This window comes from Lacihabitans sp. LS3-19, assembly GCF_024343575.1.
Classification (GTDB): Bacteria; Bacteroidota; Bacteroidia; order Cytophagales; family Spirosomataceae; genus Leadbetterella.
In genome coordinates this window covers 173015-230685 of record NZ_RJUA01000001.1, presented here as the reverse complement: position 1 = coordinate 230685, position 57671 = coordinate 173015, and the positions used below count along the sequence as shown (strand labels likewise).

General features: G+C 36.0%; 47 protein-coding genes (2 of these 47 running past the window's edge). 25 read left to right on the top strand and 22 right to left on the bottom strand.

All coding sequences use genetic code 11. The features are described from left to right. From EGI22_RS00955 to EGI22_RS00940, 4 genes are all read right to left on the bottom strand, one after another. Nucleotides 1-2363, bottom strand: the 5' portion of a protein-coding gene (locus tag EGI22_RS00955) for a 3-coathanger stack domain-containing protein (protein ID WP_255065745.1). It extends 931 nt beyond the left edge of the window; the window shows 2363 of its 3294 coding nt (coding positions 1-2363); it begins with the start codon at nt 2361-2363; the stop codon falls past the left edge of the window. Nucleotides 2364-2488: 125 nt separating this feature from the next. After that, on the bottom strand, nt 2489-3574 hold the full coding sequence (locus EGI22_RS00950) for a hypothetical protein (protein ID WP_255065744.1): 1086 nt from the start codon (nt 3572-3574) through the stop codon (nt 2489-2491). A 19-nt stretch (nt 3575-3593) separates the two neighbouring features. Beyond that, entirely contained in the window at nt 3594-3923 is a 330-nt protein-coding gene (locus EGI22_RS00945) for a LytTR family DNA-binding domain-containing protein (RefSeq protein WP_255065743.1), read from the bottom strand. A 249-nt stretch (nt 3924-4172) separates the two neighbouring features. Next, nucleotides 4173-6032, bottom strand: coding sequence for a 7TM-DISM domain-containing protein (locus EGI22_RS00940; RefSeq protein ID WP_255065742.1), 1860 nt, complete (start codon nt 6030-6032; stop codon nt 4173-4175). Between the two features lie 262 nt (nt 6033-6294). Between EGI22_RS00940 and EGI22_RS00935 the strand changes: the two genes are divergently transcribed. From EGI22_RS00935 to EGI22_RS00890, 10 genes are all read left to right on the top strand, one after another. Further along, on the top strand, nt 6295-7980 hold the full coding sequence (locus tag EGI22_RS00935) for a C1 family peptidase (RefSeq protein WP_255065741.1): 1686 nt from the start codon (nt 6295-6297) through the stop codon (nt 7978-7980). A gap of 7 nt (nt 7981-7987) precedes the next feature. Further along, entirely contained in the window at nt 7988-8896 is a 909-nt protein-coding gene (locus EGI22_RS00930) for a hypothetical protein (RefSeq protein ID WP_255065740.1), read from the top strand. Nucleotides 8897-9060: 164 nt separating this feature from the next. Then, nucleotides 9061-9891: an RHS repeat domain-containing protein gene (locus tag EGI22_RS00925; protein WP_255065739.1), complete on the top strand. Its 831-nt coding sequence runs from the start codon at nt 9061-9063 to the stop codon at nt 9889-9891. A 15-nt stretch (nt 9892-9906) separates the two neighbouring features. Next, a complete protein-coding gene (locus EGI22_RS00920; protein WP_255065738.1) occupies nt 9907-10056 on the top strand; it encodes a hypothetical protein in 150 nt (49 codons plus the stop codon). 48 nt (nt 10057-10104) lie between these two features. Continuing rightward, complete coding sequence (locus EGI22_RS00915; RefSeq protein WP_255065736.1) at nt 10105-10740, top strand: response regulator transcription factor; 636 nt, start codon at nt 10105-10107, stop codon at nt 10738-10740. 182 nt (nt 10741-10922) lie between these two features. Next, nucleotides 10923-12752: an ATP-binding protein gene (locus EGI22_RS00910; protein ID WP_255065735.1), complete on the top strand. Its 1830-nt coding sequence runs from the start codon at nt 10923-10925 to the stop codon at nt 12750-12752. Between the two features lie 209 nt (nt 12753-12961). Next, a complete protein-coding gene (locus EGI22_RS00905; RefSeq protein WP_255065734.1) occupies nt 12962-14329 on the top strand; it encodes a sialidase family protein in 1368 nt (455 codons plus the stop codon). A 47-nt stretch (nt 14330-14376) separates the two neighbouring features. After that, nucleotides 14377-14874, top strand: a complete 498-nt coding sequence (locus EGI22_RS00900; RefSeq protein ID WP_255065733.1) for a hypothetical protein — start codon at nt 14377-14379, stop codon at nt 14872-14874. 152 nt (nt 14875-15026) lie between these two features. Continuing rightward, complete coding sequence (locus EGI22_RS00895) at nt 15027-15689, top strand: response regulator transcription factor (RefSeq protein WP_255065732.1); 663 nt, start codon at nt 15027-15029, stop codon at nt 15687-15689. Further along, nucleotides 15686-17599 (top strand): histidine kinase, encoded by a 1914-nt coding sequence (locus tag EGI22_RS00890; protein ID WP_255065730.1) that lies wholly within the window; start codon nt 15686-15688, stop codon nt 17597-17599. Before EGI22_RS00895 ends, EGI22_RS00890 begins: the two co-directional genes overlap by 4 nt. A gap of 21 nt (nt 17600-17620) precedes the next feature. Here EGI22_RS00890 and EGI22_RS00885 read toward each other — a convergent pair whose 3' ends face one another. The 7 genes from EGI22_RS00885 to mnmH all read right to left on the bottom strand — a co-directional run bounded on the left by EGI22_RS00885 (nt 17621) and on the right by mnmH (nt 26237). After that, entirely contained in the window at nt 17621-18076 is a 456-nt protein-coding gene (locus EGI22_RS00885) for a hypothetical protein (protein ID WP_255065728.1), read from the bottom strand. Nucleotides 18077-18123: 47 nt separating this feature from the next. Continuing rightward, on the bottom strand, nt 18124-20052 hold the full coding sequence (locus EGI22_RS00880; RefSeq protein WP_255065726.1) for a caspase family protein: 1929 nt from the start codon (nt 20050-20052) through the stop codon (nt 18124-18126). A 12-nt stretch (nt 20053-20064) separates the two neighbouring features. Further along, on the bottom strand, nt 20065-21921 hold the full coding sequence (locus tag EGI22_RS00875; protein ID WP_255065725.1) for a C1 family peptidase: 1857 nt from the start codon (nt 21919-21921) through the stop codon (nt 20065-20067). A 257-nt stretch (nt 21922-22178) separates the two neighbouring features. Next, nucleotides 22179-23069: a sugar phosphate isomerase/epimerase gene (locus EGI22_RS00870; protein WP_255065724.1), complete on the bottom strand. Its 891-nt coding sequence runs from the start codon at nt 23067-23069 to the stop codon at nt 22179-22181. Between the two features lie 260 nt (nt 23070-23329). Then, on the bottom strand, nt 23330-23971 hold the full coding sequence (locus EGI22_RS00865; protein WP_255065722.1) for a transposase: 642 nt from the start codon (nt 23969-23971) through the stop codon (nt 23330-23332). Between the two features lie 155 nt (nt 23972-24126). After that, nucleotides 24127-25179, bottom strand: coding sequence for a selenide, water dikinase SelD (gene selD, locus EGI22_RS00860; RefSeq protein ID WP_255065720.1), 1053 nt, complete (start codon nt 25177-25179; stop codon nt 24127-24129). Between the two features lie 26 nt (nt 25180-25205). Further along, a complete protein-coding gene (gene mnmH, locus EGI22_RS00855; RefSeq protein WP_255065719.1) occupies nt 25206-26237 on the bottom strand; it encodes a tRNA 2-selenouridine(34) synthase MnmH in 1032 nt (343 codons plus the stop codon). A gap of 273 nt (nt 26238-26510) precedes the next feature. On the opposite strand from mnmH, the gene EGI22_RS00850 reads away from it, so the two are divergent. Both EGI22_RS00850 and EGI22_RS00845 read left to right on the top strand, forming a co-directional pair. Next, the gene (locus EGI22_RS00850) at nt 26511-28388 is read left to right on the top strand and encodes a sensor histidine kinase (RefSeq protein WP_255065718.1); all 1878 of its coding nucleotides are present in this window, start codon (nt 26511-26513) and stop codon (nt 28386-28388) included. 59 nt (nt 28389-28447) lie between these two features. Beyond that, nucleotides 28448-29092 (top strand): response regulator transcription factor, encoded by a 645-nt coding sequence (locus EGI22_RS00845; RefSeq protein ID WP_255065716.1) that lies wholly within the window; start codon nt 28448-28450, stop codon nt 29090-29092. On the opposite strand, the gene EGI22_RS00840 is transcribed toward EGI22_RS00845, so the two are convergent. Then, nucleotides 29084-29851 (bottom strand): CDP-alcohol phosphatidyltransferase family protein, encoded by a 768-nt coding sequence (locus EGI22_RS00840; protein ID WP_255065715.1) that lies wholly within the window; start codon nt 29849-29851, stop codon nt 29084-29086. The genes EGI22_RS00845 and EGI22_RS00840 overlap by 9 nt on opposite strands. Nucleotides 29852-30031: 180 nt before the next feature. Here EGI22_RS00840 and EGI22_RS00835 point away from each other — a divergent pair, with 180 nt between their 5' ends. The 4 genes from EGI22_RS00835 (at nt 30032) to EGI22_RS00820 (ending at nt 34421) form a co-directional block, all read left to right on the top strand. Next, nucleotides 30032-30610, top strand: coding sequence for a hypothetical protein (locus EGI22_RS00835; RefSeq protein ID WP_255065713.1), 579 nt, complete (start codon nt 30032-30034; stop codon nt 30608-30610). Between the two features lie 72 nt (nt 30611-30682). Next, the gene (locus EGI22_RS00830) at nt 30683-30988 is read left to right on the top strand and encodes a LytTR family DNA-binding domain-containing protein (protein ID WP_255065712.1); all 306 of its coding nucleotides are present in this window, start codon (nt 30683-30685) and stop codon (nt 30986-30988) included. 13 nt (nt 30989-31001) lie between these two features. Continuing rightward, the gene (locus EGI22_RS00825; protein WP_255065711.1) at nt 31002-32129 is read left to right on the top strand and encodes a hypothetical protein; all 1128 of its coding nucleotides are present in this window, start codon (nt 31002-31004) and stop codon (nt 32127-32129) included. Between the two features lie 303 nt (nt 32130-32432). Continuing rightward, a complete protein-coding gene (locus EGI22_RS00820; protein ID WP_255065709.1) occupies nt 32433-34421 on the top strand; it encodes a hypothetical protein in 1989 nt (662 codons plus the stop codon). A 12-nt stretch (nt 34422-34433) separates the two neighbouring features. On the opposite strand, the gene EGI22_RS00815 is transcribed toward EGI22_RS00820, so the two are convergent. After that, nucleotides 34434-35348, bottom strand: a complete 915-nt coding sequence (locus EGI22_RS00815; protein ID WP_255065708.1) for an RluA family pseudouridine synthase — start codon at nt 35346-35348, stop codon at nt 34434-34436. Between the two features lie 125 nt (nt 35349-35473). Here EGI22_RS00815 and EGI22_RS00810 point away from each other — a divergent pair, with 125 nt between their 5' ends. Next, on the top strand, nt 35474-36085 hold the full coding sequence (locus tag EGI22_RS00810) for a LysE family translocator (protein WP_255065706.1): 612 nt from the start codon (nt 35474-35476) through the stop codon (nt 36083-36085). 27 nt (nt 36086-36112) lie between these two features. Here the strand turns inward: EGI22_RS00810 and EGI22_RS00805 are convergent, their stop codons facing one another. Together EGI22_RS00805 and uvrA are read right to left on the bottom strand one after the other, a co-directional pair. Then, the gene (locus tag EGI22_RS00805; RefSeq protein WP_255065704.1) at nt 36113-36757 is read right to left on the bottom strand and encodes a class I SAM-dependent methyltransferase; all 645 of its coding nucleotides are present in this window, start codon (nt 36755-36757) and stop codon (nt 36113-36115) included. A gap of 1 nt (nt 36758) precedes the next feature. Continuing rightward, nucleotides 36759-39602 carry an excinuclease ABC subunit UvrA gene (uvrA, locus tag EGI22_RS00800; protein ID WP_255065703.1) on the bottom strand — a complete coding sequence of 948 codons (2844 nt, stop codon included), beginning with the start codon at nt 39600-39602 and terminating at the stop codon, nt 36759-36761. An 89-nt stretch (nt 39603-39691) separates the two neighbouring features. On the opposite strand from uvrA, the gene EGI22_RS00795 reads away from it, so the two are divergent. Then, the gene (locus EGI22_RS00795; RefSeq protein ID WP_255065702.1) at nt 39692-39868 is read left to right on the top strand and encodes a hypothetical protein; all 177 of its coding nucleotides are present in this window, start codon (nt 39692-39694) and stop codon (nt 39866-39868) included. 823 nt (nt 39869-40691) lie between these two features. On the opposite strand, the gene EGI22_RS00790 is transcribed toward EGI22_RS00795, so the two are convergent. The 5 genes from EGI22_RS00790 to lpdA form a co-directional block, all read right to left on the bottom strand. Further along, nucleotides 40692-41768: a DUF3810 domain-containing protein gene (locus EGI22_RS00790; RefSeq protein ID WP_255065701.1), complete on the bottom strand. Its 1077-nt coding sequence runs from the start codon at nt 41766-41768 to the stop codon at nt 40692-40694. Nucleotides 41769-41774: 6 nt separating this feature from the next. Continuing rightward, nucleotides 41775-43124 (bottom strand): Nramp family divalent metal transporter, encoded by a 1350-nt coding sequence (locus EGI22_RS00785; protein WP_255065700.1) that lies wholly within the window; start codon nt 43122-43124, stop codon nt 41775-41777. A 110-nt stretch (nt 43125-43234) separates the two neighbouring features. Continuing rightward, nucleotides 43235-44767, bottom strand: a complete 1533-nt coding sequence (locus EGI22_RS00780) for a trypsin-like peptidase domain-containing protein (RefSeq protein ID WP_255065698.1) — start codon at nt 44765-44767, stop codon at nt 43235-43237. Between the two features lie 205 nt (nt 44768-44972). Further along, entirely contained in the window at nt 44973-45398 is a 426-nt protein-coding gene (locus tag EGI22_RS00775) for an Hsp20/alpha crystallin family protein (protein ID WP_255065696.1), read from the bottom strand. Nucleotides 45399-45903: 505 nt separating this feature from the next. Beyond that, complete coding sequence (gene lpdA, locus EGI22_RS00770; RefSeq protein ID WP_255065695.1) at nt 45904-47295, bottom strand: dihydrolipoyl dehydrogenase; 1392 nt, start codon at nt 47293-47295, stop codon at nt 45904-45906. A gap of 493 nt (nt 47296-47788) precedes the next feature. On the opposite strand from lpdA, the gene EGI22_RS00765 reads away from it, so the two are divergent. Genes EGI22_RS00765 through nagA form a run of 4 tightly spaced genes read left to right on the top strand, consistent with a single transcriptional unit; the run spans nt 47789 to nt 52216 of the window. Then, nucleotides 47789-49132, top strand: a complete 1344-nt coding sequence (locus EGI22_RS00765) for a Gfo/Idh/MocA family protein (RefSeq protein ID WP_255065694.1) — start codon at nt 47789-47791, stop codon at nt 49130-49132. Between the two features lie 4 nt (nt 49133-49136). Next, nucleotides 49137-50252, top strand: coding sequence for an acyltransferase family protein (locus tag EGI22_RS00760; protein WP_255065693.1), 1116 nt, complete (start codon nt 49137-49139; stop codon nt 50250-50252). A 9-nt stretch (nt 50253-50261) separates the two neighbouring features. Then, a complete protein-coding gene (locus EGI22_RS00755) occupies nt 50262-51029 on the top strand; it encodes a glucosamine-6-phosphate deaminase (protein ID WP_255065692.1) in 768 nt (255 codons plus the stop codon). Between the two features lie 2 nt (nt 51030-51031). Then, nucleotides 51032-52216, top strand: a complete 1185-nt coding sequence (nagA, locus tag EGI22_RS00750; RefSeq protein WP_255065690.1) for an N-acetylglucosamine-6-phosphate deacetylase — start codon at nt 51032-51034, stop codon at nt 52214-52216. On the opposite strand, the gene EGI22_RS00745 is transcribed toward nagA, so the two are convergent. Both EGI22_RS00745 and EGI22_RS00740 read right to left on the bottom strand, forming a co-directional pair. Further along, nucleotides 52211-53203 carry a Gfo/Idh/MocA family protein gene (locus tag EGI22_RS00745; RefSeq protein ID WP_255065687.1) on the bottom strand — a complete coding sequence of 331 codons (993 nt, stop codon included), beginning with the start codon at nt 53201-53203 and terminating at the stop codon, nt 52211-52213. The two genes, nagA and EGI22_RS00745, sit on opposite strands and share 6 nt — an antisense overlap. A gap of 12 nt (nt 53204-53215) precedes the next feature. Then, on the bottom strand, nt 53216-54529 hold the full coding sequence (locus EGI22_RS00740) for a sugar MFS transporter (RefSeq protein ID WP_255065685.1): 1314 nt from the start codon (nt 54527-54529) through the stop codon (nt 53216-53218). Between the two features lie 521 nt (nt 54530-55050). Between EGI22_RS00740 and EGI22_RS00735 the strand changes: the two genes are divergently transcribed. The 3 genes from EGI22_RS00735 to EGI22_RS00725 form a co-directional block, all read left to right on the top strand. Beyond that, complete coding sequence (locus EGI22_RS00735) at nt 55051-55635, top strand: Uma2 family endonuclease (RefSeq protein WP_255065683.1); 585 nt, start codon at nt 55051-55053, stop codon at nt 55633-55635. A gap of 34 nt (nt 55636-55669) precedes the next feature. Further along, on the top strand, nt 55670-56704 hold the full coding sequence (locus EGI22_RS00730) for a hypothetical protein (RefSeq protein ID WP_255065681.1): 1035 nt from the start codon (nt 55670-55672) through the stop codon (nt 56702-56704). A gap of 133 nt (nt 56705-56837) precedes the next feature. Beyond that, a protein-coding gene (locus tag EGI22_RS00725) for a ThuA domain-containing protein (protein ID WP_255065680.1) crosses the window boundary here: on the top strand, nt 56838-57671 show its 5' portion. Its footprint extends 129 nt past the window's final position; the window shows 834 of its 963 coding nt (coding positions 1-834); it begins with the start codon at nt 56838-56840; its stop codon lies beyond the right edge, outside the window.

Sequence of the window (57671 nt, the reverse complement as noted above, 5' to 3'; positions counted from 1 at the left end):
TTTACAGTAACCGAAACGGTATTGGAAGCCGAGCAAGAACCCAATGTAACGGTTACTGAATAAGTGCCAGACATACTGGTGCTAGCCGTATTAGAAACCAAAGGATTCTGATCAGAAGCGGCAAAAAATGGCCCAGACCACAAATAAGAGGCGGATGGGGTATTGCTTACACCTAGTGTTAATGCTTGATTTTGGCAAATAACCACAGGTGTGGTTGTATTGGCAGCAGGTGTTTGATTTACGACATTTACGATGGTGGTATTTACGTCACAGCCGTTTAAAGTTACTGTTACACTGTATATACCGCTAGTATTAGTTCCTGCATTGGTGATAGTTTGGTCTTCCAAATTTGAGTTAAAACCATTTGGCCCTGACCAGGTATAGGTGGACCCCGCGGTAGCATTTAGACCGAAACTGAGTGTGTTGCCTGAGCAAATGGGAGAGTTGGTACTAATTCCAGAAAGCACAGGAAGTGGTTTTACAATAACTTTTATTGAATCAATTTTCAGACAACTCGCAGATGAAAGGTAAGCCACTTTGTAATATCCTGAGTCAGCAAGAGCAACATTGGATATTGTTTTATTACCGCCACTGCCACCAATATTTGATGCTCCTTTTACCCAAGATAAAAACGAATTTCCGACAGAAGATGAAGTCAAATTGATACTTTGCCCAACACAAAGCGGGGAATTGCTACCTAGTGTAATTATCGGAAGAGGATTAACAGTAATATTTATGGAGGCTGTCGATGTGCAACCAGCAATCGTAGAAATAGCATTGACTGTATAAACACCCCCTCCATTAGCAGGAATATTTACTCTCTCTGGAGCATTGCCACTTGCCATAAAACCAGCTGGACCTACCCAGGAATAAGAGGCTCCCACATTGGAATTAACCCCTAAGCTTAAAGTGGCTTTTTCGCAAAGAGTAGCATTAGTAGCATAAGGTGTTAAAGTCAAACCAATGGTAAGTGTAGCAGAGGCCGTATCTCTTATCATCGGTAAGGTACTTTCTACCATTACTTTGTAACCAGAAGCTAAAGCAATTTCATCAGGAATAGTTCCTATGAGTGTATCACCCGAGACGTTCATAGTCGTATTGATTGCCAGAAAATTTTGTCCTAAATTATTAGATAATTTCATAGTAAATGTACTCTGCAATGAGGGGTTATTTCTTGGCCAATTTCCTGTAGTATCTATTGGGATTTTTACTATTCCTCCAGGACAAAACTCTGTTGAAAGTGTATTATTGGCAAGGTGAGGCTCTCCTATTTGCAATTTTATGGTGGTATCAACCATTATGGCCACTTGATACAAAGCTGAGCTATCGGAGCCCGCGTAATCAATCGAAATAGGGTCGCTTGCGAAAGACCTAAAACTTAGTATATTTAATCCATGAGTAAGGCCTTTTGTAGTAATTTCTTTATTTCCTACTACTACATTTGTATCACTTGGTATGCTCTTAAATGTAAGAGATAATTGATCATTGGGATCTTTGAAATTAACTGACAAAACTTGACCAGTCAGGCTATATTTATTTGCCTTAATAGCAAATTTTATAGAGTCAATCGTTGGCAGAGGCATCTCACCCAGCACCAATATCGTTTCTGTTTTCCAGCTAGTCCATAATCCATACTTATCTTTTATTCTATAGTTAAAGACATTGCTACCATCTAATGCTCCTGATGTGGAGAGATCAAATGTAAATGAATAATCATTATCGGATGGGGGTAAAATAAGCAAAGTGTTAAGAGAAGTATTGTCATTCCAATAATACTCCAAATTTTTAGCTTCCAGTGTATCTACAAGGTCTACAGAACCACTTAGAAGGTTTTCAGGGCTAACAAAAACTAATTCTTTGGAATAAGGAGAATATAATCCGTACTTATCCTTTACTCTGATATTTAACACATGTTGTCCACCAGACAAACCATTTGTACCTATGTTTGCCATACTTAAAAAATCAGCAGAAGGTGTGGGCAAAACAACTGAATGAACATTAGATGTGCTATCGTTCCAGTAATAATCTACTTGAACAATCTTGGAGCTATCTACCAAATTAGTGGAACCCGTCAATAAGTTTTCAGTACCTACCAATAACATTTGTGGGTAGGCTTGTGACCATAAGGTATCGTTTTGTTTAAAACGAACATAGAGTAAATGTTGCCCGGCAGAGCTTGGAGTAGTGATGTTGAGATCAAAACTCTCATCGCTTACTCCTGAGGCTATTTCCAATGCTGTTAATGGCGTAGCCATACCAACACCCGGATCAGTGTTCCAGAAGTATTCTCCCGCAACAATCTGGGCATTGGCAGTGCTCAATCCGATCAGCCAAATGCAAAAGATTATTAAATATTTTTTCATTTTGTTCTTGTTTAGAGAAATGATTTCTAAGCATTTGATTTCTAAGATTTCAAGACTATTCGGCATAATTTCTTGTTCAAAAAATATTGAATAGCTGTACATCTTTTTTCAAATTTTCCTCAAAATCAATTGTTCGTTTTGGCCTTGATGGTCACAGGAATTACACTGTTAGCAGCCGCTAGTGGTGGCACATTCATACTGTAGATATACGGTCCAACAGGAATTCCACTTAGTACATAAGGCTGTTCTCCACCATAAGCCCCAGCGTCTGTTACAGGGTCAGACGAACCAAAGGGGGCCTTTCGACCATAATTAGTGGCTGGACTTCCTGGCTGTAAAATTGCCCTGCCATCGGCATTATTTAATCCACCAGTATTGATAGGATAGCCAGCGAAGACTTTTGCAGTACTAACTAAATTATCCGCAGGAAGAGTGATGGAACTGGTAACAAAATCTACAATGTTCCATTTGAAATTAAGAGGCGTTGCATTCGCTGAAGTAAAAAGACCTTGGGGTGTAGTAGCAAATGGAAAACTACCTTTAAATATATTATTATAAAAAGATAGGCCTTTAATATCGCCTCCCACTATTCGATAAATGTCGTTATAATACCCAGTACTTGACGAGTTTGAGCTATCTGGATCAAAGACATTGTTTACAATCAAACCTGTGGAACCATTTGGGTGGTTAAAATTAATTTTAGTCATCACAATGTTATTTTTGAAAACATAGTTTGTTTGAATATTTCCAGTGCCTATTAATACTAAGTTATTGTCATTAGAAGTAATATTGCTTGTACACAGATAATTTTGTGAAACGACTACATTATTGGTGCTTACGCTACTGCCTAATACCAATCTTGTTGTTACCAGATTTCGGGCAAATGTGATATTACTTGCACTTATATCTACATTATCACAATACATCCCTGAAACATAAGATCCTTCAGATCCAGCTGAAAAATTTATTTGTCCGGTGATAATAGAATTCCCTCCAATAGTCTTGTAATAGCCAGCACCAAAAATTGTTAGTTTTTTGGATAAAGTTATACTTGAATAAGTTCCAGCACCAACAATCAAAATATCTCCTGCAGAAGCATTCGTAATTTTTGTTTGCAAATTGTCGCCATTGACCACTGAGATTATTGTAGCTTGGCTTAATTTGCACATTGAAAAAAAGAAGAAAGTTAGAAGTAAAATTTTTGTTTTCATTTTATTAAATAGTTTAATATCAGTTAATTAAATAGTTTTTAATATCATTATGAGCCTTAGCCGCTCTTCGACGTGAGAAAGTGATTTTTAATCCATTGGTAAGTTCTGCAGTTTGTTTTGTCTGTTCATTTCCCAGGCTTTTTACAAAGTTAGCGTTGAGCATTATTTTGCGATTGACCCTCACAAAAGGAGAATTCTTTACTATTTCTGATATTTGCTTTAGCGTTTTAGCCACTATCAATTTTCTGCCATTGCTTAGCCATATTTGTGAATAGTTTATGTCAGACTCAAACAACAGGATTTCGTCAGATTGTAATTCTATGTTTCTAATAAATTTAAGATTTTCCATAGCTAAAACTTTTTGGGATTAATGCCTCAAAGTTGCTGGAAATCCAAAAGCTTATCAATAAGGCATTTGCCCTATTTTTTGAACTGGAAGAATGAAAAGGATATTTTTCTTAGAAAATTTGGAAGGATAAAATGACGTTTTGTTGGTTTTTTACAATTGAAATCTAGTTTCCAAAAGAATATAAAGGAGATTTATAAATATGAATGGGAAGAATTAAAAAAAAGGACATCTAAATATTCAAAAGACTATTTAATCCAAATGAATAATTTTGTGCGAAATACCACCCGAAGGTTTCTTTATTACCTTTAGATTTGCGTTTATTAAAGCTACCCTAGACTTAATGCTTTCTAGACCCAAGCCATCATTTTTTAAGGCTTTTTCAAAATCATAACCGACTCCATTGTCAGAAACTTTCAGTTCGGTCCGATTGTTCTCTTTCATTAATTCTACGTCTATTATACTCGCATTCGAATGCCTCAGGGCATTATTTATCAATTCTTTAGCTATAAAATACAGATTTTGTGATAAATCATCTTCTAGCTTTTCTGTGATATTTGTTGTAAAATTTATCTCAATGCTGGAATTCAATTTTTGAAGATTGAAAACCAAGCTTTCTAGAACAAAGGCTATACCATTTCTTTCTAAATCTGGCGGCATAATATTATGCGAAAAACTCCTAACATCACTGGCCAGATTGTCGAGACTGGTAATGGCTTCATTAAATTCTTTGTAATTGTTCCCACTTTTTTCCAAATCGATGCTAAGGGCTTCCATTTTCATTTTTATTATCGAAATATCTATGCCCAATCCATCGTGCAACTCCTTGGCTAATCTGCTACGTTCTTGATTTTGGAGTTTTAGGCCAGTTTCTAGGGCGATTTGCTGATTTTGATTTTTTTCTTCTAATAATTTTTCTTTTTCTGCCCGTAACATTTTATAACGATAACCTAATCCTAGAGCCAATAATAAAACGTCAAAAATATAGGCCAACAAAGCCCCTTCGATTTCAAGAAACCAATAATTTGGCATTAAACTGTAATGTCTCACATTGGTAAGAATGGTAAAAAGTACCAATGGCAAAGCACCAACCATATAGAATTTACTAGCCACTACATCTATCTTTTTAAAATAACTGTAAAAAACCAAATAAAAACTAAAAACAGTCGGAAATATAAAAGAGAAAGGATAAAGGAGTGCCGCCTTGTCAGAATAGATGATATGGTTTTCGCTCGAATATTTTTCAAACCATAACAAGGAAATGGCTAAAAAACACAAAAAAATGCAAAATCTATAAATTTGAAGCATCCAAAACTTCAGTTTATAATTAGGAAATACGTATTCTCTAACATAAAGGAGCGTAAACAAAATATTCAAATTCATTAATAGCTGACGAAAGTTTTTCTTGTAAAAGCCCAAAAAACCGTCATTATAATATTCGAAAAAAAAGCCCTTATCAATTAAACAATAAAATAATGCCATTAATACATAAAGAGCGTACAATAGGTAAAGCCTTTTGCCCAAAACAAGAAAAAGTATCATGCCAAAAGAAGAAGCCAAAAGTAAAATACCACCAAAGCCACCCCAAATAAATTTACGATTGATCTCATTTTGGTAAAAATCGCCTTCATCCCAAACTTTAATAGGAGGTAATAAAGAAATATATCTTCGAAAAATTCTAATATAAACTGTTGGTGAACTTTTGGCATCAATGGTTATTGGGAAAACTGGATTATAGTGCTTAAAAACCCGATTATTATAGGCATATTTCCAGCCAACAGTATCTGATTTAAAGATAATTTTGCCATCTTTTACCAGAAATAAATTAACCTCTTCAAGAAAGGCATAATCAAGTTCCAAGAGTTTTTTTTGAGATACAGTATCATTATTATTTAAAGATATCTTGAGCCAATGTGGTTTATTTTCATGGCCATAGCTAAGTCGAGCGTTTTCGAATATTTTAAAATTCTTAGATTTTGCTTCGAGGCTATCTATAGTAAAATTAGAATTGGAGTCTTTTAAATACAAAACCTTTAAATTCTGGTTTTTTTGTGAGAATAAGGCATGAGAGATTAAGAAAAGAAAAACGACTTGAAAGGCCAACGACTTCATATTCAATCTGCTTATTATATTAATTGGGCATATTTTCAAATTGTAATAGAATATAGCCTTTATTTAAATCATGACTAACAAAAAATCAAATTTACAAATTCGAAGGAATAGTTATCTACACCTTTTGGTGTATTTTTCAAAATACTGCTTTTGGTTGATTTATAAGAGTTTAATTGTTCTGAATTTTGTGATACTATAAGAAAAAGAACAACTCTTTTGATAATAGAATATTCAAATATAGCCATTTACAAATATTAAACACATGAAAAAAATCTCGTTTTTAACAGGAGTATGCATAGTGAATATGATTTTCACGTCTTCGTGTAAGCTATCAGAAGCCATATCACCAACTCAGCAACCAGATGACGACAAACCAGCTTTTGGATTTGGATGGCTGGGAAATGAAGACCTTGGTAAGGTGCCCAACAATGTGAAATTTGGATTTGCTTCCAATACCAATTTGCCTACATCTTTTGATTTGTCAGAGCTGCTTCCGCCTATTGCCAGCCAGGGAAGTTACGGAACCTGCATATCATGGGCGACAGGGTATTACGGAAAAACCGCGACCGAAGCTCTTAGTTTTGGCTACAATGCAACGGATTTGTCCAAAGCCACCAATCAAATAAGTGCCAAAGATTTGTTCACATCTATACCCGAGGGTAATTCGAAAGGAGAGAAATGCAATGGTAGCACTTATTTAATAAACATGGAAATGCTCCAAACAAGAGGTGCTGCCACTATGGCAACCGTTCCTTACAACAATCTTGAGTCTTGTTTATCATCATCCATTCAAACCTCATGGACAAGCGAAGCAGCAAAGCACAAAATAAAAAATTACAGAATTATTGATGATGATGTGTTTTCAATAAAACAACAGATTGCTAACAGAATTCCAGTAATAGCAGGTTTTAAACTTTCTGACAATTTTATGACATGGAATTCGGCAAATGTTTACTCCTCACAAACTACCTTTAATTCGGTTGGCCAACATGCCTATCACGGTATGGCTATTGTTGGCTATGATGACAAAAAAGGCGTAAATGGGGCATTCAAAGTTGTAAATTCTTGGGGAACCAACTGGGGAAATAACGGCTTTATTTGGGTTGATTATAACTTTTTTATAAACACATTTTTACAAAGAGATTCTAATGGAAATGGCGTTTTGCTTACCATGAGCGATGCTGCCCTAAAAAGCACCGAGAAGGAAAATCCAACTCCAGTAAATGATTCGCAACTTACAGGTGTTGAATTATCTGCCTGGGTTGAAGAAGATGTCTCAACGTTTGCAACAACAAAAAATCCAGCCTCAAGAAAGATACTTTTTAACTTTTATAATAACGGTACACAAACCGCTGGAGTTACCAAGCCTTGGAATTCATTTTATCTTTACTATAATGCCTACAAAGCCGACGACTACGGCATAATATTCAATTATAATTTTACCAGTAACAACTTGGGTGTAAACAAATATTCATGTAATGAAAAATCATGCGATTTTAATATAAGTATTCCACCTAAAAATAATTTTGGTTTTCAGTTTTTAAGCACAAATATTCTTCAGACTGATTATTCTTTACCTGCCACCTTAAACGGCCAGTATTATTTGGTCTTGATAGTTGATGGAAGTGACGTTTTTAAAGAATACGATGAAGATGACAACTTTTTTTATACAACAGAAAACCCGATTACATTTAAAAATGGTCAAGCCGGGCGTTTAAGTAGCAATGGTTCCGAATTTTCATTTTTAAATGACTTAAAATATAACAGCCAAAACGAGCAAAATTTAAAGTTCCGGACTGCTGCCAACAAAAATAATCCCAATGCCTATTCCACAAATGAAATAATGGAAATGATTAAAAACCACAAAAAAAGTGGGGATTTTCAGAAGAAAATTGATGCCTATAACAAATCAAAAATAGAAACTAACTATGGCATTAATCCAAAATAGTTGTAAGATGTTTCGTTTGGCCCTTTTAATTTTAGTGGTTTTGGGAAGTGTAAATTTTTGTCGGTCAGAACAAACTATAAAGGCAGAATCTATCATAAAATCGATTGCAAAAAAGAAACCGATTTTTTTAGAAAATGTCACGATAGAAGGTGACCTAGATTTTACCAAATTAAACGCAAACCCAGAGTCGAAGATTCAAAGTAGAGTGAAGATTTCGAGTCCTGTTTATTTTCAAAATTGTAGGTTTAAAGGCAAAATAATAGGTTTTGTCGAAAGAGACGAAATGCTGGTACTTTCTTATTTTGAAACAAATTTGAGCTTTTTCAATTGTACTTTTTACAGCGACATACTGCTTAATGGGGCAATAGTGGGAACTTCCTTGGCATTGGCGGAAAGTAAATTACATGGCGAACTTCATTTAGAAAACGCCTTGATTGGACACGACGCTAATTTTTCGGAAAATATTTTCGGACGGAAAGTGTTTTTTCAAAATACAATTTTTAGAAAAAACGCTTACTTCAACAAATCAATTTTCAACGAAATTGGATATTTTCAATCTTGTAAGTGGAAAGGAGAAGCGGTATTTCGTGAGGTTGAATTTCGAGAAAATGTTGATTTTTCGCTTCAAAAATCGTTCTCTCCAATGAGCTTCAATTTTAGCCATTTCAAAAAGGCTGTCTTTTTTGAAGGAAGCAAGTTCGGGGATGATTTGGAGATTGACAATGTTACGGCTGAAAGAATACTTCTCTCTGGTTGCCAGTTTTGGCAAAAGCTAAACTTTGAAGCGTTAAATTCTAAAGAAATTCATTTTACGGATGCTATTTTCTACACCTTCGTTCCTGATTTATCAAAAATATTGAATCCAGAAACTGTTTTGGAGCAAACAGGAGTACGTTACCTTAATACAGTAAAGTAGAGTAAAACCGGAAATGCAACGGATCTACATTTCGTGTAGAAAGACCACCGTCCTTCTAATTTCTACACCTTTTGTGGTATTTATTAATATACACTTTAAGGTTGATTCCTGGCTTTCTTAAAAATTAGAACTTTGTAATATAATTCAAACCAAAATTTATCACCATGAAAAAATCACTATTTGTCCTGATAATGATAGCATTATCAATCTCATGTAAAAAACCTGACGAAGATGCAGAGCCAATTGAAACAAGCTGCCTCATTCAAAAAATATCCTATGACGATGGCAATTATGAGGTATATAAATTCGATGCCAACAACCGCCTAACATCAACTATTATTACTTATGAAGACAATGGAAAAATCATTGAAGTACCATTAAAATATGAGTATAATGCTGCTGGGAATTTGCTGAAAACTATTAACGACGAAGGATTTATAGACGAATATGTATATGATGCTGCGGGAATTCTAACAAAGGTAAATTTTACCAATGAAAAAAAAGAACTTTATGAACAGTTTGATATAACGATGGATGCTCAAAAACGAATAACAAAATTTGTTCAAAAAAGTGATGGTGCTGTGGCAAATTTTGAATATAATGGACCTAATGGTGTATTCTCGAAAAGCGAAGTAACTTTGGACGAGAAAATCTTAGACCAATATATAGTGAGTAGTTATGAAACAGACGCTACTAAGAAATCGTATGAAATTATGATAAAAGGACATCCATTTGACCCTTCTTACTTTACTAGTGGCATTATTTATTCAGTACCATTTAATTTTACACCTAGAACATCTTTAATAACATCAGGAAAAGTCGCTACTCAGCTTGATGAAAATTGGTCGGATTTTACCAACAAATTGCGTGTTTATTATGACTTCAAGGCCACCCGAAAATATAACTCCAATAATTTCACCATAGAACGAGCTTCTACAGATGCGATCGAAAAACAGACCTATATCAAAACTTACGCCTACTCAAACTGTAACTGAAAAAATATCAAAAACATGAAAAAGATTTTAAGTTTAGTAATTTGCATAATGGTTTTTGTTTCTATGGCAAAGGCTATTCCTCATCCAAAATATAGAAACCAAAAAAACGCAAGAATTGCACATGGAAAGACTATTCCTCCAAAACCAGAAATTAGAAAGAGATAAGTCAAGGTTTTACTAAATTGTAGTTTAAAAATTCAATTCTTATTAAATATGAATATCCTCATCGCCGACGACCATACTTTATTTATCGAAGGGCTTAGTATGCTTGTTTCGAGAATTGAAGACGTGCATATTGTCGGCGATGCAAAAAATGGAAAACAAGTAATAGAGCATTGTCAAAATCAAAAAGTAGACTTGATCCTGATGGATTTGGAGATGCCCCAAATGGGCGGAATAGAGGCCACTGAAATCATTAAAAAGGAATTTCCAAATATAAAAATCATCGCAGTTACGATGCTGAATGATTACAACACCATTAAAAAAGCCCTCAGGAGTGGTATGGATGGCTATGTAGTGAAAAATCTCGGAATTTCGGAATTACAAAAAGCCATAGAAACTGTTATGGACGGTCACATATACATGAGTCCAGAGATTACAACAATTTTGGCATTGGGTGTGGCAGGCAGAAAACCCAATCAGGCTTATGTACCAGACCTAACTAAGCGAGAAAAAGAAGTCATAAAATTAATTATCGATGGTTTGACCAACGATTTAATTGCCGAAAAACTGTTTTTGAGTCCGCTGACCGTCAGCACACATCGAAAGAATGTTTTGTCAAAACTTAACCTCAAAAACACCGCAATGCTAGTAAAATATTGCGGCGATTATCCTGAAATATTGGTATGATTTTTTTAAGATAGAAAACTCCATAATCTAAAATTTGTGTTTTAGCCGTTTAAACTGAGCTATATTTTTAATTACCCATGAAAACTAAACTTTTTTTATTAATTCTTTTAATTCCTTTTTGTTATTGTTCACTTGCTCAAAATCAAAAAAAGATTGATAGTCTTTTGATAGCTGGCCAAAAAATGAAATTAGACTCAAACAAAGTCAAAAATCTTCTTCAACTATCAGAGCAATATAAAGGGAAAAATAACCAAAAGGCAAAAGATCTTTCTTTAGAAGCAATAAAATTAGGGCAAAAGATCAATTGGGTTGCCCGTTACCCCGAATTATTCCTGAACTTAATTAAGATAAATAGTACAATGTCAAACTATTCAGAAAACCTTTCTATTCTAGATTCTACTTTTAAATACACTGGAAAAAAGTCAGATTGTGTTTGTTATACTGCTGAATATTATATTCAATATTTATTTAATTACTCTTATTCTAGAAACTATGAGAAGGCTTATGAATACGGCATAAAGGGCTTGAAAATTGCTGAAGAAACAAAAAATTATAATCAAATAGCTCGAGCTAACCTAAGACTTGGAGAGGTCAAACAAAATCTGAATGACTATGAAGGAGCAATCAAGAATTATGAAAAAAGTATAGAATTATGTAAAAAATACAATTTTGAAAGCATTTTAAATCAGAATCGCTGGATGCTTGCAAAAGTATACATTTCTAAAGATGATTATAATAAAGCATCTATTTTACAAAAAGAAATGACCACTTCGTATCGGAAGCTCAAGGATTCTACCCAATTAGCAGGTGCTTTGAATGCAATTGCTTTTGGTCATATTAAATATTTCAGATTTAAAGAGGCAAAAGTTTATCTTGAAGAAGCTTATGGGATTGCTCATAAAGTAAATAACAAGTATTTCTTGCAATATATATGTATTGGATTGGGCAAATCATTTATGTCCGAAAACAAAATAGAAATTGCAAAAAAATATATTGACGAAGGTTTTAAAATTGCTGCTGAGCTTAATGACAAAGATGCACTAACTACCCTCACTAGTGACCTAGCACATTATTATTTTGTAATCCGTGATTTTCCAAAAGCATTTTATACTGAAACTCAAATCTCCAAAATATATGGAAATGCCAGATCAAAACAGGTTATAAATTCTGTATCTGATGCAGAAACGAAATACCAAACCGAAAAAAAGGAAAAGATGATTTTGATGCAAAAACTTCAAATCTCAAAACAAAGAAATTGGATTCTCGGGATAATTGGAATTGCATTCGTCGCTGTATTAGGTAGTCTATTATTTTACACCAAAAGGCAGGCCAAACAAAAGGCACATTTTGACGCAGAAAAACTCAAACTCCAAACCGAGAAAACCTCGGCCATAGTAGAAGCTGAAGAAAAAGAACGTATCAGGTTGGCGAAAGAGCTACATGACGGTGTAGGTCCAATACTCTCATTAGCCAAGTTTCAACTTGAAAACGCCATGAACCAGACCAAATTCAAATCAATAGAACAAGAATCTTTATTTCAAAATACCAATACCATGATAGACGACGCCGCTCGTGAAATCCGCACGGTTTCACACGACCTGATGCCAAACGCACTTTTAATGCAAGGCCTAGTATCTGCCATTCGCGAGTTCGTAAACCGACTCAGCCTCAGTGGTAAAGTTAAGGTTTCACTCGATGTAGCAAATCTGGACGAACGATTGCCTCAACTAACCGAAACGGTCCTTTATAGGGTATTGCAAGAATTGGTAGGTAATGTTATCAAACACTCAGGTGCCACCAGTGTGCAGATTCAGTTGGTACGCCATGAAAATGAACTGACAATGATGGTTGAAGACAATGGAAAAGGATTTGATACTTCTCAGATGTCAATTTTTAAAGGAATTGGACTGAAAAATATTATATCGAGAATTGATTTCTTGAATGGAAAAGTAAATTTTGACTCAAGCCCGAATAGTGGTACTACGGTAATAGTGGAAGTGCCTTTGTCATAAAAATTAGAAACAAGAAAATTCGAAAACTCAAATTAAAAGCCAGCCTATTATCGGTTGGCTTTTGTTTTATATAAAATCTTAAATTTAAAAACTTCTCAAGAGAAAACAAATCCTACACCTTTTGTGGTAGATATTAAAATACCTTTTTTGGATGATTTACTGCTTTGCCTTTTTCTAGACTTTTGTAATCTAAATCAATCTATTAAGCCATGAAAATTGTTTTTATATTTCTGTTACTATTTATTTCGGGATGTAAACTCCTGCCTGATTCAGTTTCGGCTTCTAAAAATGAAGAAACCAAACTTTCCCAATTTGAAAAAGCTGGTTACTGTGATTTACTTATAGCCAAAGACGGCACCTATCATACCGTTTTTCTTGAGCAGCCCGATTATGGTAAACCCGTTTTTGTGTATTATTCTTCATCAACCAACAAAGGCAAATCTTGGTCTGCCCCAGTAACAGTAAGCAATGACGGTACAGGAAATGGGGCCTCTATTCCGAAATTGATTCAAGATGGAAGTGGAACCATTTACGCCATTTGGAAGAGGTATGGAAGCAGCGACAAAAACAAATATCCCGTTAACGAAACTCTGTTGGAAGGAACGGGTGGGTATACCATCGGAACACTTTTTTATGCTGTATTAAACGGATCAAGTTTTGGTAAACCTATCATGTTGGCAAGCAATGAACAAATGCAAATCTCGTGGTTTCCAACACTTGACAACGCTGGCAAGGTACATGTGGTTTGGTCGCAACTAAGTGATGAATCTTGGAAAAACGGATGGAGTCATTGGTACTATGCCGATTTAATAACCGAAGCCACATTAAACGGAGGGAGTTTCGGTAATTTTAAAGACTATTCAACGCCTGGTAAACCTCAATATGCTGGCGGAGCACCTCCCAATTTGGGATTTCAAAATCTAAGCGGTTATTATGACAAGCAAAACAAATTGCATTTTATTGGTGAATTTGTTGCCGAATCTGGTGTCAAAACCCTTTTTCTCTTCAATGGAACAAAGGCAGAAATAGCATATCAATATCCTTTATATAAAGAAGGCAACACATTTAATAACCCTGCGGAGTTATTATTTGATGAAAAAGGCAATGATCATATCATTTTTAGGCCTCCGGCTTCAACCTTAGAAAGCGACCAAATCTGGGATTTCGATGTTGCTACAAGAAAAACCAATATTTTGGCCTCAATTCAAAAGTCAGGAGTCAGAATCCAAAACTTTCAGGCAGACCAAGGGCCAAATGGCGAGATAGCGGTTATGATTCAAGCTAGCAGTTTGTCAGAAAGCAATGAAGCATACGGTTTCTTTTATCAAAATGGCAAATGGCAAACAAAGGGCCTTTCACAAAATGCCTCGAAAGATACATTCGCAAGTTCAGGCAACTTTTATTATGATGGCTATATTACAGCCATTACATCAAGTGAAAGGAGCCTTACAAATTTTATAGATGTGGCATGGGACGCCTCCGGCAAAAAAAGTATGGTAATGAATGTTTCAATTTATTTTGTAGGTCAAGGTTTCAGTACCAATAGCCCATCGATTTATTTTTCAAAAATAGATTAGATTTTTAAGAAGTAATAGGTTTATAATAAACAAATTAAATTAATAGTATGTCACCATTAAAAACTTTAAAAATAAAAAAACGATATCTCGTACACTCGGCAATCTTTTCAGTTTTATTAACCATCATGTTGTTATATAGCACTATAACTACTGCACAGTTTGTTGAATGTCCTATTTTACAAAAAACTGTGAAAAATGGAGCTAAACCAGATGTGGAGCTTTTTAAAAAGTTGATTCGATGCAAAAAAGGAGAAAAAGCTGTTCAGTCAGGAGAAGAGGGTGCGGTCCTGGTTGAAGTATCAAATCTGCAAATTGGAACTCAAAGACCTTGGAGCTATCGGCAAGACACTGGAAGCGGTACGGCAAGCACTTTGGTATATCCCGTTAAAGCTACTTACACTGTAAAAACAATTTACCGAGCGGCCACAGAAGTTGAGGAGGGCTGGATTAGAATTTTAAATTTTTATGTAAATTCGTTCGGAGAATGGCAGATTGGTTCTGAGGAACCCGTCCAAGCCCCAAAAACCAAACGTATTCCAAAGTGAACTCTTGGCCAAATTTGCTTCGGAAATCTTTTTTTTAGGAAATAGTCAAATCAAGCGAACCATCTTAAACTGTATGAATTCGTTTTTAGTAAAATACGTCAAATGCCCTATTGTTTTTTGATACGATAAAATCCTACATTTGTAAAAAACAAATGTCCATGATTACCATTGGCCTCGTAGATGACAACCCTACATTGCTGCGAAACATCAGTCAGAATCTTTCGATTTTTGATGAGGTTGAGATATTGTTTAAAGCTAACGGTGGTTTTGATGCTTTAGATAAGCTCAACAATCACCACCCAGACATGCTTTTGATGGATATAGAAATGCCCGAAATGGACGGTATAGAAACCACGAGACGCATAAAGGAGCTTTTTCCTTCTATCAAGATTATGATGTTGAGCGTGTTAGATCGTGAGGACAAAATATTTGAGGCTATAAAAGCAGGTGCTTCAGGTTACCTCACCAAAGACGAGAAACCCTCTAAAATAGTTGCTGCAATAGAAGAACTGATGGAGGGTGGAGCACCGATGTCGCCCGCCATAGCCATGAAAACGCTACAAATTCTTAGAAATCAGGAGATTATTGGTCAAAAAATCGAATCTTATCTGAGTCCTGAATCTTATAATCTTTCAAAAAGAGAAATAGAAATATTGGAAAAAGTTGCCGCCGGTTTGACCTATAATCAAATAGCTGACCAACTTTTTATATCAGCTAAAACTGCCCGTAAACACATAGAAAACATTTATCAAAAGCTTCAGGTGCATTCTAAATTGGAAGCTGTAGCTGTAGCACAAAAAAATAAGTGGGTATGAAAAAAATCACACTATTTATTTTGCTCAGTAGCTCATTTTCTTTCGGCCAAAACAAAAAGCTCGATAGCCTAATATCTATTTCAAAAACCATCAAATCTGACTCCAACAAGGTAAACTTACTCATCGAAATAGCACAAGGGTATCTGAATAAAGATATAAAAAAAGCTGAAAACTATGGCAAAGAAGCTTTGGCCTTGTCGAAGGAAATTGCCTGGACCAAAGGTGAATTAACTGCGATTATTAGGTTAAACTATTATTTGTTTTTGCAAGGTAAATACACGGAAGCCTTAATTCTAGTTGATGAAGGATTGCAACTTTCCAAAAACAAAAAAGACGAAATTTTTGAAGGAAGACTTAGTAATTCTCGGGCTCAGATAATGATTACCTACAAAAACTACCAAGAGGGCATCTTGTCTGCATTGCATGCTTTAAAAATTGGCGAAAAGTATGACAACTTTAGGGTCAAAAAGAATGCACTAAAGAATTTGGGTGCTATATATACCATCAAAGGCGATTTCAAAAAAGCTCTAGATTTTCAAACTAAATGCCTAGCTTATTCGACTCAAAAAAATGAAGAATTAGACATCGCTTTGGCTAATATTGACATTGGACTTATATATATCAATGGTTTTTTAGAATACGACAAAGCCATAGCCTATATAAAAAAAGCAGAAATAACCTTTGAAAAACTTGGAGACCAGTCAAACGAATATACAGCTCTGAATAATTTAGGGGTAGCAAACATGCGAAAAGGGTCTTATGAAATTGCTGAAAGCTATTTTAAAAAGAGTCAAGAATTATCCCAAAAAGCAGGCTTAGATAAAGTTCTATTTATGGTAAATTCAAATTTGGCATTAATAGAAACCCACAAGAAAAATTTTGACTTGTCAGAAGAATTATTAAAAAAGATATTGAGAGATTCAGAAGAGAAGAACTATCCATTGGTAAAATCAAGAGTTTTAGCTTTGTTAAGTTTAATGTATTATGCCAAAAACGATTTTAGAAATGGAGAACGGTATTATCAAGTTTCAAAAAACTATGAAGATTCACTTTCAATAAGTAGCAATGCTTTATTAATAGCCGAAGCAGAAACCAAATACAAAACCGCCGAAAAAGAAGCAAAACTCAAAGAAGCACAGTTAGAAATCTCGCAAAAAAGGAATTGGATTATAGGCTTGAGTCTTAGTTTTTTGGGAATACTAGTAACAGGAGGACTTCTGTGGAATATTTCGAATATTAAAACCAAATCTGCCGAAAATGAACGAATTAAAAACCTCGAAATAAACAACCAAAAAAGACTTATTTCTGCCAAAGAAATAGAACGCCAACGCATTGCCAAAGAGCTACACGACAGTGTGGGTTCTCAGTTGACAGTTGTTAGCACAAGTCTCGACAACGCTTTTTATCTATTTGAAAAACAGAAACTTGTGCCCGAAAAACTAGAGAATATTTCTGGAGAAGTTCGCCTAGCTGCTCAAAGTTTAAGAGATACCATTTGGGCAACGTACAATTCTGAAATTACAGTTTTGGAATTGAAATCTAGAATTCAAGAATTTATTAAAAAATTTGGTGACGATAATAACTTCAAAGTCGAACTTGACATAACAGGCGATGAAATAATCTTGACACCAATCGAAGGATTAAATCTTTTCAGAATTGTGCAAGAATCACTTAATAATATCCAGAAATATGCTAAAGCTAGTATTGTAAAAATAGAAGGGAGTTTTGATATTAACTCGATAAGTTTAAATATCAGCGACAATGGAATTGGATTTGAAATAAACGAAGAAAACCGCGGCAACTCTTTTGGCTTGAATAATATGAAAATCAGGGCCGAAGAAATTGGAGGTGAGTTAAAAATAGAGAGCGAACTGACAAAAGGAACCAAGGTGATATTTCATAAAACCTAAACACCTTACTTTAACAACATTTCAATAAAACAAACCCCAATCGTCCGGGATATCGTTAGATTTGTCGAATGTGCCAACCCAAGCCACAAAAAGCTCTCTAAATTCCTCCATTTCGCTTCTCATCAAGTTGAGATAATCTTTGTGTCCTAGGTCCATCATTTCAAGTCCTGACATGCAAGTGATAATGCTGCGGGCATGGATTTTTATCAAAACGGCATTTTCCATCCTGAGCGTATAAAGATCTCCGCCTTCTGCTCCCCTGATTTTAGCATTGATAATAGCAATATCTTCGAAAAGCAAACCTCGATAATTGAGTTGATCTTTTTCCTCATCTATGGTCTCGACCAAACTTTGAATAGTCTCAAAAAGGTCTTTTGCTTTTTTAACAATCGGAAGGTTTTTAACTCGCTTACGCTCTTCCTTCATTTCTTTTTCGAGCTCTTCGTCGTCGAAGTCAAAATCTTCATCATCAAACATACTATTTGTATTTTTTTTCAAAAATAGCAATTACTAAATGAAAATACTCAATGCTTAAAGTAAAAATCGCCATCAAACTCGGAGTACCAAGCGGGTTTTTGTTGGTCGTTGGTTTTTAGTTTTACGGCTTTTGAGGTTTCTTTTACTACTTCTTCTAGTTTGAGGTTTGGTTTGTCTATAAACTTCAGAAGTTCACCTGTGAAGATTCCATTTCTGCTTCCTTCGCCTTCTAGAGCAGTTTGGTTTGCAGATGCCGCGTAAAATATAAAAGAACCTTGGGGGTTTTCGATTGGGGCAGACAATCCTCTTGTGCCAGAGCCTCTTGTGGAGTTTCTCGAATCTAGTGGATTGTCGCGGCATGCGTCTAGAATGATGATGTTTACCTTTGAGTTGGCTTTTTTCATTTGCCCAAAAAGCTCGTCTACTTCTACACAATACTTGTTAAAGTCTTGGTCAGTTTTTATAATCTCGGCATCTACAGGTACAAGGAAATTGGTGCCGCTACTATTTTGCAAGCCATGTCCGGCATAGAAAAACATGCCTACGTCATAATTGGCCAGCTCTCTTCCAAATTTTATAAACGCCATGCTCATTTCTTCGGCCTTGAGATTTTTGTATTTGATAACTTTAAAACCCAAGCTTTCGAGTTTTTTCCCCATGTCGTCTACATCGTTGAGGGTGTTGTTGAGTGGTTTAAATTTATAGCCTGCATTACCTATCAAAAGTGCTATTCTCCGCTCCTCCGCCTCAGGATTTTGTGAAACCGTTTTATATATTTTTCGGTTTGATTCTGAGCTGCCTCCCGAGTTTTTGGCCACAAATTTTAGGTTGGTTAAGCTACCATTTGTTGGGAGCGTAACTTGTTTTTCAAATCTATACGGGCAGTCGGGTTGCTTAGAAGGCACTATGCTGAAATCTCTCGAAGTTAGCTCTACGCCATCGGCAAAGAGACTCATTGTTGGTTTTTCGGAGCTATTTACGCAGGCTTTTATAGTTACCACATTATCAGTAGTTTCTACGGTTTCTTGGGTTGGATAAATCCATTCAATAAATGGTTTTGATACAGTTTTGTTTACAATTTCTACTGTTTTTTGATTGACATTTTTACAGTCTCTACCTAAAGTCTCCAGTTTACTTTTACTAAAATTATCGTTGGGATTATAATAAATCGCCATTTCGTAATTTTCCTTTGCAGCTTTGCAATCTTCTAGTTTTGTGTTGATTACGCCCAGATTTCTAAAAGCCAAATACATGTCTTTCATGTTTAAATCTATTGATTTTTGGGTATCATTTAAACCCGCCTCAATGTTATCCATCATTATGTAAGAATAGCCTCTGTAATGATATCCATAGGGGTCATTGGGCTTTTGCTTTATATAATAATTAAAATCAGCTATGCTTTGCTTCCATTTTCCTTCACTCAAATAAGAGTTTCCTCGCCAATAGTATAAGCTATAATCAGTGGGTTTTAGTGGCATACTAAGTGTATAATTTTCGGCGGCTTTTTCAAAATCTGCCAAAGCATAATAGGCGTTCCCGATCTGAGCGTAACAATCTCCAGGATTGTATTTATACATTAGAGCAAAATTGTAATCTTTTATGGCTTCATTGTTTTGGCCTCTTTTTGATTGAGCAAGTGCCCTGTCATAAAGCGTGAGCCCATAAGCTTTCTGAATGTCGGCCGGCATTTCCCCGATTTTAGTATAACCAAGTTTATTTAAGTCCCTAACAGCCAGATTATAATCCTCAAATGCCTCATTGTATTTTTTCTGATAATATTTGGCCAATCCACGATACGTGTAGCTATTGTATTTAGGACTAATGTTTTGATTAATGGCTTTATCAAATTCATTTTCGGCATTTGCATAATCTGCTTTTTTATAATATTCTACCCCTTTTTGGTAAGCGTTTGGGTTTTGTCCATTTACCAAAAACGGAGCAAGAAATAGGATAAAAATATATATTTGAGTCTTCATTTTTTTGCGTTTTTAATTCACATGTTTTATTTGAAGAGTGATCGGCACAAGGCTTTTTCCTTTCAAACTTGCTTCAAAACTTATTTTGTTATTAGCTGGCTTGATATTGCCATTTTCTACCATTTTATCAGACAGAACGGCTTTGAGTTTGTTATCAAAACTCCCAGACTGCCTTTGCATTTGTTTTGCTATGGCCTTGATGTCAAGTTCTTCTTTCGAAAACAAAATACAAAGAAAATCCGTACCTACGTTATTGTCCATTTGCACCCAGTAGTCTTCATTGGGTATTACTACTTCGTTTTTTGAATAATCCAAATATGCACTGAAGCCATCAAAAGGAAAGATCGCGTCTACTTTTTGGGTGTTTGTACCATAGCTTAAGATATAAATGTATGCCGGTTGATTATTGGTAAAACCCAAACGAAACTTAGTTCCAGAGTTATAGGGTTTGGTGGCTTGATAATTTATGTTTTCTACGGATTTCGGACTTGAACTTGCAGATTCAATGACCTTTACAGCCATTTCATTGTTGTTTTCGAGAATAACCTTGAAACTTCCAGACAATTCCGTTTTGGAATAATCTACCAAAGGCGAAGAAGCCTCAAAATCTGCCATTTCATAAGCTTCGTACACAACCTGAGCAAAATCTTTATAAGTCAGCCACATAAAGCCTTCGTTTCCCCAATAGGTGCCCCAACTGTTAATAATCTCAAATGCTCCACCGAATTTAGTGTCGTCATAACTCACTACCGTAATTGCATGCCTGCTTACCATTTTGCCTTTTTTACCTTCCCAAAGACCTTTGGTAGCATTAGCACTTGGCCTTTGAAACGACTCATAAACTTCCATAGCTATCACCACGGGTCTTTTTTCGGAGATGCTTTTTTTGATACTTTCCATCATTTGAGTGCGATCAGCATTATAATCACCCGAAAGTCGTCTATAATTTTTTATTCTGAATTTTGATGCAGCATTGATAGCTTGTTTTGAAATAGCAGGAGAACAGGAATATTCAAATTCGTTGAATTTTACCGAACCCAAATCTTTAATAAGCTTAACCGCATCGTTGATATATGAACCCTGTTTACAAGTAGCATCGTTCGGATTTGCCCTAATTTGACCGTAGGTAAAAGACGGAGCAAATGTTTGTGAGGTAATGGCTTGTTTGTCTCTTATATTGTTTCTGATTGCATAGAGAATTGTCCTGGCGGCATAAGTAGACGACCAGCCCACACAATCGCCGAATTGCTGCAAACCAGGCACAGGGCAATACTCTTTCAGTGAATATCTTTCTGGCAAACTTGAATAGGAACGCTGGGTAAGTCTAGTGATTTGAGGTACCGATTGATACTGGCTTTCACTACTTAGCAAACCCGTAAGTGTAGGCGGACTTTTGTCGTATTTTTTTTGTAAAAAATCAAATGCTTTTTTTGCTGTTTCATTGTCAAATCTACTTTTGAGATAAGGCTCAATGAAGTTACCGTAGTTTTCGTCAAAAGACTTACTATTTCCATCAAGAATAGCCATAATGGTAGATAGCTCAGATTCTAGATTTACTGAACTCTCTCCACCGAAAGACCTTGTGCTTTTTGAGCTATTTACTAAATTTTGTCTGATCAAAACGCCTACTTTTGTGGTATTCACATTTGGAATCGAACCTTTTAACTCTACAAAACCATCGGGTGTAAGTATGTTAAGCTTAGACTCTTTGGCAAAATTTAGCTTTTGATTTCCAGAAACTTCATCTCCCTTTTTTAGAGACTTACCATTTGCAAATATTTGACCTTGCGTTTCTAAAACATAGATTTGAGCTTTGGCAAAATTCAAAAATACAATGCTAAGCAGAAAAAACAGAAAGCTTTTTTTCATTTAAATTATTTAAATTCTTTGAATAAAATGGTATAAATATTTGTTAAATTGAAAAGCTAAAACTGCCAAGTTTTTGGAAAATAATAGAAGGTTTTTCAGGGTTAATTTTATTTTCATGGTGATGGGTGCAAATATAGAAAAGTAGCAAATCAAAATATGAAATGACGCAGAAATTTTTTCGACTTTAACATTTTGTTTTTTCGATTAATAAGAAATCCTGATTTTGAGGAATTCTAAAATACAAAAGAAGAATTTGCTTAAATATTTTTTAAGTATTCCACAAACTGTGGCAATGCCACCTCAGGATTGGGTAACTCAGGATGCCAACGTTTTTCCCATTCAAAACTTATGAAACCCTTGTATTTATCGGCTTCGATGAGTTGGAGGATCTCCCTAATTGGCACCTCTCCTTTACCCGTAAGTGTGTAATCATATTTATGATTAGGCTTAAAAAACCCGTCTTTTATCTGCACAATTTCAATGTATTCTTTTAGCTGTCCATACATTTCTTGAGGACTTTCTTTGGTGATTAAGTGCATATTGAAAAAGTCCCAAATTATGCCAGCGTGTTTTTTATCAACACTTTCAATCAATTGTTTAATGTCGGCAGACCACACCAAGTCTCCATGAGCATCCAGCAATACTTTTACATTTGTGCCTTGGCAATAATTTACCAAAGTTTCGTAGTTTTCTTTGATGGTATTTAACCCAAACTCTTTGCTCTTTTCTTTCGGAAATTTATCAGGAAAAACCCTTACAAACGGACAGTCTAATTTTTCAGCCAAGTCAATATATCGTTTGGCAGTGTCGATATTTTGCTGCTTTTTAAGGGCTTCGTATTCATGTAAAACTACAGACGAATTAAGATTAAGAATTTTCACATCAAAATCTTTGGACATTTGCTTGATACCCAAAATTTTATCTGGTGCAAATTCTGGGCTGTTTAATAGGTCCACGTCACCCTTTATTCCTCTAATTTCTACGGCTTTGTAACCATATTTTTTAGCATTTTCAAATACTTCTTTCAAGCTCCAATCAGGGCAAGCGAGTGTATTAAAACAAAGTTTTCTTTTGTTTTTAGGTTTTGAGAACGCATGTGTTCCTGCCAAAAGGCCAAGACTCGTTTGAAGGAATTTTTTTCTGTTCATACGGTGGGGCAATTTTTCAAATTGCTGACAAAAATATCGATACACTCTATTCTGATCACGATTTTTCTAATCGTGGTACGCCAACTGTAAAGCGATTTTTCAAATCGCTGAAAATCAAAACTTAACAACACTTTGACCACAATTTGGAAAATCGAAGTACATCAAAAGTAAAGCGATTTTTCAAATCGCTGAAAATCAAGACTTAACAACACTTTGACTACGATTTGGAAAATCGTGATACGTTTAATAATATAAAAAAATTAAATTACGCTTTTAAATCTTTCGGCTAAATACGTCCATTTCCATTCTTCGTGAGATTTGACTAAACCTGCCTTTACTGGATTATTTAAAACATAAATCAAAATTCGAATCATTTCATCATCATTCCGAATCAATCTATCATAACTTTCATGTTGCCAAAATTGACCAGTTTTACCTAAAACCACATTGCATTTTTTCGCAGAAAACAGTTTAATTGAATGCATAATTTCATCCAAATATTTTGGAGAATCTACTTCATTAATATCTAATATACGAAATACCAAATGAACATGGTTAGACATTATACAAAAGCAAAACAAATCTATTATCCTCTTGTCCCAAAAATGTATTGAATCAGATACAATTTGAGCTATCTCATCTTTTTTCAGCCAATTTTCTCCATTTTGTGCAGCATCCAAATATTTATCTCTTTTAGCAAAATCCTGCTTTGATAATTTATCCAAATCTTCTGCTGGATTGGAAGAAAATAATTCAATTGACTTTTTCTGAATTTTAAATTCTTTATTCCATTCCTTTAAAACCTTTAATGGAATTGCTTCTACCAAATTAAATGTTACAAAAAATGTCCCTCCAAGTGGTTGATAATGTGGGAGATTTCTGCGGTAAAATTCCTTTTTCATCTTATGTAAAGCGATTTTTCAAATCGCTGACAATCAAAACTTAATAACTCGTTAATCACGATTTGGAAAATCGTGGTACGTCAACCGTAACGCGATTTTTAAAATCGCAAAAATCAAAATATAAAAAACCTTAAACCACGATTTGGAAAATCGTGTTACGAAACTGTGCCACCAAAATTCACAACAAACTCCGATGATTCAGTTAGATACCCAATCGGCTCACAAAAATCACTTAATCCATTTTCAGACAACACTTTAATAACTTCTGACGCTTGATCTTTCGCAACTGCTATCAGCAATCCTCCACTTGTTTGTGGGTCAGCCAAAATTGCTCTTTGTTCATCGGTCATTGGAGCTATTTTATGTCCATAGCTGGCCATATTTCTATTCGTTCCGCCAGGTACAGAACCTTGTGCTATGTAATCGTAGATTTCAGGAATAATAACTGGTACTTTTTCAAAATCAACAACAGCACTTAAACCCGAGCCTTCGGCCATTTCGGTTAGGTGTCCGAGTAGTCCAAATCCCGTAACATCCGTCATGGATGAAACACAGTCAAGTTTGCCCAGTTCTTCACCAACTTTGTTCAATCGCATCATTTGGTTTGGAGCCAACTCTTTATGTTCGAGTTTTAGTATGGCCTTTTTCTCGGCTGTGGTTAATATTCCTACACCCAAAGGTTTTGTCAAAAACAAAATATCCCCAGCTTTGGCTTGGTTATTTTGTTTGATATTTTCTATCGGAACAATACCATTTACGGCTAAACCAAAAATAGGCTCAGGAGAATCAATACTGTGACCGCCAGCCAAAGAAATTCCAGCTTCCAAACAAATACTCCGACTTCCATCTATGACTTTTTGAGCCACTTCAGCCGAAAGCTTATCAATCGGCCAGCCTAATATGGCGATGGCCAAGACTGGTTTTCCTCCCATGGCGTACACATCACTTATGGCATTGCAAGAGGCAATTCGACCAAAATTGAAAGGGTCATCGACAATCGGCATAAAAAAGTCAGTTGTTGAAATCAATGCTGTGCCGTTGCCGAGATTAAGCACTGCAGCGTCGTCTTTACTATGATTGCCTACAATCAAGTTTTCATTGTTTGGCATTGCAATGTTTCCCTTGAGAATCACATCCAATACCTGAGGAGATATTTTACAGCCACAGCCAGCTCCGTGCGAATATTTCGTAAGTTTTATTTCTTCCATTTAATATCTTATTCTTTTTTAGGCTTTTATAAATTTATTTCCTTTAAAATTAACTGCGAATTTACAATCGCATTTACCGTTTCTGCAGCTATTTTAATTACAGTTCCAGTTTCTTTTTTTGCCAGACCTCTTTCATAGTATTTATCATAATACTTTAGTAAAATACTAAAGCATTCATAAAAATTCTCTTCTTCCAGATATCTCAAGGTATTTTTAGTTTCAAGTCCACCTAAGCGTTTTTGAATTCTTAATATAGCATTGTTAATTTCAATTTTAGGCAAATCGCCATATTCCTTAACCAAAAACTTTAGTCTTTCTTCGAAAGGAACAATGAGATAATACAAATCGCTTTCTTTCATTTTATACCAAAGCACATTTGGAATATTTAAATTCCCAATTCTCTGGCTTTCGTCTTCTAACCAAATTTCTGCCGCAGGAATGTTTTCAGACAGCTCCACTGCCAACAAGTTCTCGAACATTTCTTGAGAAGGCTGCACTGGCTGATTGATACCACCCAAAGCTGAGCCTTTGTGGCAAGCAAGAGCTTCTAAATCAACAACTTGTAGACCATTTTTTTGCAATTCATTTAACAAATATGTCTTGCCTGTACCTGTATTTCCACCTAATATTTTAAACTCAAAGGGTTTTTCAAATTGCTGCAAGACCCAGTTTCGATAGGCTTTATATCCACCTTCTAACTGATAAACATCAAAACCATAAAGGTCTAAAAGCCAAGCTACACCTCCACTCCGCATGCCTCCACGCCAGCAGTGTACAAGTATTTTTTTTGTTTCATTTTTCAGCAAACCTTCCACCTCTTCCACCATCTTTCGCATTTTTGGACCAAAATAATCCAGACCGATTTTGATGGCTGTTTCTTTACTTTCTTGCTTATAGGCTGTGCCGACCACTTTTCTTTCCTCATCCGTATACAGTGGCAAACTATAAGCATTGGGAATATGGGCATGTGAGAATTCTCCCGGGCTGCGGACATCCAAAACCAAATTATCTTTGGCAAAACTCAGGAAAGTATTTATTTCGATTTTCTTTATTGCCATATCTCATTTTAACAAAAAAAACACCACAAAAGGGTGTTTTTCAATAGTCTTTTCTGTTTTTCTTGTCTTGTTTTTCTTGTTTTTTCTCTTTGGCTGTTTTTGCCGGTTCTTTTTTAACAGCTTTCTTCGCGTCTTGTGCTTTTGCCATGATATTTGTATTTTAAATGTTAAGAATTCCCTGATTTTTCAACGTAGGATTTGCTCTTTGTTTCACAACATCTGCAATTTAAAAAGATTTATATTATTTTCACTAAACTATTGAAAAATTAGCCCATGAAAGCCAAAATCTTATTCGTTTTTTTTTCGCTTTCTAATTTTGTAGGGATGGCACAGATACCGAAAACTGTCGACTCGCTAAAGGTATACTTAAAAAAACAAAAACCTGATACAACTTATGTTTTAGCCCTTAATGAATATGCTTTTTTAATGGTACAAGAAGGAAATTTTGAAGAGACCAACAAGACAATTAACCAAATAGAATCACTCTCAAAAAAACTGAATTTCGGGACGGGATTCTATAAGGCAGAAAATATGCGTGGGGTGGTACAATACTCCCAACAAAAGCCAGAAATTGCCATGAAGCATTTTTTGAAATGCAACGAAATCATAAAAAAATATAATCTGCCGAAAAAGATATTCCAGAATTCATTAAATAATATCGGTATAATATATGACCAAATGGGTGATCGAGAAAATGCCACTAAATATGCAATGCAACTGATTGATTTTCAGGAAAAAAATCATTTGGAGCCTTTGAAAACATGGCCGTATGATCAGATAGGGGGAAATTTAAAACACTATAAAAAACCAAAGGAAGCTTTAGCGTATTACCAAAAATCTCTTAAAATCGAAACCGATTATAATAACCTTACAGGTATGGCAATAGCCGAAAATAATATAGGCACCATAAATGATGATTTAAACGAGAACCAAGAAGCTATAAAACATTACAAACTGGGTTTAAATTATGCCGAAAAAGAAAACTATAAACTTCTGCAGACCGACCTTTTGACTAACCTGGGCTTGATGCATATTAAAATAAAGGCCTATGATACATCGGAAAATTATCTAAAAAAAAGCGAGGCTCTTTGTCGACAGTTAAATGCTATTTCATCGCTTAAAATAGTTTGTCATAATTTGGGTGACTTATACTTTTTTCAAAAAAATTATTCATTATCCGAAAAGTATTATTTGGAAGCTTTAGAAATATCAAAAAAATTAGAAGATCCAGAATATTTATACTCGGCCAATCAAGCATTGGCAGAATATTATGAAGAAACAAAAGACTTTCAAAAGGCCTACAAATACAAAGTTGAAGCAGACATAGCCAAAGACTCCACTTTTAAGATTGAAACTGCTAAAAACACAGAAGATCTTCTTAGAAAATACGAAACAGAAAAAAAAGAACAGGAAATCGAATTATTAAATGCCAAAAACGAGAAATCATCCTTGCAAAATAAAGCTTTGATTGCTGGTGGATTGTTGGTGTTTTTATTGACTGGCATTTCAGTGGTTTTCCTGATAAACAAAAATAAACTTAAACGCCTTGAGGAATCTCAAAAACTTAGAAACAAAATAGCTACAGACCTTCACGACGAAATCGGAAGCACACTGAGCAGTATAATGCTCATCAGCGACATGGCCAAAAAACAGGAAGGCAGCACCCAAAAAATGTTTACCAAAATCAATTCAGACTCCAAAAGCGTGATGGAATCTGTTGACGAAATAATATGGTCTATCAGCCCAATGAATGACTCACTGCAAGGAATAATATTGCGACTCAAAGAATATGCTCAGCCATTGGCCGATTCAAAAAATATTAAATTTGAGCTAAAAGTAGAGGAAGGCTTTGATAAAATAAAGCTCGAAACAGAAGTCAGAAGAAACCTATATTTGATAGTTAAAGAAGCCATCAATAATCTCATGAAACATTCCTATGCTACAGAAGCAAGTGTGATATTTATACAAGAAAAAAAGAATCTTTGTGTTAAAATAATTGACAACGGAAAAGGTTTTGACAATGAGCAGTTTACATCAAGAAATGGACTTAAAAACATGCAAACAAGAGCATCAGAAATCAACGGGAAACTAAGCTTTGAATCCTCAAAAGAAAATGGCTCAAGTTTAAGCCTAACCATACCTATGGCATAGATATGCTATTTTTTTCTAAAAATCATTTGTAGTATTTTGTACAAAAATTGCCATCCTTTATGATTCGAATATCTATCTACGAAGACAATCCCAACCTCACCGAAACCTTGGTTTGGATATTAGAATCATGCCCTGATTTTATATTGGTCGGTACACATTCTGATCCTGTCAATGTTTTATACAATATCAAAACAGAAATGCCCGACATCATTTTGATGGATATAGAAATGCCCAATATGACAGGCATAGAAGCCGTTTCTTTGATTACCAAAAATATCCAAAAGGCTCCTAAAGTGCTGATGCTAACGGTCTTTGAGGACACCAATCGTATTTTTGAGGCGATAAAGGCAGGAGCCGTGGGCTATTTGCTCAAGAAAACTTCATCTGACAAAATCATTGAAGCTGTAAAAGAAGTACACCAAGGTGGAGCAGCTATGAGCCCCTCAATAGCACTAAAAGTACTTGGCTCTTTGCAAGAACCGAAAGTAAATCCGTACCAACTCACTGAAAGAGAAGTTGATGTTTTGCAACGATTGGTAGAAGGTGATAGTTATAAACTCATTGCGGCACATTACGACATAAGCATAAGCACGGTGCAAAAACACATTGTGCACATTTATCAAAAACTCCAAGTAAACTCTAAAGGGGAGGCTATTACAAAGGCATTGCGGGACAAATTGGTAAGTTTCGTTGGATTACTTTAAGGTTTTCCTAATTATTATCATTATTGGTATCAATACAGAATAACCAATAAAAAATGGAATGATAAAGTCCATTTTTCCCAATGCCAATAATACGGCCATAATCAAAAGTTGAAAACCTAAACCATAAATAGAAACAAAGCTCATAAACCAGTTGGGGTAGTTTTTTGAGCGGTGGGCATTAGCATCTAAACCTTGAATTAATCTATCAAAAAAGCCGTATAAAACATTAAAAATGAAGAACATAATATTTACTACCTTTTGACTTTCTCCTTGAAAAGCCAATGGAGCTTTTTGTTCAAATACTTTGCTTGTTTGGTCTGCACCTATGCTGATATTCCGGAGAATTACATAGTAATAGTTGTACAAAGTACCCTGCAACTGCACACAAACGAAAGCTAAAATTGTTAACCAAACAGGAGAAGAAGTAAGAAAACCAAAAGTAAAAATGAACAAAAAATTAAGGATTATGTCTAAGATGCTATCTAAATATCTACCAACATAAGATGGTGTGTTTTTTTGCCTTGAAAGTTCTCCATCGGCAGCGTCCAAGATTGATTTTAGAATTAAGAACAATCCTGCTGCTATTAAATAATCTTCAAAAATAGAATAAATAGCAAGCAATCCAGATACTCCAAATGCAAGCGTAACATGAATAGGAGTAGCATTTGTGTTTTTTAAAAGCGAAGCAATCCACTTAGCAATTGGCCGGCCATAATCCGAAAAATCAATGAATTTATCCTCAGGAGCGAGTTTCGACATTAAAAATTAAATTACAAAAAATATGAAAATGTTGTCTTATTAGAAGCCTTAGCTTATTAGTACAACAATACATTGCCATTAAAGTTTATAATTCCCAAAATTCCAGTATAAATTATGGCATGTTTATGCCATTGACTCGGGCTCATTCCACAGGTAATTTTGGTAAAAAATGAAATGAAAATGAAAACGATTATTGGTTTTTTTACCTTATTGGTTTTTGCTTGTAATACCGGAAATAGCAATTCTAAAACTCAGGATTCAACTTCAAACGAGCTCTTTTTCAATTACAGCATAGATGGAAAAGACTTTTATTTTACAGAAGAAGACATATTAACTTCATACAATGATTTTGGAAAAGGAGATCATGAGTTCAAGGTATATGTAGGTAAAGATAATGGGCCACAACTTTCTTTAACCATTATAAATGACATGTCTGCACCTTCATCCACACCTTCTGGTGATCCAAATCCAGGACATAAGTTATTTCAGGGAAGTGTTTCCTTACAGGATTATCCCGACAAAATTTTTACTTTCAATAGTTATGATGGCCTTTTAAACCCCAAGCCAACCCCAGTATCAGATGCGATTGTCATCACCAAAAGCAAATTGGAGCCTGGTGGAAAAGCCAGAATTATCTCAGGAAAACTAAATGTGACAGTCCTAGGTGGTGAAAACAAAAGCAATGATCCAGCCATAAAAGATTATGTTTTAAAAGGAGATTTTAGGATTAGGCATAAGTTTTCTGGGAGTACTTTTTGAAGCTTTTATGGCATGTTTATGCCATTGCAGTAAAACTATACATCATCTAATTTTGATAAAAAATGAAATCACATGGAAACTCAGAAAATGATACATATCGGCAGCAGAAAAAAAGTTGCTCCACAAGACATACTTTACCTTAAATCAGACATTAATTACACCCGTGTTTTACTAGTCAATGGACAGATTTTTTTGTCTTCAACTACACTTAAAATAATTGAATCCCGACTGGCTCCAACCACAGATTTTCTTCGAATAAACCGAGGAATTGTAATTAACATAAAGCACGTAAAAGCTTTTCAAAACTCAGAAGTTGAGCTTATTAATCATGAAAGTTTTGTGGTTTCAAGAAGACGTAAACTGAATCTAAATTTTTAAAATGTATAATACTATGAAAAAAATAGTACTGCTTTTGCTTATAACTTCTTTCATAAAGATTTTTGGCCAGTCGCCCAAAATGGAAGTAGTAGTCGCATCAGATGAAAATGTTGATGGAATTGTGGCAAATTTAAAAAGCACAAACTCTCAAAATACTTTTGCAATAAAAGGTATTAATAATTCCCTTTCTGGATTAGCAACAGGAGTTTACGGAGAAACCAAAGGAAGTGGAGCATTTGGAGTTTGGGGAAAGTCTGATAATGGCGTAGGTTCTGGTGGAACAAGTCAAAATGGCGTTGGCTTGTATGGAGGAAGTGAAGATAATATTGGCCTGCAAGCTTTTTCAAGAAATGGAATTGCGGCATACTTTTCATCCAACAATGGCCACGCATTGATAACCGGAGATGGATTCATTGGCATTAAAACAGGTACCCCCAAATATCAAATGACATTTAAAAGCGATTTGGGTGATAAAATCTCATTCTGGGGTGGTGAAGACAGTAATGTTTCACCTCATTATGGTATCGGTATTCAGGCCTCAACGCTCCAGTTTTTTGTGCCTAGCATAAATGACAATCTGGTATTCGGGGTGGGTAGAAGTGCCGACTTTAGTGAAAATTTTAGAATTACAGGCAAAGGCAATCTCCAAAACAAAGGCGTGGATGCCGGTTACAGATTTTGGGATAGAAACTTTGTTGATAAATCATTTCAGTGGTATGCTAATAATGGCAATGCCTATCTTTATCGCCATCATAATGGAGCAGGCAATGTATTGTCTGTTTTAGAAAATGGAAATATAGAAATTGGTGCCTTTACAAAACTCGGAAACACTATTCCTCCAGGTGCAGCAGCAGGTGCTACTACTCCTTCTATAAAGGTTTTAAAACTAGTAGGAACCACTGGCAGTACAGAGGGTTCTTCAGTTCTAATAAAAACAGGTTTTTTAGGCCTAAGTTCAATAAAAGTACTTGGCTTACAAATAATTGTAGATAATCAATTTTTGCCAGAAACCACCACTTTTACCGGTGTCAGATATGCCGTCAAACTGGATTTGGGAGATGTTTTGGTCGTAAATTATCCAGGTCAGAGTGCCAACATACTCAATAAACCTGTTCGAATATTATTGACTTATGAAGAGTAATTATTAATCACAAAAGTCATGACCACAAGGATACTTCTTTTATTTCTACAATCAAATCTGAAAAGCACGGCACTGTATGTAGAGTTGATGCCGGGCAATAACTGTAAAATGAGGCTTTCATCAACCACCTTTAAAACCATAGAAAATCGCCTTAGATAAAACCTGGAATTTTTACGAATCAACAGAGGATTTGTAATTAATCTGAACGAAATGAAATCGCAATTTGAAAGACGTTAAGAGCACGAAAAAAATCAGCGATTTATGATTTCCCGTCGAAGAAAGAGGCATTTTAATTTCAATAAAATGATGAAAAAAATACTACTGTTTTTACTAATTACTTGTACTGCTGCGATGGGTCAGGCCCCAAAACTCGAAGTTGTCGTTGATAACTCTGAAATTACGGATGGAATAAATGCAACTTTGAAAAGTACGCAGAACACTACAACCACGTATGCTATAAAAGGTATTAATAATTCGGAAGAACTCTATTCTACAGGTATTTATGGCCAAAGCCCAATAGGTATAGGAGTTTATGGAAAATGTCCTGGTGGATGGGGTGTTTATGGGGAGAGTAATTCCGATATTGCAGTTTATGGAAAAAGTATTAGTAACATTGGTGTATTTGGTTATTCGGTTAGTGGGACCGCAGGTTCTTTTATTTCTACAAGTGGTTATGGTTTAAAAACCAGCGGGAAGTTGCAATTTGCAGGAAATGGCGTGGGAACATTGGCTTCAGGCAAGTTTCTAAAGTCAATAAACACAAACGGTGATGCAGAATGGAGCGAAATTTTTCCAATAGATTTTACAAAAAATGAAGCCCTAAAAATTCTTTCTATAACAAATACAAATACTGGCCCTGCAAGTGCAATCGTTGGTACTACAAATTCTACAAGTGGTGGAAAAGGAATTTATGGCTTTGCTCAGGAATATAGCCCAACCGCTGCTACATATGGCGTTTTTGGTTTCAATCAAGCATCTAATTCAATTGGATCCGGGGTATATGGTAATCACTATGGCACCGGAAATGGTGTTTTAGGTGAGTCAGATGGAGTTGGCGTAAAAGGAATTTCAGCAGTTGGTAAAGGTGTTTGGGGCGATGGCCCAGTGGATGGTGTTCGAGGTTCAACTACTATTGGTACTGGTATAACCGGAACTGCATCTGGAGCCAATGGCATAGGTGCTTTTTTTAACTCATTTAATGGCCCTGCTTTAATTACGGGGTTCGGCAATGTAGGAATTGGTACTGTTTCTCCTAAATACAAAATGACATTTAACAGTGAAGTTGGTGATAAAATATCGTTTTGGGGAGGAGAAACAAACAATACCACCAATCATTACGGTATTGGCATTCAAGGCTTTGCGTTCCAGTTTTATGTTCCTTCCAGTTCAGACAACATCGTATTTGGTACAGGCCGAAGTACGGCTTTCGCAGAAAAAATGAGGATAAATGGTGGCGGAAATGTGGGGATAGGGTTAAATAATCCCAATGCTACTCTTTCTGTATCCAGAGGTACTGGCACAGACGGCACGGCGGCATTTTTTGGCACTACGCACACCTCGCATTTTAATTATGCAACTGCAGAAGATACTTATATACGCGGAGGAAAAAACAATTCAAAAGTCATAATAAACGATATAACGGGCTTAGGAAATGTGGGGATTGGCACAGCTACGCCTAATTATAAACTGCAAGTGAGCACTTTTGGCAATGGAGCGGGTATTGTACATGCTAATAATGTTGGTATACAAGTTGGAACTTACGCTGGATTTGGTGCCGGTTGGTATGGTACTTTATCCAATCATCCACTATCACTATTTGTAAACAATGGGAGTGCGGCCTTGACCATCACAACCGCCCAAAATGTGGGCATAAATACCACCACTGCCAATTCCGGCTTGCAAGTTGTTGGTAGTCTGAGTTTGCCTTATAAAGAACTTAACACCAATTACACTCTTTCAGATGCAGATTATAGTGTCAGAGCAATTGGTTATCAGGCAATTACAGTCAGTTTGCCTTCCCCGGTAAACAGAACAGGAAGAATTTATATAATCTCTGCGGACTTACCTCTCTTGCTACAGCCTAATAGCGGTAATTCAGTATTTAACCCAATCTACATAAACGACCATTTAGGAAATAACCTTTTGACTAATAGTAACTTAAGTGATGGAATATCCGGTGATTTCTTATACTTTTTTAAGGCATTGAACGGAAAAATAACAAAAAAAACCAGCGTAACTGTCCAAAGTACAGGAACAACTTGGGCTATCATTGACAACGATTTTCAGCTTTAATTTATTTAATTGTCACTTAAACAAGCCCAAAAACACCTCCGGCATCTCTGACTCAAATCGCATGGCTTCTTTAGAAACGGGATGCTTAAAAGCCAAAACTAAGGCATGTAGACCTAGTCGCTTGATGGGATTGGTGGCGGCACCGTATTTGGCGTCGCCGATAACAGAGTGTCCTAGATCTTGCATGTGAACGCGTATCTGATTTTTACGGCCGGTTTCAAGATTTACTTGTAAAAGACTATGATGCTTTGAGGTTTTTAGGGTCTCATAATAGGTTATCGCTTTTTGGCCTAGCTCGGGGTTTTGTGATGAATACATAATCAATGCTTTACTTTCGACCAAATAAGAAATAATCTTGCCCACAGGTTTTTCTACTTTACCTTCTACTACCGCAATATATGTTCGTTCCAAAATGTTCTCGTTCCATGATTCTTGCAGTGTTTTCTGTATTTTCTGACTTTTGGCGTACATCATTATACCTGAAGTGTCTTTGTCTAAGCGATGTACTACAAAAATCCGGTTTGCGGGGTCTTGTTTCTTAAGATATTCACTCAAAACACTGTAGGCTGTATTTTCTTTTTGTTTGTCTGTAGCTATAGATAACACACCTGCCTCTTTCTCAATAACTACCAAGTATTGATCCTCAAAAATTATCTTTATTCCTCGAAGTTTTTGTTCTTCTGGTCGTTTTTCCCATTTAATTTCTACTTTTTGGCCAATTTTCAAAACATGATTGTACTGGCTAATGACTTCGCCATCAACATAAATATTTTTGTCTCTCAACAATACCTTTACGTTATTTCGGCTTTTTTGAGGCAATTTGGCCAAAAGAAATATCAAAAGTTCTGATTCTATTTCCACCTCAAACTTCAAAGGAGCTAGTGTTTTGGGTTTAAATTGCTTCTTTCCTCTTCCTTCTTGCCTCATTCGATTTACTATTTTTATGTAAAAGTAATTGTATTAGTTTAAATGCATTGTTTCTTTGCACGAATTATACTATTTTAGAGAGCTGACGATTTAATTTTCAGAAACTACCACATAAATATCTAAATATGTTTTTTGCAATAATTACAGGTATTTCGATAGGTCTAGGTATAGCTATATCTATCGGTCCTTATTTTTTGTTTCTTGTAAATACCAGCTTACAAGAAGGCAAAATATCGGCTAGTTATTTGGCAATGGGCGTTGCGATTAATGATATCGTTTATCTTAGTGTTGCTTATTTAAGCATTCATTTTTTTATACATGACCTCTCTTTTATAAACACCTCCAAAAGCTTGGCTGGGGTTTTCATATTGGTTTACGGACTTTACACTATTTTCAAAAAAACTAAAATTAATATAAAAGATAAAGTTGAAATTAGTTCCAAAGACAAATTAAAAAATATAGCTAAAGGATTTGTTTTCAATGGCTTGAACCCAAGTGTTTTCGTTTTTTGGTTTGTTACATCGGGAGCCTTAGTTAGCAAAAGTAATTTTACTCAAATTCAAACAGTTATTGCATTCATATTTATTGTGCTTACAACATTTTCTTGCGACCTTATTAAAGTACGACTAGCAGATAAATTCTCACCTCTATTGAAAGAAAAAACCATTGCTTTTGCCAACCGTATAGTAGGCTCCGTATTGGTTTTGGTCGCAATATATTTGCTACTATTTAAATAAAAGAATTTGAGTCTTTAAAAAGTACTTCTAAGACACTTTCCAATATCTTAAAGTACCCATTATAGTGTTTTGAAAACCTATTTCTTCAACCGTTTCAAAACCCCCATTTAACATTGTGTTTGGCAACAAGCCTTTTTTATTATGAGCAGTAGTTTCAAAATTATCAAAAACCTGAAGAATCGTAAATAATATTTTCATCAAAAAATTCTGCGGAGCTCCCCAGTCTGCTATGAGCATTTTGCCTTCTGGTTTTAATACTCTTCTTAGTTCTTTGAAAGCTTGCAGTTTTTCTTCAGAATTTAAATGGTGAAAAACCCAAGTAGAAAAAATCTTGTCAAAATAATTGTCTGAAAATGGCAAAGTGTTTGAATATAAACAAACTAGATTAATTTTTTGGTTTGATTTGTCTACTTTATTTTGAGCAATTTTCATTATTTTTTCATCTACATCAAAGCCTGTAATTTCAGCGTCTGGAACGAGATTTTTCGCCAAAATCAAAGCCGTAGCTGTACCACATCCGAAATCCAACACCTTTTCGAAAGGCTTAATTTCTAAATATTCTATCGCTTTAGTTTTTACTTTAACCTCTGGCATAGTCAAGCCAATAAACCAGTCGTAAATCGGTGTAAAAAAATGATATTTTAAAGCAGGTATGTATTGGAAAGGTTTCAATTTATGCCATTTCTTTTTTCAAGAAAAACCCAGTATAACTTCCTTTTACTTTCGCCACTTGCTCAGGAGTGCCTTCGGCGACAATATTCCCACCTTTGTTTCCACCTTCTGGTCCAATGTCTATAACGTGATCAGAGATTTTGATTACGTCCATATTGTGTTCAATTATCAAAATGGTATTCCCTTTATCTGCCAATTTTTGGATTACATCCAGTAGTTTTCTAATATCCTGAAAATGAAGACCTGTGGTAGGTTCATCTAAAATATAAAGTGTCTTTCCAGTGTCTTTTTTTGAAAGTTCCTCTGAGAGTTTCACTCGCTGGGCTTCGCCACCCGAAAGCGTAGTAGCATGCTGCCCAAGAGTTATATAACCAAGGCCAACATCATTCAATATTTGCACCTTGCGGTTGATTCTTGGCTGCACTTCGAAAAATGGAATCGCCTCCTCAACAGTCATATCTAAGACATCCGCAATAGATTTTCCTTTAAATCTTACCTCCAAAGTTTCACGGTTAAATCGCTTTCCTTTGCAGGTTTCACACTGCACGTGCACGTCAGGAAGGAAATCCATCTCTATTTTTTTCATTCCAGCTCCTTCACAAGTTTCGCATCTACCGCCTTTCACATTGAATGAAAAACGACCTGGCTTGTACCCTCTAATCTTAGATTCTGGCAACTCGGCATACAAGGTTCTGATATCTGAAAACATACCTGTATAAGTAGCCGGATTACTCCTCGGCGTACGTCCAATCGGCGACTGGTCTACTTCTATTACTTTGTCTATATGCTCCAAACCCTCTACTTTTTTGTAGGCCAAAGGTTCTTTTTTTGCTCTAAAAAAATGATGATTGAGAATCGGAAACAAGGTTTCGTGTATCAAAGACGACTTTCCACTTCCACTCACACCCGTCACACTTGTGATTTTTCCAAGTGGAAGTTTGAGGTTTACGTTTTTCAAGTTATGTCCAGTAGCTCCTTTTATGCTAAGAAAAAGACCATTGCCTTCCCTCCTCTTTTTGGGAACTTCTATGCTAACTCTGTCACTTAAGTAATCCGCTGTGATTCCGCCTTTCTCTATAAATTCATCTGGTGTTCCATAACTCACTACTTTGCCGCCATGTCTACCTGCTCCCGGACCAATATCTAGAATGTAGTCAGACTCCAGCATCATGTCTTTGTCGTGTTCAACAACCAAAACAGTATTGCCCAAATCACGCAAATCTTTCAATGCCGTGATAAGTTTTACGTTGTCACGTTGATGCAAACCTATACTCGGCTCGTCCATTATGTAAAGTACTCCAACCAACTGCGTACCTATCTGGGTAGCCAATCTTATCCTTTGAGCTTCTCCACCCGAAAGGGTTTTCAAAGGTCGATTAAGTGTAAGATAATCTAGTCCAATACCAAACAAAAACCCGATTCGCTTTTTTATTTCCTTGAGGATTTCTACGGCTATTACATTTTGTCTGTCGTTGAGTCTTTTTTCGATATCAGCAAACCAATCTGCCAGATCCGAAATGTCCATTTCAGATAATTGGGCAATGTTTTTATCGTCTATCAAAAAATGCAAAGACTCTTTTCTCAATCGTTGTCCATTACACTCATCACAAGTTTTTATGAGCATAAAATCCTTCAACCAATCTTGGATTTTGTCAGAATCAGAGTCTTGTTGTTTTTTCAAGAAATTCATTATTCCCTCAAAACTAGTATTCCAATCTGTTCCGGGATATTTTTTAGAGGGTACCGCCACTGGTTCGTCGCTACCATACAGAATCGTTTTTAGTGCTTCCTCTGGAATTTTTTCTATAGGTACACTTATCGAAGATTTATAACTTTTAAGAATGATTTCAATCTGTTTGAAAATCCAAAGGTCTCGGTATTCGCCTAATGGAGCTATTCCTCCACGAGTAATTGACAGGCTTCTATCAGGAATTATGGATTCTTCTGTTATTTCCTCCACAATGCCCATTCCGTTGCAAGACGGACAAGCACCATAAGGTGAATTAAATGAGAACGAATTTGGAGAAGGGTCTTCATAACTTATTCCCGCCTCTGGGTCAGTAAGGTTTTGGGACAAATACTGCACATTGTTTTTTTCATCCAATAATAAAACCGACCCTTTTCCTAGTTTCAGTGCTGTACCTACCGACTGACTGATTCTAAATCTGTCTTCCGTTTTCGGAATTACCCTATCTACTACTATCTCAATATCATGGATTTTGTATCTATCCAACTGCATTTTTGGACTCACATCCAACACTTCATTATCAACTCTTACTTTTTGATAACCCATTTTAGCAATCTGCACAAAAAGCTCCCGATAGTGCCCTTTTCTTCCTTTTACTAATGGAGCTAAAATACTTACTTTTTTACCAGCATATTGATCAAAAATTTGCTCAATGATCTGATCCTGTGTTTGTTTCACCATGGGTTTGCCCGTAACATAGCTATAGGCAATTCCGACCCTAGCAAACAATAATCTCAGAAAGTCATAAATCTCTGTAGTTGTACCTACTGTAGAACGAGGGTTTCGAGAGGTGGTTTTTTGTTCTATTGAAATAACAGGTGAAAGACCGTTGATTTTGTCCACATCTGGCCGCTCCATGTCCCCAATAAAACTTCGGGCATATGCAGAAAAACTCTCCATGTACCTCCTCTGGCCTTCGGCATAGATTGTATCAAATGCCAAAGACGATTTTCCGCTACCACTGATACCTGTTATTACCACCAGTTTATTGCGAGGAATTACCACATCTATGTTCTTGAGATTGTGTTCACGAGCACCGTAAACCTCAATTTGTTCATGTCCTGTAAGCTCTACGTCGTTGAGTTTTTTATCTACCACTGTTGATTATTTTCTGAAAATTGTAAGAACCTCAAAATTAACCAAAAAATAGCTAGAATGTTTATTTGCACTAAAAATATAAGAGGATTTTGCTAAAAAAAATAGAGGACGAAAACGAATTAAAAAGCACAAAGAAGAAGGATTTAGGAGAAATTTTTCTAGGAATGAAATACCAAAATTTGGGTTCATTAGAAAGAATATCGAAAGTAGTTCCTGATTGTTATTATTTCGAAAAAATGATTTCGCCCTTTCAGGGCTTGACTTAGATTATGATTATATATTACAAACTTAGGCTGGTTTGCCTAAGTTTAGTGATATTGCCCTTTCAGGGCTTAATTTTTATGTTGGATATTTCTTATTCCCAAGCTAATTGGCCTAAGGTTTTGCTTTGGCTCTTTCAGGGTTTGCCTTTGATTATGTATATTTCTTATACCCAAGTTGGTTGGCCTAAGTTTAGGAATTTTCGGCTTTTTAGTGCTTGAATTTGATAATGACCGAAAATTTCAAATCAGGCGGAATAAGCTAAGTTTGGTGATTCCGCCCTTTCAGTGCTTTACTTAGATTATTATTATATATGTCACCTTAAGCCGAATAAACTAAGCTTGGAAATTCTGCACTTTCAATGCTTTACTTTGATTATTTCAATACCTTGCAACTTAGACCGAATAACATAAATTTTATAAATTAAGAGCTGATATTCATACTTTTATAAAAATATTAAGCAAAAAAAATCCTCTTGTTTAATACAAATAAGGTTAAATTATAAAAGGTCTGAAAGAGCGAAATAAAAGAAAATTGGGAAAACACAATTATTTGATACCAAATAGAAAAAACCATAAAAGCTCTGAAAGAGCGAAATCGAAGAAAATTGGGCAAAGCCCGATTAAATTAGACAAAACCCAACTATATAATAAAACATCCAAAAAGCTCTGAAAGAGCGAAATCAATCAAAATAGGGCAAAGCCCGATTAAATTGGACAAAGCCCGATTATATAATACTAAATAGTAAAACATCCAAAAAGCTCTGAAAGAGCGAAATCATTTTAAGCAATATCTTACAATTATAAGCCTCTCCCTTATTAAAAAGAATTATCTAAGACCAGCCTTCCTCCGCTCAGCCACCATTAAGTCCAAAACCAAATCATAACTTCTAGAACCTTCCTCTTGTCCGTTGGATTTAAGAAAAAAATCATAAAATGGACTTACAATATATCTCTGAATAGGATTCCTGAATTTTATCCAGACGGCTTTTTCTTTCTCTCTATCAGCTATGACTTTAGGGTCTAGTTTTCCATAAAGCTCTTTGGATTGTGTGCTGTCTATTTCCCAAACTTTGTTTAATGCTCTAAAAACTGTTCCGTAATATGCAGAATACTGAAAAAGTGGATTTGGATGGTTTTTGCATGCTAAAAAAGCTAAAAAATTGGCTTCATCCTCAGATGCAAAACCCAATTGATGAGCCATTTCGTGGGTAGTTACATAAGGTGCATCATAGAGCATATTATTCGTGTTAACATTAGCTTCTCCTGATGGAAACATATAAACTCCACTCGTACTCATGTAAGCCAAAAGGTTACTTCCCGTGGCCTTTTTTATAGATGGATGTTTATAATTTAAAAACGGAAATTGACCTTTCAAATTTGTATACGCTTCTGGTGCTTCGTCAAAAATTTCATCAAAAGAGCTTTTGCTTATTTGTACATCTGACAGGGCACTTCTTTTTTTGTTGGTTGAATCCACCAAGGTTTTACACAAATCTATAACTTCTTGGTCTTTAATGTTTTTTTTATCTAAATGCATCAGTTTTTCTATTGGCATTTTATGATAAGCAAGTCCCCAAGTAAGCATAAAAAACAAATAAATAGGAGATAAATATGCCAATACGTTTATCAATATTCTTTTAAAATTGGTTTCTCCTTTTCTCAATTTTGTGATTTCTTTTACAATGAAAAAAACCAAAATAAAACTGAGGATATAAACCAAAACCAATCCAATAGAAAAGTTAAAAGGCGAAGTAATAATTCTTAAAAAAGAAGATAAACCTTTGAAAAATCTTCTAGAATAATAGTCTTCAATCCAATCAGGATTTGAACTAATAATTTTAAAAAATACGAATTGAATGGGCAAAAGAATGATGCTGATAATTTTCCAGCCGAGGTTTTTCATAAAGTGTTAGAAAATTTGTAAAATTCCATAAATACAAAACGCTAAGATGGAACAAATACTTATCCAAAGCAAAATATTATAAAAACCTGTGGACTTCTGGACGTCATTCATTCTAAAATATTTATTGTAAATAACAGCCCAAAGCACTAAAATCAATAAAAACGAGCCGACTATTCCTCCCGAAACTACCATAATCATGGGCAGTTTGATAAAAACAAACAAAAAAGCCCAAAGAAATGGCAACACCCAAGCAAGTCGAGCTATCAATTTTTTCCTTTGGGCCATATTGCTAAAATCTACCCATTGCATCTGTCCAAAAATATCTGCAAACTGCCTTGTCCAAGCTGCCAAAGCTGCAAAAACTGTGGAAAACAAAATCACGAAAGCACCTCCTAAAAAAAACACTTTTGACCAAGGCCCCAAACTTTCAGTAAACATTTGAGATAAGACCTCGATCATCTGATAGCCCTCTGGCAAAGTGGCTTGTTGATGCAATACCGCAGCTCCTAATAAATAAAATGCAGCCGTGACACTGGTATAAATCAACATGGCTAAAAATGCATCCAATTGCATCACTTTTACCCAGCCAGCTACTCTGTTTTTCCAATCTTCTGATTCATCTCTTGGACCTACATGCGAAGCGTAGCCTTTTTCGAGGCACCAATAATTGTAGTGAATAATCTCATCACCACCCACTCCGGTAATGCCAAACGCACCAAATGCGAAAGCCAAAGCTGCTTTGGGAAGTTTAAATGATAAGCCCTCTTTTATATTTTCCCAGGATATCTGATACGTTGTATATTTTAAAAAATATAAGGAAGAAAAAGTAAAAATCGTAAAAAAGGCAATCATAAAAAGCGAAAGCTTTTCTAGGCTTTGGTAATAGCCTTTGTACACCAATAAGGCACCCATGGTTGCTACTAAAAAAGCAAAAACTGGGACTGGAATTTGAGAAAATACCATGTTGAGCGTAATGGCCACACCGCCTACTATGCCACCAACTTGCAACAATTTGAATATCATAATTATAAAAACTAACCACACACTCCATCTTGTATTATTGATTTTGGGACCAGGCAATTGCGACATTATTTGCATAGAGGTTTCACCTGTAGAAACGGTATGTTTACCGAACTCCAACTGTACCATAACTTTAACGGCACAGCTTACCAATATTATCCAAAAGCAAACGAATCCTGCTTTAGCCCCGAGTGTAGTGGTAGCTATCAATTCTCCAGAGCCCACTATAGCCGCCGAAAGAATGAGACTTGGCCCCAAATATTTTAATCTATCACGAAAAGTTTTTGGTGGAATTAGGATTTTTTCTTGGCTCAGAAAATAGGGGTCGTTTTGCATTAAGGTTGAATTTTATATAAAAATAGAATTCTAACTCGAAAAAACAAAAAAGCCCGAAGGCAATTGCCAACGAGCTTTTTGTAAAAAAATCTCTAATTCAAAAAAGTTTATTATTCTACCGGAATTCCTACGCAATAGTTTCTAGATGTACTTCCTTCATAAACACCACAAATCAGTACGCCTTCTTCTCCATTTTTCTTTGCCTGATTTATCTGGTCTTTTACTTCTTTGACAGAATTTACCCTTGCATTTCCTACTCTTGTAATAATAAATCCAGCCTCAATATTGGTGTTTTGGGCAAAAAATCCATCTTCTCTTATGTCCGATATTCTTACTCCATTTCTTAAGCCTATTTTCTCTTTGTTTTTTGAAGAAATATCTTCCAATTCAATACCTAACTTTCCAAAAGCAGAAGCAAGCTCTGGGTCTTTTTTAACAATACCTTCTCCTCCTTTATTATTCCTTAAAGTTACAGTATAATCTTTTACCTTTCCGTCGCGATTTATTGTTAACACAGCTTTTTCACCTGGTCTTTTTCTGCCTATCAATTCTCTAAACTTAGGCTCAGACTTAGTTTCAATTCCATCCACTTTGGTTATTACATCGCCTTTTTTGATACCCGCATCTTTAGCAGCACCGTCGTCAGGCACTTCTGCAACATAAATACCTTCATCAAGATCAGAGTCAAATTCTTTCGCATTTTTATTATTAAGCTCAACAGGAGCTAAGCCAATAAATCCACGCTGCACGTTTCCGAATTTAATCAAATCAGTAGAAACTTTTTTAACGATGCTAGATGGAACTGCAAAAGCATATCCAGCATAAGCTCCGTTTGGCGAAGCGATAGCCGTGTTTATTCCAATCAAATTACCACTTAGATTTACCAATGCACCTCCACTATTGCCCGGGTTTACCGCTGCGTCTGTCTGTATAAATGATTCAATCGGAGAATCTTGCTTTTGAGCTTGTTGCTGCCCTCTTCCTTGTTTGTTTTGCCCCAAAATATTGATATTTCTACCAATAGCACTGATGATACCCGCTGTAACGGTTGACTCAAGATTAAATGGATTACCAACTGCCAATACCCACTCGCCTACTTTTACCTCGTCAGAATTTCCAAAAGTTATGGCCGGCAATCTTTTTTCTTCAATTTTTATTACTGCAATATCTGTCGAAGGGTCAGTACCAATTACGGTCGCCGTATATGCTCTTTTATTATAAGTTACCACCTCAAGTTCACTTGCACCTTCCACTACGTGATTGTTCGTAACTATATATCCATCTTCAGAAATGATAACTCCAGAACCTGAAGACTCTTGGTTTTGGGTACGAGGACCTCCAAAAACATCATCGTCCATCCCAAAAAACTGATCGAAAATAGACGGCATTTGTCTTACGGTTCTTGTCGTCTTTGCTTTAATGTGAACCACCGCTGGAGCAGAAACTCCTGCCGCATAAGTAAAATCTCCTGGCTGACCAGCTGGAATACCTGTGTAATTTACCAGCGAAGCATTGCTTTTTCCGCCAGCTTCGTTTATTATCACATCGTTTTTGTAACCATCAAAAGCCCTGTAACCTGCTATAGTTGCCACACTTGCTGAAACTGCGATAATGGCAGTCTTCCATGAATTATTCAATGTCATATTTTTAATAGCTTAATATTTGAAAGAAATTAAATTTATAGAAATACAAATTTATTTTTAAGTACATCAATAACGCAAATTCTAGAGATAAAATTTACAAACAAAGGTTTTCTTTAACAATTATTAACTAAAAAGCACCTCACCGATTTTTTAGTGAGGTGCATAATGTTATTTGTTCACTTTCCTTTCCAAAAACGAACGCTAATTAGTTAATCGAAATCAATTTCGGCTCTTTTGGCTTGGCTTCCTCTTTTTTTGGAATAGTAAGATGCAAAACACCGTCTTCGTAAGTTGCTTCGATTTTATCAGAATCGACAGTATTGGGCAATCTGAAAGATCTTGAGAACGAGCCGAAGTTGTATTCTTTTCTTAAGAATGTCTCTGTTTTTTCTTCTGTTTCGGTTTTGTCTTCTACAGAAATAGTCAAATTACGCTCATGCACTTCAACCTTAAATGCATCCTTTTTAAAACCAGGTGCCACCAACTCAATTCCGAAATTATCTTCGTTTTCTTTGATATTGGCAGATGGTACGCTTTTGTTCAATTTTGCCAATGCTGGCTCTCCAAAAAATTCGTTGAACAATGCAGGGAACGAATTCAAATTGTCGTAGTTTCTTAATACTGTTTTCATAATTATTGTTTGTTTAATGTTTTACAAATTTGTTTGATTGACATTCAACAAAACCTATTCCAATTCATTTTTCAAGACAAAATGGCCGAATGTGGACGTTTTTATAATATTAAGGCTGCCACAATGACTGAATTATTAATTTATTGTTCTGACATTTTTTCATTTAGAATTTGTTTAAAGCAAACCTTTTAATTAGGAATTGCCACAAATATTTTTCAAAAAAATCCGTGAAAATCCGTGCTACGAAGTATCCGCGTTATCCGCATTCCATTTAAAATTTGCCACGATTGCTCAAATATTTCCAAATAAAAATCCGTGAAAAATCCGTGCTACGAAGTATCCGCTTCATCCGCGTTCCATTTAAAATTTGCCACGATTGCACGAATATTTTCTAATGAAAATCCGTGCTACGAAGTATCCGTGTTATCTGTGTGCCAAAAGAAAAAGGCATAAAAAAACCTCCGAAAATCATTTCGGAGGACTTAAAATCTATAAAAATTAGTTCTTACAAGTGAATCACTTCGCCATAAGCTGCAGCGGCTGCTTCCATTATAGCTTCTGACATAGTTGGGTGCGGGTGAACAGACTTAACTATTTCCATACCTGTAGTTTCCAAATTACGAGCTACTACGGCCTCTGCTATCATCTCTGTTACGTTGGCTCCTATCATGTGACAACCTAACCACTCACCATATTTAGCATCAAAAATAACTTTTACGAAACCCTCTGGCACTCCACCCGCTTTGGCTTTGCCCGAAGCAGAAAATGGAAACTTACCCACCTTGATTTCGTATCCAGCTTCTTTAGCCGCTTTTTCAGTATATCCTACAGAGGCGATTTCTGGAGAACAGTAGGTACATCCTGGGATATTTCCGTAGTTTAATGGATGTGGATGATGACCTGCTATTTTCTCAACGCAAATAATACCTTCTGCACTAGCTACGTGAGCCAAAGCTTGCCCTGGAACTACATCACCGATGGCATAATATCCTGGGACGTTTGTTTGGTAATATTTATCAACCAATATTTTGCCTCTATCTGTAGCAATACCCACATCTTCCAATCCGATGTTTTCAATATTTGAAACTATTCCTGCAGCCGAAAGAACGATTTCTGATTCAATAGTAATTTCTCCTTTCGGCGTTTTTACGGTCGAAACACATCCATCTCCTGAAATGTCTACTTTCTCTACACTTGAATCAGTATAGATTTCTATGCCCATTTTTTTGTATTGCTTGGCCAATTCTTTCGATACGTCTTCGTCTTCTACAGGTACGATATTTGGCATAAACTCTACGATAGTCACCTTAGTGCCCATGCTTGCGTAAACGTAGGCAAACTCCACTCCTATAGCACCCGAACCTATCACTACCAAAGATTTTGGTTGTGTTTCAAGTGTCATTGCTTTACGATACTCTATTACTTTCTGACCATCTATTGGCACATTTGGCAATGCTCTCGCTCTTGCACCAGTAGCTATTATTATATTTTTTCCTTCTATTACACTTACTGTACCATCGGCAGCAGTAACTTCTACTTTTTTGCCAGCCAGCACTTTGCCATAGCCGTCTATTACGTCAATTTTGTTTTTCTTCATCAAAAACTGTACGCCTTTGCTCATTCCATCAGCCACGCTACGTGAACGACCTATTACTGCTGAAAAGTCGGCACTAGCCTCGCCCACTGTAATGCCGTAGTCTTTGGCATGTTTAATATATTGAAATACTTGTGCTGATTTTAAAAGAGCCTTTGTAGGAATACATCCCCAGTTAAGACAAATACCTCCTAGGTTTTCCTTCTCTATTACCGCTACTTTCAAGCCCAACTGAGAAGCTCTAATAGCCGTTACATAACCACCAGGGCCACTTCCGAGAATCACAACATCATACTGTGCCATATAAAATTTTGTTATTTTTTGTAAAATTCGTGGACAAAGTTAATGAATATTCTCGAAACCTAAATCCTAAGAAAATTTTTGAAAAAATGGTAAAAGAATAATAAAACTATTTGCGGAGAAAATGCAATAAATTATTGAATCTGATATACATGTTTTTACTAATTTTGTTACAAAGGATAAATTTTAACTACACCAATTTAACATTGGTATTTATTCTTTAACAAACATTTAGCAATCGAAAGAAACCAGATTTCCCCTTATTAAATTATGAAAAAGAAAGGGGTTTCTTAGTAGTATAGTTCAATACTATTTATAGTAAACCGAAAGTTCAAAGTGTTTTTGGAAAGACTTATCCATCTGGTGTTGAAATAAATTATAAGTTAAAACCATTCAGCAATTAAAGGACTTTAATAGTATTGATTATCAATTCATTTGAAAAGTCTTTTTTTAGCTATAACTTATACCTCAATATAAAAACCCTAATTTTCTTCAAATGAATAAATCACGAAGATCATTCCTAAAGAAAACCTCCGCAGGTGCTTTTGCCCTTAGCATGGGAGGTATTTTGCCCGGTTTTTCGGCCAAGAGCTATAACAAAATAAAAGGAGCCAACGAAAAAATAACAGTTGCAAGTATGGGCGTCAATAGCCGTGGATTAGCTGTAGCCAAAAACTTTGCTTCTCAAACCAACTGTGAAGTCTTACATATTTGTGACGTTGATTCAAGAGCATCTAAAATTTGTATTGATGCGGTTTCAAAGATACAAAATCAAATTCCAAAAGACACTCCAGACTTTCGTAAAGCCTTGGAAGATAGAGATTTGGACGTACTTATAGTAACTGCACCAGACCATTGGCATGCACCGGCAGGCTTACTGGCTAGTGCAGCAGGCAAGCATGTCTATTTAGAAAAACCTTGCAGCCATAATCCCAAAGAAGGTGAAATGCTGGTTCAATCTGCCGCAAAATACAAAAAAGTAATGCAGATGGGCAACCAGCGACGATCTTGGCCCAATGTAGCCCAAGCCATAAAAGAACTTCATGCTGGTATAATCGGTCGACCTTATTATGCTAAAACTTGGTATACCAATAACAGGGCATCGATTGGTAAAGGCAATAAAGTGACTGTACCCTCATGGCTCAATTTCGATTTATGGCAAGGCCCTGCCCCTCGAATGCCCTATCAAGACAATGTGATTCACTACAACTGGCATTGGTTTTGGCACTGGGGCACAGGTGAAGCTTTAAACAACGGTACGCACATGGTTGACCTTGCACGTTGGGGATTGAGTGTTGATTTTCCAACAAAAGTAAATTCTTCTGGAGGACGGTATCGTTACCAAGATGACTGGGAAACCCCTGATACACAGATGATTTCCATAGAATTTGCCAATAAAAGTTTAATTACTTGGGAAGGTCGCTCTTGCAATGGCAAACTCGATGAAAGCAATAGCGTTGGTGTCATTTTTTATGCCGAAAATGGCTCAATGTTGATAGAAAGTGGAAATTCTTACAAAATTTTTGACCTAAAAAACAACTTGATCAAAGAAGTGAAAAATGACTTCGAAATTGACCCAAGAAACCTTCAAGACCCTTCACAGCAATTGGACGCATTGCATATCCAGAATTTCTTTGATGGAATAAGAAAAGGAACTCCCGTAATTTCAGACATCGATGGTGGTTACAAAAGCACGCTTCTTATGCAACTGGGTAACATTGCTCAACGAACGGGTCGAACGCTAAATATTAACTCAAATAATGGGCATATCCTAAATGATGAGGATGCAATGAAGTTTTGGTCAAGAAGCTACGAACCTGGCTGGGAGCCAAAAGTTTAATATCATGGATAAAAATTCATCATTTATACAAAGTCGCCTGCTTTCGCTCGATACCCTAAGAGGTTTTGATATGTTTTGGATTATTGGTGGCGAAGGATTGGTGCATGCACTTTCCAAAATTTACCCGAATTCATTTTGGACCTCATTTTCAGGACAATTGGAGCATCCCTATTGGAATGGTTTTACTTTTTATGATTTGATTTTCCCACTTTTCATCTTTTTAGCTGGCGTTTCTACGCCATTTTCAATTGGAAAGGCATTGAATGCTGGGACAAGTAAAAATAAAATATTGCTTAAAGTATTGAAAAGGGGCTTAATTCTCTTTTTGCTGGGTATTGTTTACAACAATGGACTAGAAATAAAACCAATAGCTGACATCAGATTCATGAGCGTTTTAGGTAGAATTGGCCTAACTTATGTTTTTGCCAATATCATTTACCTGTTTGGAAAGGAGAAACTTCTCATTTATTGGTTTGCGGGCTTACTAGTCGCCTATTGGCTTATTCTCAAGTTTACTTCTGCTCCTGGTTTTCCCATGGGTGATTTAAGCATGGAAGGTAATTTTGCTTCTTATTTTGACCGAATGGTTTTACCCGGCAAACTCTCAAGAGGAATACACGATACGGTTGGGCTTTTCAACAATATACCCGCAATTGGCAATGCTTTGGCAGGAATTATTACTGGAATTTATTTACAAAAAGAAAAGATCACTCCACCTAAAAAAGCCCTTTATATGGGCTTGGCTGGATTAGTTGCTGTGATAGTTGCACAAATCTGGAATCTTGATTTTCCAATCAATAAAAACCTATGGTCTAGTTCTTTTGTCATGCAAACAGTCGGTTTAAGTTTGTTGCTTTTTGCTCTGTTCTATTATATTATTGATGTGTTAAAGTACAATCAGTGGACTTTCTTTTTTCAAGTGATAGGTATGAACTCTATCCTTATTTATATTTCAGGAAAATTCATTGATTGGGACTATACGACCGAAGCATTTTTTAAATGGCTTGGGCAAATCGTTGGAGAGCCTTATTCCATATTGGTCATTGCCTTTTTTTTAATATTTATAAAATGGCTATTTTTAAAATTCCTTTACGACAAAAAAGTATTTCTAAGAGTTTAAACATAAATAATGACACTATCGATATTCAAAACTGACGAAGAAATGGGTATAGCTGCTGGGAAAAAAGCGGCTGAAATACTTAGAAATACCATTCGAAACCAAGGCTCTGCCAATATCATACTCGCTACTGGAGCCAGCCAATTCGAGGTACTCAAACAAGTACTTTCTGAAAAAGACATTGCATGGGATAAAGTCACCATGTTTCACTTAGATGAGTATTTGGGCCTTCCGATATCGCACCCTGCTAGCTTCAGAAAATACCTTTTGGATAGGTTCGTAAATATTCTTAGTCCGAACTTTAAACAAGTTGTTTTAATAAATGGCGAAGAAGACGGTGAAAAAGAATGCTTTAGACTTGGAGAAATTATCGAAAAGCATCCAATAGATTTAGCATTTGTAGGTTTTGGGGAAAATGGACATTTGGCCTTCAACGACCCTCCGGCTGACTTTGAAACAGAAAAACCCTACCTCGTTGTGAATCTTGATGAGGCTTGTCGTCAACAGCAGTTTGGCGAAGGCTGGTTTGAAAATTTAGAATCCGTGCCTAAGCAAGCCATCAGCATGTCTATAAAGCAAATAATGAAAACAAAACATATTATTTGTTCTGTACCAGACACCAGAAAAGCCGAGGCCGTTAAAAATTGCCTTAATGGACAAGTTACAAATCTTCATCCAGCCAGTATTTTGCAAACACACCCAAGTTGTGCGTACTTTTTAGACCAAAATGCGGCCAGTCTTTTGCCTAAAAGTGTTTTAGAAAAAGCAAAAACAGTCTAAAAATGTCTTCAAAAATAAAAATATTCAATGGCAAAGTAATTACTCCAAATGCAATTTTAGAAAACGCATCTGTGCTTGTTTCTGAAGGCAAAATCATAGGAATCGAACAAGGTAACCCAGACTTTCCCGAAGCTCAAGCAATTGATGCCAAGGGGCAATACATTTCACCTGGTTTTATAGATATCCATATCCACGGAGGGGGCGGAAGTGATTTTATGGATGGCACGCCAGAGGCATTTTTGACCATTGCCGAAACGCACGCTAAATATGGCACAACAGCCATGTTTCCTACTACTTTGACTGCTGAGCCAGAAGACTTACTTGCCACATTGGACTCTTTCGAAAGTGCGAATAAGAAAAATACCAAGGGTGCGTCAATGTTAGGAATGCACCTCGAAGGACCATATTTTGCAATGAACCAAAAAGGTGCCCAAGATCCTCGATTTATCCGTAATCCAGACGAATCAGAATACACAAACCTTATTAAAAATTATAAAACCATAAAGCGATGGAGTGCTGCACCTGAGTTGCCCGGAGCCATAGAATTCGGCAAATATTTGGTTGAAAACAACATCCTTCCTGCCATAGCACATACCGATGCGATATACGAAGAAGCAGAAGAGGCTTTTCGCAATGGTTATACCTTGGCAACGCACTTTTATTCCGCCATGCTCGGAGTTACGCGTCGCAATGCTTACCGATACGCTGGTGTTGTAGAAGCTGGCTATCTTATTGACGATATGGATGTTGAAATCATCGCTGACGGTGCACATTTACCTGCACCGCTTTTAAAGTTGATTTACAAAATAAAAGGTCCAAATAAAACAGCCCTCATAACAGATGCCATTAGAGCGGCCTCCTTGCCTGAAGGTAAATCACTTTTAGGCGGCTACAAAAACGGCGTTGAGGTAATTGTGGAAGATGGTGTAGCCAAAATGCCTGACCGAAGTTCTTTTGCGGGAAGTGTAGCAACCTTTGACCGACTCATAAGAACTATGCTATACATGGCCGAAGTACCAATGCTTGACACTATCATTATGGCTAGTCTTACACCCGCATGGATCATGAAAGTTCAGGACAGAAAAGGCTCTTTAGAAATAGGAAAAGATGCTGATATCCTCATTTTTGATGACAAAATTAACATCAAAATGACCATGGTAGAAGGAAGAATAATTTATCAATTATAGTCCTACCTCATTAAGGCTAACTGACTTCCCTCCCCTTTTCTTACTTAAGTCGGCAGCTTCCATAAATGCACAAATTTCCAATGTTTCATTTTCATCTACTGGAGAAATTCCTGATTCAAAGAAATTGATGATTTCTACTAAAAGTGGATCATAACCATTGTATGGCCCAAGCGGACTTATGCCTTTCTCACCAAAAGCAGTACCACCATAGTCTTGTTTACCATTTTTTATTCCTCTGAATGTGCCTATACGGCCATCTTTCCATTTGGCTGTAAATACTTCTTGGTCTTCGCCGATGGTCCTTTGCACACTTTCACAGCCTGTGCCCATTACGGTAAATAGCATTTCTACACCATGAATTCCGTACCAAAACAAATCGGGATGCGTTTTCTCGAACTTCATCGGACTAAAAGTATCCGCTCCGCCCACTTTGCCTATTGAGCCATTTTTGATTTCCATCATTCCTGTCGCAAAGCGTAAGGAGGAAGCAGAAAACGTAGGTACTTTATATTTTTCTGCCGCTTTAAAAATAGCTTTGGCGTCGTTTAATGAAGCGGCAATGGGCTTATCAATAAATGTCCTTTTGCCACTTTTGAAAACCTCTATTGCTTGCTCCAAATGTCTTCGTCCGTCATTGGTTTCTAACAAAACAACATCCACTTTTTCCAGTAATTGCCCGATAGAGTTTACAATCTCCACGCCCATTTTCTTGACTTCCTCAACGTACCCAGGTATTCTTTCTGTACTTGAAACGATGTCTAAACTCCCTTTCGGATAAGCAGCAACTACCTTGTAACCCTTAAAAGCCGCATCGCCTCTTAGCAAGGACTTGGTAAAAGCAACAGAATGAGAGGTGTCCAAACCAATAATCCCCACCCGCTTTCCAATTAGTTTATTAGGAGTAGCTACCGCTTTTTTTACAAAAGATAAGCCAATACTTGCGGTTACCATTGGAGCAAAAAAGTCACGTCTACTAAGTTTTTTCATTTTATAATATTTCTAAAATTTCCAAGATCTGAATTGATGGCCTTTTATAGCATAAAAGACAAGATAAGCGTAACTCGGGAACAGCACCCAATAAGCAGTTCGCACATCAAATATATCAGCAAAATACCCATAAACTAGTGGCATTATGGCATTTCCACATAACATCATGATTAAGATAGACGCCCCTAGTTTTGTGAATTTACCTAAGCCATCAAGTGCTAAAGGCCATATTCCGGCCCAAATCAATGAATTGGCCAAACCCATCAATACCAAAAACCAAATAGAAATATCGGCTTTCAAGCCCATAAAGTTTACCTCTCCTTTAGCATAGATGACAAGCAATGTCAGCAACAAGCCCAAAATAGTACAAAACCGCAAAGCATTTACTTGAGAAATCACTTTTGGCATCAAAATAATACCAAGTACATAGCCACAAATTGTAGCTGCAAGCGTAAAAGAAGGAAACACCTTGGCCTCAAGTAATTGAATATTCATAGAGCCCGCATAACCTATAATGGTATCAATTGCAATCACTTGCGTACCCACGTGCATGAAAATTGCTAAAGCCCCAAGTATCAAATGCGGAAATTGAAAAATGCTAGTTTTAGAGGTTTTGTTTTCGGTCGATTCTTCACTGTCACCATCTGTATCAACTTCGGGTAAGGGCGAAAAACGAATCCCCAAACCAAGCAAAAAAAGTACAATTCCAACGATCAAATAAGGCGTAACAACCCTTTGAATGAGTTCGTCTAAAGCTACAGCTTTGTCGGCCTCATTCATATTGGCAAGGTTTCGAAATAAATCACTATCCGTGGCACGAAGTACTACCGCGGCAAATATCAAGGGGGCAAGTATACCAGCTGCTTTATTACAAATGCCCATAATGCTGATTCGCTGGGCGGCTCTTTCTTTGGGCCCTAAAATAGTGATATAGGGATTAGCGGCAGTTTGAAGTATCGCCAATCCTGCTCCTAAGGTAAATAAACCAATCAAAAAAATGTAGTAGGTTCGACCGTATGCGGCAGGAATAAAAATAAATGCTCCAATAGACATGATCCAAAAACCGTACATAATACCTTTTTTGAAACCCACTTTTTGCAATAAAAATGAAGCAGGAACCGAAATCAAAAAATAAGAAATGTAAAAAGCAAAAGTGACCAAATAAGCTTGGAAATTGCTAAGCTCACAAGCTATTTTGAAATAAGGAATCAATATGGCATTGATCCAAGAGACAAAACCAAAAATAAAAAACATCACTGCTACAATGGCAATGGACACACGAGTTTCATTTTTGCTCAAAGAGCTAACTGCGACGGCTTTAGGCATATTTCAGAAATAAGTGAGAAGGGTTGAATAAAGACCTAAATATAATCTAAAATCTTTAAAGTATTTAGTAAAATTTAAGCCCTATTAACACTTCAATGTTTCATTAATTTATACGAATAGAATTCGTTTAACCATAAATTTTCTTCTGAAAAAAACCCAAAATATGGTTTTATAGAAAGACAATTGATACGTAATGGAAGAATCGAATCTTAGAAATACGGGCAAATCTAGAATCTTTCAAATTGACTTATTTTGAAAACCCTATTAAGTTGAATTTTGAAAATTCTGCTTTGGGGCAATTAACTTTTATTCTTGTAGATTATTTGATTTCAAATTAATAAAAAATGCCTCTAATTAATTTGTTTCTTTTGTTTTTTTTGCCAAAAAATTCTCATTAGCTAAAGTTTTGGCGTAGTAAATTACTAATGAAAAGTATTAGACAAATATCTTTATTGTCAAAATAAAACCCAAATCTCATTTTTAGGAAACCTGAAAAAATAGTATATTCGCATAAAAAAGGTATGATTACAGACATCAATCTTCTTGATTTTTCTAAAAAATATTCTTTCGCAGACTACCTCACATGGTCGTTTTCGGAAAGAATAGAGCTATTAAAGGGTCTGGTTTTTAAAATGTCTCCCGCTCCCAATACTACCCATCAAAGAGTTTCATGGGAGTTGTCTGGGCGACTATACAATTATTTCAAAAACAAAGACTGCCAAACTTTTTCTGCTCCATTCGATGTAAGGCTACCAAAAGGCTCAGCAGCTGAAAACGAGATATTCACGGTTGTTCAGCCTGATTTGTGTGTAATCTGCGACCCGAATAAAATAGACGAACGCGGCTGCATAGGTGCTCCCGACTTGGTTATCGAGATATTGTCACCAGGCAATACTACCAAAGAGATGAAAAACAAATTTGAGATTTATGAAGAAGCCGGCGTCAGAGAATATTGGTTGGTAGAACCCAACGACAAAGTAGTTTTGATTTATATTTTGGTCAATGGCAAATACCAAGGTTTGGCTCCCGTAACCGAAGAAGACATATTGAAAAGCACTATATTTGAAGGTTTAGAAATGCCGCTAAAAGAGATATTTTTTTCTTGAAGTTTTATCGCAAAAAAACATAAATCTACACCAAATGCAAATCACAATAATAGGTGGCCAAGGCGAATTGGGTCTTGAAATTACAAAAGCTTGTAAAAAAGCAGGTCATATAATAACTACTACCAGCAGAAAACCCCAAGAAAACCAAATCCAATTTGACTGGAACAATAAGCAAAGCTACCAAAACCTCCACTCATCTAAAATCATTATCAATGCCGCACCAGTAAAAGACCTCAATAATTATTTTGAATTTATCGATACTTTACTGTCTAACAATCAGAAATTTATAGAAACTTCTGCAAGACCGGATTTGGTTGTAGCTCTCATTGATTTTCAAAAAAACTTTAAGAAAAATACCTCTGGACTAATCGTGCATGCTGTCGGAATTTTCCCTGGAATCAGCAATTTTCTCTTGAAAGAAGCACTTGAGCAAAAACCAAATGCCAAGTCTGTGAATTTCAATGTCAAGTATTCTATTTTTAGCAAAGCGGGCAAAGATATGTGCCAATTAATGGCCGAAAGCTTGGCGAGGCCTTCTGTTTTTGTTGAAAATGGAAATTTGAAATTTGACAAACCTGTAGGTCCCATTAAAACTTTTGAAAAAATAAATAATAAGGGCAATTCAAGCAAGAATACTACTTGGAAAGGCTTCTTAGCCGACTTGCCCGATACAAGATATTTTACTAAGCAATTACCTGAGGCAAAGTTTATAGGTTCCTATTTTTCACCTGTTTCCGATTTTCTTTTTCCATTTCTTAATTTATTCAATTTCGCCCCTAAAAACCCTTTTTTCATAAATATATATGCCAAATGTTTTTATTTCATAAGGGGAATTATTTTCAAAAACAAAACTTCTAAAATGCTGATTACCATAGTTTTGGATGACGTTTTTACCAAACAGATAGAGGTCCAAGATGCTTTATATACTGCTGGTGCAGGTGTGGCAGCAATTTTACCTTTTCTCGAAAACCAAAAAGGAATACTGAGAGCAGATGAATTCATATCTTCAGAAGCATTTTTTAATACAATAAACCAAACTGAGCCCAATATTTTAAGCCGAAATTTTTAACCAAAATCGTAATAGAAAATTTTTTCCTTTTAGCGACTTTCTATAATATTTTCAAAAATAAATTCAAGATAACACCACCTTTTTCTTAAAAAAGCCTATTTTTGAATACGCCTTAACAAATAATTCAACCCTAATGAAAACAAAAATTTACCTCTTATTCCTTATTCTTGGCATTGGATTGAGTAATTCATTCGCTCAAAAAACAATAAAGACCTTAATAGTTGATGGTCAAAATAACCACGACCAATGGCCTAAAGTGACCTTCATGATGAAAAAGTATCTTGAAGAATCGGGCTTATTTAAAGTTGATGTAAAAAGAAGTGCATTCACTTGGAATGGGGAGGCATTTTTGGAAGAATACGCAATAGAAGGCCTGCCAAAAACTATTGCTTTAAAAAAATCAAAAGCGGACTCGAGTTTTAGTCCGAATTTTAAAAAATATGATTTGGTAATTGTAAACTTCGGTTGGAATGCCGCACCTTGGCCTGAAAAAACACAGAAATCGCTTGAGAAATTTATCAAAGCAGGAGGCGGTTTGGTAGTTATTCATGCCGCAGACAATTCATTTCCTGATTGGCCGGCTTTCAACCAAATGATTGGCCTTGGCGGCTGGGGCGACCGTACCGAAAAAGATGGCCCTTATGTATACTATGACAATGAAAATAAACTCATAAAAGACATGAGTCCAGGCAAAGCTGGCTCGCATGGCCCTCAGCACGAATATGTTATAGAAATCAGAGAACCTGAGCATCCGATTACCAAAGGCATGCCTATGAAATGGCTCCATACCAAAGATGAGCTGTACGACAGACTTCGTGGACCAGCAGAAAACATGAAAGTTTTGGCTACGGCATATTCGGCAAAAGATAAAAAAGGCACAGATAGAAATGAGCCCATGCTGATGACCATAGACTATGGCAAAGGGAGGATATTTCATACACCGATGGGGCATGTAGATTATTCAGTA

What these genes read in the sequence shown, in the direction of transcription:
- EGI22_RS00950 (WP_255065744.1), bottom strand. Translation starts at nt 3,574, where the DNA reads ATGAAAACAAAAATTTTACTTCTAACTTTCTTCTTTTTTTCAATGTGC.
- EGI22_RS00945 (WP_255065743.1), bottom strand. Translation starts at nt 3,923, where the DNA reads ATGGAAAATCTTAAATTTATTAGAAACATAGAATTACAATCTGACGAA.
- EGI22_RS00940 (WP_255065742.1), bottom strand. Translation starts at nt 6,032, where the DNA reads ATGAAGTCGTTGGCCTTTCAAGTCGTTTTTCTTTTCTTAATCTCTCAT.
- EGI22_RS00935 (WP_255065741.1), top strand. Translation starts at nt 6,295, where the DNA reads ATGAAAAAAATCTCGTTTTTAACAGGAGTATGCATAGTGAATATGATT.
- EGI22_RS00930 (WP_255065740.1), top strand. Translation starts at nt 7,988, where the DNA reads ATGTTTCGTTTGGCCCTTTTAATTTTAGTGGTTTTGGGAAGTGTAAAT.
- EGI22_RS00925 (WP_255065739.1), top strand. Translation starts at nt 9,061, where the DNA reads ATGAAAAAATCACTATTTGTCCTGATAATGATAGCATTATCAATCTCA.
- EGI22_RS00920 (WP_255065738.1), top strand. Translation starts at nt 9,907, where the DNA reads ATGAAAAAGATTTTAAGTTTAGTAATTTGCATAATGGTTTTTGTTTCT.
- EGI22_RS00915 (WP_255065736.1), top strand. Translation starts at nt 10,105, where the DNA reads ATGAATATCCTCATCGCCGACGACCATACTTTATTTATCGAAGGGCTT.
- EGI22_RS00910 (WP_255065735.1), top strand. Translation starts at nt 10,923, where the DNA reads ATGAAATTAGACTCAAACAAAGTCAAAAATCTTCTTCAACTATCAGAG.
- EGI22_RS00905 (WP_255065734.1), top strand. Translation starts at nt 12,962, where the DNA reads ATGAAAATTGTTTTTATATTTCTGTTACTATTTATTTCGGGATGTAAA.
- EGI22_RS00900 (WP_255065733.1), top strand. Translation starts at nt 14,377, where the DNA reads ATGTCACCATTAAAAACTTTAAAAATAAAAAAACGATATCTCGTACAC.
- EGI22_RS00895 (WP_255065732.1), top strand. Translation starts at nt 15,027, where the DNA reads ATGTCCATGATTACCATTGGCCTCGTAGATGACAACCCTACATTGCTG.
- EGI22_RS00890 (WP_255065730.1), top strand. Translation starts at nt 15,686, where the DNA reads ATGAAAAAAATCACACTATTTATTTTGCTCAGTAGCTCATTTTCTTTC.
- EGI22_RS00885 (WP_255065728.1), bottom strand. Translation starts at nt 18,076, where the DNA reads ATGTTTGATGATGAAGATTTTGACTTCGACGACGAAGAGCTCGAAAAA.
- EGI22_RS00880 (WP_255065726.1), bottom strand. Translation starts at nt 20,052, where the DNA reads ATGAAGACTCAAATATATATTTTTATCCTATTTCTTGCTCCGTTTTTG.
- EGI22_RS00875 (WP_255065725.1), bottom strand. Translation starts at nt 21,921, where the DNA reads ATGAAAAAAAGCTTTCTGTTTTTTCTGCTTAGCATTGTATTTTTGAAT.
- EGI22_RS00870 (WP_255065724.1), bottom strand. Translation starts at nt 23,069, where the DNA reads ATGAACAGAAAAAAATTCCTTCAAACGAGTCTTGGCCTTTTGGCAGGA.
- EGI22_RS00865 (WP_255065722.1), bottom strand. Translation starts at nt 23,971, where the DNA reads ATGAAAAAGGAATTTTACCGCAGAAATCTCCCACATTATCAACCACTT.
- selD (WP_255065720.1), bottom strand. Translation starts at nt 25,179, where the DNA reads ATGGAAGAAATAAAACTTACGAAATATTCGCACGGAGCTGGCTGTGGC.
- mnmH (WP_255065719.1), bottom strand. Translation starts at nt 26,237, where the DNA reads ATGGCAATAAAGAAAATCGAAATAAATACTTTCCTGAGTTTTGCCAAA.
- EGI22_RS00850 (WP_255065718.1), top strand. Translation starts at nt 26,511, where the DNA reads ATGAAAGCCAAAATCTTATTCGTTTTTTTTTCGCTTTCTAATTTTGTA.
- EGI22_RS00845 (WP_255065716.1), top strand. Translation starts at nt 28,448, where the DNA reads ATGATTCGAATATCTATCTACGAAGACAATCCCAACCTCACCGAAACC.
- EGI22_RS00840 (WP_255065715.1), bottom strand. Translation starts at nt 29,851, where the DNA reads ATGTCGAAACTCGCTCCTGAGGATAAATTCATTGATTTTTCGGATTAT.
- EGI22_RS00835 (WP_255065713.1), top strand. Translation starts at nt 30,032, where the DNA reads ATGAAAACGATTATTGGTTTTTTTACCTTATTGGTTTTTGCTTGTAAT.
- EGI22_RS00830 (WP_255065712.1), top strand. Translation starts at nt 30,683, where the DNA reads ATGGAAACTCAGAAAATGATACATATCGGCAGCAGAAAAAAAGTTGCT.
- EGI22_RS00825 (WP_255065711.1), top strand. Translation starts at nt 31,002, where the DNA reads ATGAAAAAAATAGTACTGCTTTTGCTTATAACTTCTTTCATAAAGATT.
- EGI22_RS00820 (WP_255065709.1), top strand. Translation starts at nt 32,433, where the DNA reads ATGATGAAAAAAATACTACTGTTTTTACTAATTACTTGTACTGCTGCG.
- EGI22_RS00815 (WP_255065708.1), bottom strand. Translation starts at nt 35,348, where the DNA reads ATGAGGCAAGAAGGAAGAGGAAAGAAGCAATTTAAACCCAAAACACTA.
- EGI22_RS00810 (WP_255065706.1), top strand. Translation starts at nt 35,474, where the DNA reads ATGTTTTTTGCAATAATTACAGGTATTTCGATAGGTCTAGGTATAGCT.
- EGI22_RS00790 (WP_255065701.1), bottom strand. Translation starts at nt 41,768, where the DNA reads ATGAAAAACCTCGGCTGGAAAATTATCAGCATCATTCTTTTGCCCATT.
- EGI22_RS00785 (WP_255065700.1), bottom strand. Translation starts at nt 43,124, where the DNA reads ATGCAAAACGACCCCTATTTTCTGAGCCAAGAAAAAATCCTAATTCCA.
- EGI22_RS00780 (WP_255065698.1), bottom strand. Translation starts at nt 44,767, where the DNA reads ATGACATTGAATAATTCATGGAAGACTGCCATTATCGCAGTTTCAGCA.
- EGI22_RS00775 (WP_255065696.1), bottom strand. Translation starts at nt 45,398, where the DNA reads ATGAAAACAGTATTAAGAAACTACGACAATTTGAATTCGTTCCCTGCA.
- lpdA (WP_255065695.1), bottom strand. Translation starts at nt 47,295, where the DNA reads ATGGCACAGTATGATGTTGTGATTCTCGGAAGTGGCCCTGGTGGTTAT.
- EGI22_RS00765 (WP_255065694.1), top strand. Translation starts at nt 47,789, where the DNA reads ATGAATAAATCACGAAGATCATTCCTAAAGAAAACCTCCGCAGGTGCT.
- EGI22_RS00760 (WP_255065693.1), top strand. Translation starts at nt 49,137, where the DNA reads ATGGATAAAAATTCATCATTTATACAAAGTCGCCTGCTTTCGCTCGAT.
- EGI22_RS00755 (WP_255065692.1), top strand. Translation starts at nt 50,262, where the DNA reads ATGACACTATCGATATTCAAAACTGACGAAGAAATGGGTATAGCTGCT.
- nagA (WP_255065690.1), top strand. Translation starts at nt 51,032, where the DNA reads ATGTCTTCAAAAATAAAAATATTCAATGGCAAAGTAATTACTCCAAAT.
- EGI22_RS00745 (WP_255065687.1), bottom strand. Translation starts at nt 53,203, where the DNA reads ATGAAAAAACTTAGTAGACGTGACTTTTTTGCTCCAATGGTAACCGCA.
- EGI22_RS00740 (WP_255065685.1), bottom strand. Translation starts at nt 54,529, where the DNA reads ATGCCTAAAGCCGTCGCAGTTAGCTCTTTGAGCAAAAATGAAACTCGT.
- EGI22_RS00735 (WP_255065683.1), top strand. Translation starts at nt 55,051, where the DNA reads ATGATTACAGACATCAATCTTCTTGATTTTTCTAAAAAATATTCTTTC.
- EGI22_RS00730 (WP_255065681.1), top strand. Translation starts at nt 55,670, where the DNA reads ATGCAAATCACAATAATAGGTGGCCAAGGCGAATTGGGTCTTGAAATT.